General features: G+C 40.2%; 51 protein-coding genes and 1 pseudogene (1 of these 52 only partly in view). 42 read left to right on the forward strand and 10 right to left on the reverse strand.

Features of this window, described 5'->3' with window-relative positions:
• Positions 1 to 627 precede the first annotated feature (627 nt).
• Together LPB68_RS21120 and LPB68_RS21125 are read left to right on the forward strand one after the other, a co-directional pair.
• Positions 628 to 2,184: an acetamidase/formamidase family protein gene (locus tag LPB68_RS21120; protein ID WP_068655277.1), complete on the forward strand. Its 1,557-nt coding sequence runs from the start codon at positions 628 to 630 to the stop codon at positions 2,182 to 2,184.
• Positions 2,185 to 3,363: 1,179 nt separating this feature from the next.
• Positions 3,364 to 5,640, forward strand: a complete 2,277-nt coding sequence (locus LPB68_RS21125) for a preprotein translocase subunit SecA (RefSeq protein ID WP_068655275.1) — start codon at positions 3,364 to 3,366, stop codon at positions 5,638 to 5,640.
• A 146-nt stretch (positions 5,641 to 5,786) separates the two neighbouring features.
• Here the strand turns inward: LPB68_RS21125 and LPB68_RS21130 are convergent, their stop codons facing one another.
• Complete coding sequence (locus LPB68_RS21130; protein ID WP_068655273.1) at positions 5,787 to 6,647, reverse strand: sulfurtransferase; 861 nt, start codon at positions 6,645 to 6,647, stop codon at positions 5,787 to 5,789.
• A gap of 324 nt (positions 6,648 to 6,971) precedes the next feature.
• Here LPB68_RS21130 and LPB68_RS21135 point away from each other — a divergent pair, with 324 nt between their 5' ends.
• A complete protein-coding gene (locus tag LPB68_RS21135; protein WP_068655271.1) occupies positions 6,972 to 7,814 on the forward strand; it encodes an aldo/keto reductase in 843 nt (280 codons plus the stop codon).
• Positions 7,815 to 7,864: 50 nt separating this feature from the next.
• Here LPB68_RS21135 and LPB68_RS21140 read toward each other — a convergent pair whose 3' ends face one another.
• Positions 7,865 to 8,695: an AraC family transcriptional regulator gene (locus LPB68_RS21140; RefSeq protein WP_068655269.1), complete on the reverse strand. Its 831-nt coding sequence runs from the start codon at positions 8,693 to 8,695 to the stop codon at positions 7,865 to 7,867.
• 179 nt (positions 8,696 to 8,874) lie between these two features.
• Here LPB68_RS21140 and LPB68_RS21145 point away from each other — a divergent pair, with 179 nt between their 5' ends.
• From LPB68_RS21145 to LPB68_RS21165, 5 genes are all read left to right on the forward strand, one after another.
• Positions 8,875 to 11,025 carry an alpha-galactosidase gene (locus LPB68_RS21145; RefSeq protein WP_068655267.1) on the forward strand — a complete coding sequence of 717 codons (2,151 nt, stop codon included), beginning with the start codon at positions 8,875 to 8,877 and terminating at the stop codon, positions 11,023 to 11,025.
• Positions 11,026 to 11,181: 156 nt separating this feature from the next.
• Positions 11,182 to 12,093: a FecCD family ABC transporter permease gene (locus tag LPB68_RS21150; RefSeq protein WP_082865582.1), complete on the forward strand. Its 912-nt coding sequence runs from the start codon at positions 11,182 to 11,184 to the stop codon at positions 12,091 to 12,093.
• A 149-nt stretch (positions 12,094 to 12,242) separates the two neighbouring features.
• On the forward strand, positions 12,243 to 13,679 hold the full coding sequence (locus LPB68_RS21155; protein WP_068656618.1) for a DHA2 family efflux MFS transporter permease subunit: 1,437 nt from the start codon (positions 12,243 to 12,245) through the stop codon (positions 13,677 to 13,679).
• 244 nt (positions 13,680 to 13,923) lie between these two features.
• Entirely contained in the window at positions 13,924 to 14,589 is a 666-nt protein-coding gene (fsa, locus tag LPB68_RS21160) for a fructose-6-phosphate aldolase (protein ID WP_068655265.1), read from the forward strand.
• A 242-nt stretch (positions 14,590 to 14,831) separates the two neighbouring features.
• Positions 14,832 to 15,971, forward strand: coding sequence for a GDSL-type esterase/lipase family protein (locus tag LPB68_RS21165; RefSeq protein WP_068656616.1), 1,140 nt, complete (start codon positions 14,832 to 14,834; stop codon positions 15,969 to 15,971).
• Positions 15,972 to 16,056: 85 nt separating this feature from the next.
• Here the strand turns inward: LPB68_RS21165 and LPB68_RS21170 are convergent, their stop codons facing one another.
• A complete protein-coding gene (locus tag LPB68_RS21170) occupies positions 16,057 to 16,266 on the reverse strand; it encodes a hypothetical protein (protein WP_068655263.1) in 210 nt (69 codons plus the stop codon).
• Between the two features lie 473 nt (positions 16,267 to 16,739).
• On the opposite strand from LPB68_RS21170, the gene LPB68_RS21175 reads away from it, so the two are divergent.
• The 12 genes from LPB68_RS21175 (at position 16,740) to LPB68_RS21230 (ending at position 28,934) form a co-directional block, all read left to right on the forward strand.
• A complete protein-coding gene (locus tag LPB68_RS21175; protein ID WP_068655262.1) occupies positions 16,740 to 19,511 on the forward strand; it encodes a Gldg family protein in 2,772 nt (923 codons plus the stop codon).
• Positions 19,512 to 19,675: 164 nt separating this feature from the next.
• Positions 19,676 to 20,350, forward strand: coding sequence for a response regulator transcription factor (locus tag LPB68_RS21180; protein WP_068655260.1), 675 nt, complete (start codon positions 19,676 to 19,678; stop codon positions 20,348 to 20,350).
• Complete coding sequence (locus LPB68_RS21185) at positions 20,347 to 21,729, forward strand: sensor histidine kinase (protein ID WP_418303812.1); 1,383 nt, start codon at positions 20,347 to 20,349, stop codon at positions 21,727 to 21,729. The genes LPB68_RS21180 and LPB68_RS21185 overlap by 4 nt, the downstream gene beginning before the upstream one ends.
• A 69-nt stretch (positions 21,730 to 21,798) precedes the next feature.
• Entirely contained in the window at positions 21,799 to 22,908 is a 1,110-nt protein-coding gene (locus tag LPB68_RS21190; protein ID WP_068655258.1) for an ABC transporter permease, read from the forward strand.
• Complete coding sequence (locus tag LPB68_RS21195; RefSeq protein ID WP_068655256.1) at positions 22,905 to 23,582, forward strand: ABC transporter ATP-binding protein; 678 nt, start codon at positions 22,905 to 22,907, stop codon at positions 23,580 to 23,582. Before LPB68_RS21190 ends, LPB68_RS21195 begins: the two co-directional genes overlap by 4 nt.
• 81 nt (positions 23,583 to 23,663) lie before the next feature.
• Positions 23,664 to 24,146, forward strand: a complete 483-nt coding sequence (locus tag LPB68_RS21200) for a heme-degrading domain-containing protein (protein ID WP_068655254.1) — start codon at positions 23,664 to 23,666, stop codon at positions 24,144 to 24,146.
• Positions 24,147 to 24,278: 132 nt separating this feature from the next.
• Positions 24,279 to 24,782 (forward strand): ferritin, encoded by a 504-nt coding sequence (locus LPB68_RS21205; RefSeq protein ID WP_068655252.1) that lies wholly within the window; start codon positions 24,279 to 24,281, stop codon positions 24,780 to 24,782.
• Positions 24,783 to 24,903: 121 nt separating this feature from the next.
• A complete protein-coding gene (locus LPB68_RS21210) occupies positions 24,904 to 25,155 on the forward strand; it encodes a hypothetical protein (RefSeq protein WP_068655250.1) in 252 nt (83 codons plus the stop codon).
• A gap of 15 nt (positions 25,156 to 25,170) precedes the next feature.
• Positions 25,171 to 26,244 carry an LLM class flavin-dependent oxidoreductase gene (locus LPB68_RS21215; RefSeq protein ID WP_068655248.1) on the forward strand — a complete coding sequence of 358 codons (1,074 nt, stop codon included), beginning with the start codon at positions 25,171 to 25,173 and terminating at the stop codon, positions 26,242 to 26,244.
• Positions 26,245 to 26,376: 132 nt separating this feature from the next.
• Positions 26,377 to 27,216 (forward strand): DegV family protein, encoded by an 840-nt coding sequence (locus LPB68_RS21220; RefSeq protein ID WP_068655246.1) that lies wholly within the window; start codon positions 26,377 to 26,379, stop codon positions 27,214 to 27,216.
• A gap of 108 nt (positions 27,217 to 27,324) precedes the next feature.
• Entirely contained in the window at positions 27,325 to 28,407 is a 1,083-nt protein-coding gene (locus LPB68_RS21225; RefSeq protein WP_068655244.1) for an AI-2E family transporter, read from the forward strand.
• A gap of 2 nt (positions 28,408 to 28,409) precedes the next feature.
• Positions 28,410 to 28,934 (forward strand): nitroreductase family protein, encoded by a 525-nt coding sequence (locus LPB68_RS21230; protein ID WP_332455164.1) that lies wholly within the window; start codon positions 28,410 to 28,412, stop codon positions 28,932 to 28,934.
• A gap of 112 nt (positions 28,935 to 29,046) precedes the next feature.
• Here LPB68_RS21230 and LPB68_RS23200 read toward each other — a convergent pair whose 3' ends face one another.
• Positions 29,047 to 29,220, reverse strand: a complete 174-nt coding sequence (locus LPB68_RS23200) for a hypothetical protein (RefSeq protein ID WP_198402110.1) — start codon at positions 29,218 to 29,220, stop codon at positions 29,047 to 29,049.
• Positions 29,221 to 29,483: 263 nt separating this feature from the next.
• Between LPB68_RS23200 and LPB68_RS21235 the strand changes: the two genes are divergently transcribed.
• From LPB68_RS21235 to LPB68_RS21280, 10 genes are all read left to right on the forward strand, one after another.
• Complete coding sequence (locus tag LPB68_RS21235) at positions 29,484 to 30,029, forward strand: superoxide dismutase family protein (protein ID WP_068655240.1); 546 nt, start codon at positions 29,484 to 29,486, stop codon at positions 30,027 to 30,029.
• A 301-nt stretch (positions 30,030 to 30,330) separates the two neighbouring features.
• The gene (gene zwf, locus LPB68_RS21240; RefSeq protein WP_068655239.1) at positions 30,331 to 31,845 is read left to right on the forward strand and encodes a glucose-6-phosphate dehydrogenase; all 1,515 of its coding nucleotides are present in this window, start codon (positions 30,331 to 30,333) and stop codon (positions 31,843 to 31,845) included.
• Between the two features lie 43 nt (positions 31,846 to 31,888).
• A complete protein-coding gene (gnd, locus tag LPB68_RS21245; RefSeq protein WP_068655236.1) occupies positions 31,889 to 32,782 on the forward strand; it encodes a phosphogluconate dehydrogenase (NAD(+)-dependent, decarboxylating) in 894 nt (297 codons plus the stop codon).
• A gap of 141 nt (positions 32,783 to 32,923) precedes the next feature.
• A complete protein-coding gene (locus LPB68_RS21250) occupies positions 32,924 to 33,682 on the forward strand; it encodes an SDR family oxidoreductase (protein ID WP_068655234.1) in 759 nt (252 codons plus the stop codon).
• A gap of 225 nt (positions 33,683 to 33,907) precedes the next feature.
• The gene (locus tag LPB68_RS21255; RefSeq protein WP_068655232.1) at positions 33,908 to 35,314 is read left to right on the forward strand and encodes a protoporphyrinogen oxidase; all 1,407 of its coding nucleotides are present in this window, start codon (positions 33,908 to 33,910) and stop codon (positions 35,312 to 35,314) included.
• A 44-nt stretch (positions 35,315 to 35,358) separates the two neighbouring features.
• A complete protein-coding gene (locus LPB68_RS21260; RefSeq protein ID WP_068655230.1) occupies positions 35,359 to 35,592 on the forward strand; it encodes a hypothetical protein in 234 nt (77 codons plus the stop codon).
• A gap of 410 nt (positions 35,593 to 36,002) precedes the next feature.
• Positions 36,003 to 36,599 carry a hypothetical protein gene (locus tag LPB68_RS21265; RefSeq protein WP_068655228.1) on the forward strand — a complete coding sequence of 199 codons (597 nt, stop codon included), beginning with the start codon at positions 36,003 to 36,005 and terminating at the stop codon, positions 36,597 to 36,599.
• A gap of 241 nt (positions 36,600 to 36,840) precedes the next feature.
• Positions 36,841 to 37,197, forward strand: coding sequence for an NIPSNAP family protein (locus LPB68_RS21270; protein ID WP_068655226.1), 357 nt, complete (start codon positions 36,841 to 36,843; stop codon positions 37,195 to 37,197).
• Positions 37,198 to 37,433: 236 nt separating this feature from the next.
• Positions 37,434 to 38,480, forward strand: coding sequence for a phosphotransferase enzyme family protein (locus tag LPB68_RS21275; protein ID WP_068655225.1), 1,047 nt, complete (start codon positions 37,434 to 37,436; stop codon positions 38,478 to 38,480).
• A gap of 220 nt (positions 38,481 to 38,700) precedes the next feature.
• Positions 38,701 to 39,168, forward strand: coding sequence for a hypothetical protein (locus tag LPB68_RS21280; protein WP_068655224.1), 468 nt, complete (start codon positions 38,701 to 38,703; stop codon positions 39,166 to 39,168).
• 365 nt (positions 39,169 to 39,533) lie between these two features.
• Here the strand turns inward: LPB68_RS21280 and LPB68_RS21285 are convergent, their stop codons facing one another.
• Together LPB68_RS21285 and LPB68_RS21290 are read right to left on the reverse strand one after the other, a co-directional pair.
• Positions 39,534 to 40,676 carry an IS91 family transposase gene (locus LPB68_RS21285; RefSeq protein ID WP_068655223.1) on the reverse strand — a complete coding sequence of 381 codons (1,143 nt, stop codon included), beginning with the start codon at positions 40,674 to 40,676 and terminating at the stop codon, positions 39,534 to 39,536.
• Entirely contained in the window at positions 40,669 to 41,520 is an 852-nt protein-coding gene (locus LPB68_RS21290; RefSeq protein WP_068655222.1) for a tyrosine-type recombinase/integrase, read from the reverse strand. Before LPB68_RS21290 ends, LPB68_RS21285 begins: the two co-directional genes overlap by 8 nt.
• Before the next feature lie 488 nt (positions 41,521 to 42,008).
• Here LPB68_RS21290 and LPB68_RS23525 point away from each other — a divergent pair, with 488 nt between their 5' ends.
• Entirely contained in the window at positions 42,009 to 42,323 is a 315-nt protein-coding gene (locus tag LPB68_RS23525) for a GNAT family N-acetyltransferase (protein ID WP_232510153.1), read from the forward strand.
• A gap of 472 nt (positions 42,324 to 42,795) precedes the next feature.
• Here LPB68_RS23525 and LPB68_RS21300 read toward each other — a convergent pair whose 3' ends face one another.
• Entirely contained in the window at positions 42,796 to 43,170 is a 375-nt protein-coding gene (locus tag LPB68_RS21300) for an IS110 family transposase (protein WP_068655221.1), read from the reverse strand.
• A 369-nt stretch (positions 43,171 to 43,539) separates the two neighbouring features.
• A complete protein-coding gene (locus LPB68_RS21305; protein ID WP_068655220.1) occupies positions 43,540 to 44,442 on the reverse strand; it encodes a LysR family transcriptional regulator in 903 nt (300 codons plus the stop codon).
• A gap of 246 nt (positions 44,443 to 44,688) precedes the next feature.
• On the opposite strand from LPB68_RS21305, the gene LPB68_RS21310 reads away from it, so the two are divergent.
• Genes LPB68_RS21310 through LPB68_RS22935 form a run of 10 tightly spaced genes read left to right on the forward strand, consistent with a single transcriptional unit; the run spans position 44,689 to position 55,338 of the window.
• Positions 44,689 to 46,272, forward strand: coding sequence for an ABC transporter substrate-binding protein (locus tag LPB68_RS21310; RefSeq protein ID WP_068655219.1), 1,584 nt, complete (start codon positions 44,689 to 44,691; stop codon positions 46,270 to 46,272).
• A 30-nt stretch (positions 46,273 to 46,302) separates the two neighbouring features.
• A complete protein-coding gene (locus LPB68_RS21315; RefSeq protein WP_082865581.1) occupies positions 46,303 to 47,250 on the forward strand; it encodes an ABC transporter permease in 948 nt (315 codons plus the stop codon).
• Between the two features lie 39 nt (positions 47,251 to 47,289).
• Positions 47,290 to 48,183 carry an ABC transporter permease gene (locus tag LPB68_RS21320; protein WP_157756150.1) on the forward strand — a complete coding sequence of 298 codons (894 nt, stop codon included), beginning with the start codon at positions 47,290 to 47,292 and terminating at the stop codon, positions 48,181 to 48,183.
• Between the two features lie 33 nt (positions 48,184 to 48,216).
• A complete protein-coding gene (locus LPB68_RS21325; RefSeq protein ID WP_068655218.1) occupies positions 48,217 to 50,247 on the forward strand; it encodes an ABC transporter ATP-binding protein in 2,031 nt (676 codons plus the stop codon).
• A gap of 24 nt (positions 50,248 to 50,271) precedes the next feature.
• Positions 50,272 to 51,744 (forward strand): MFS transporter, encoded by a 1,473-nt coding sequence (locus LPB68_RS21330; protein WP_068655217.1) that lies wholly within the window; start codon positions 50,272 to 50,274, stop codon positions 51,742 to 51,744.
• A 2-nt stretch (positions 51,745 to 51,746) separates the two neighbouring features.
• Entirely contained in the window at positions 51,747 to 52,460 is a 714-nt protein-coding gene (locus tag LPB68_RS21335; RefSeq protein WP_068655215.1) for a cysteine hydrolase family protein, read from the forward strand.
• A 1-nt stretch (position 52,461) separates the two neighbouring features.
• On the forward strand, positions 52,462 to 53,823 hold the full coding sequence (locus LPB68_RS21340; RefSeq protein WP_068655213.1) for an amidase: 1,362 nt from the start codon (positions 52,462 to 52,464) through the stop codon (positions 53,821 to 53,823).
• Positions 53,816 to 54,022, forward strand: coding sequence for a hypothetical protein (locus tag LPB68_RS21345; RefSeq protein WP_068655211.1), 207 nt, complete (start codon positions 53,816 to 53,818; stop codon positions 54,020 to 54,022). The genes LPB68_RS21340 and LPB68_RS21345 overlap by 8 nt, the downstream gene beginning before the upstream one ends.
• Before the next feature lie 42 nt (positions 54,023 to 54,064).
• A complete protein-coding gene (locus LPB68_RS21350; protein ID WP_068655209.1) occupies positions 54,065 to 55,165 on the forward strand; it encodes an AbrB family transcriptional regulator in 1,101 nt (366 codons plus the stop codon).
• Positions 55,166 to 55,182: 17 nt separating this feature from the next.
• On the forward strand, positions 55,183 to 55,338 hold the full coding sequence (locus LPB68_RS22935) for a hypothetical protein (protein WP_157756149.1): 156 nt from the start codon (positions 55,183 to 55,185) through the stop codon (positions 55,336 to 55,338).
• A gap of 149 nt (positions 55,339 to 55,487) precedes the next feature.
• Here LPB68_RS22935 and LPB68_RS21355 read toward each other — a convergent pair whose 3' ends face one another.
• The gene (locus LPB68_RS21355; protein ID WP_068655207.1) at positions 55,488 to 56,135 is read right to left on the reverse strand and encodes a Crp/Fnr family transcriptional regulator; all 648 of its coding nucleotides are present in this window, start codon (positions 56,133 to 56,135) and stop codon (positions 55,488 to 55,490) included.
• 212 nt (positions 56,136 to 56,347) lie between these two features.
• Here LPB68_RS21355 and LPB68_RS22470 point away from each other — a divergent pair, with 212 nt between their 5' ends.
• A complete protein-coding gene (locus tag LPB68_RS22470; RefSeq protein WP_157756148.1) occupies positions 56,348 to 56,593 on the forward strand; it encodes a hypothetical protein in 246 nt (81 codons plus the stop codon).
• Between the two features lie 602 nt (positions 56,594 to 57,195).
• On the opposite strand, the pseudogene LPB68_RS22940 reads toward LPB68_RS22470, so the two are convergent.
• Positions 57,196 to 57,671, reverse strand: a pseudogene (locus LPB68_RS22940) (IS91 family transposase) (its annotated part continues 563 nt past the right edge of the window); the annotation flags it as partial.

Genomic DNA, 57,671 nt, shown 5'->3' on the forward strand with positions numbered 1-57,671 from the left:
AACAAGAGACCCAAAATGGCTCGTGAAGTTATGCTTCGCGGGCTGTTTTCTTTGTTGTGATATTCGACTTTGCTTGACTTCTTGTTTACAAACTGTTGAACGAGAAACCCGAAAAGGGCGGCAACAGGTCACTTGTTTCTAACCTGTCACTGCTCCCAACCCGCGTCCAATACGATCTCTCGGTTCTTATTCTTTTCCCCCATTGTAATCGGATTATCCTCATACGAAATCCAATCGCTCCAGCTTCCTATATATAACGTTACATTCTTATATCCAGCTATACTCAGCACGAAGCACGTACAGACAGACGGTTAGGCCAGAATCGAAGTATAGTAGTATATCCTACGCTGGATCAGATCTATAGTAGACAGATACCCCCTTATAACATAACTCCATTTATTCAAATTTTTGACGGATGACGATCAAGTTTACTAAATGTATTTAAGTTTCAAACCTTTTTCTAATGTCAACTATATTGACTCATTTTCTGTAATTGTGAAAATTATATTGGTATATTGTTTTATAGTGTTATATTTAGTAACAAAAATAATCTTGTTGTTATTATTTATATATGTTAATGTGTTATCTATGTAATAAAATATAACATTATAATAAGGGGGTAGCGTAATGATTATTAACCGAACTATTAGGAGATTTGGAGTTTCAACAGGGATTATAGGCATGCTTACATTAGCTCTACCTTCAGTGGGCTTTAGTATGCCGCTACAACCAACAACCATCGATAAGGTAGAAGGTGATTATTATGTAACGTCTGCGATTGAGAACATTCGCTGGGGATCACTGCCTAATCGAGATAGCTCTCCGATTCTTACTGTACCATCAGGAAGTGCTGTAACATTTGATACGGTATCGCATGAGGGACTGATAGAGGATCAAGGGAGAAATCCAGTTGAGTACTTCGCAAAATTTGGTGTCTCACCCGATGAAGTGTTGGATGATGCGAAAGTAATTGCGTCTTCTGCGATTAAGCATGATTATGTAAAAGACGGACCGCATATTATCACTGGGCCAGTAGCCGTTGAGGGAGCGGAGCCAGGAGATGTTCTTAAAGTAGAAGTCCTTTCGTTACAAACTCGAGTTCCATATGGTGTTATTTCTAACCGCCATGGTAAAGGTGCTCTTCCGAATGAATTTCCGGAAAATTCAGGTATACAAGAGGGAGCTAGCGCAACAAAACCGGAATTATATAATAATGTATCAATATTTACACCTATTGAAGAAATCAACGGCAATTGGTATGGTGTATTACCAACAGAAGTTGGCAAGAATGTACGTTTTCCAATTAATCCGTTCCTAGGTGTTATGGGGGTCGCGCCAAACACCAGCGAAGTTGTGAGTTCTATCCCTCCAATTGAAACAGGAGGAAATATGGATATTAATGAGTTAGGTGTTGGCGCAACAATTTATTATCCAATTCAAGTTAAAGGCGGGCTATTCTATACTGGAGATCCTCACTTTGCTCAAGGAGATGGAGAAGTGGCGTTAACTGCATTGGAAGCTTCCTTAAGGGGAACAGTTCGGTTAACGGTGTTAAAGAACGGGGATCCATCGCTACCGCATAGTGGAAAATTCACGCAACCCTTTGCTGAAACAGAGGATTATTGGATTCCAATTGGACTGGACCCTGATTTGGATGAAGCGATGAAAGAATCAGTACGTGAATCGATTCAATTCTTATCCGATAAGCTTGATATGGATAGAGCTGTAGCTTATGCGTACCTATCGGCCGCAACGGATTATGAAGTATCTCAGGTCGTAGACCGAACCAAAGGAGTTCATGGACTCATTCGAAAGACTGATTTCCTTGAAGATGTTGACGTTGCAATGAATATAGGTGGTACGTTAATCAAACCGGTTGTCCATAATAATGATTTCTACGTACCGATTCGAACCATTACGGAGCTATTGGACGGTACAGTAGTGTGGGATGATAAGACTCGTGCAATGCAAATCAATTTAGATGCGAAAACTATAAGTGCTCAAATTGGTTCAGATGTGTATTCAATTAACGATAAATTAGTATTCAATAGTAATGTACCGAAGGTTTTAAATGGCCAAACCGTAGTTCCTGTTTCTGTTATTAATAAAATACTAGGTGCTTATGTAAACTGGACGACTATCGACAAAACGTTAACAGCAAATGTATCGTTAAGTAAAAAGTAATAAAAAATTTCATTATTCAATCGTGATGGACAGATGTCCATCACGGTTTTTTTGTTATCATGAATCTGCTTTGTAGCCATTTACATCGACTTATTAATCTCCTCATAACCCGCTTGCGATTGTGATCGAAGATGTGTCTACGATGGGTAAGAGAACTTGGTGTAGTTGTAGTTGATAGCCTGTTGATAGACCTCATACTAGAAAGGTCATTGTCATTTGAGAAAATGGATGCAGAATTAACTTCCGATGGAATATCATGAACTATTTAATATATTCATCTAACATTTTATTTAAATCATTTGCGATCAAAGGACCGTTATATACAATCCAACCATATCCTGAATTCTTCATAAATTTCTAAGGGAGAGAATTGTTGTTCGAATAAAGTCGAATTATCTATTGTGAGATACTCCTGTTCAGATATTGATCTACCCTCGACTCTAAACCAATATTTGATTTTCTGGAAATGTCATCCCTCGAATCAGACGAACACGCGGATAATATACCAGTAATCAGTAAAATGATTCCCAACTTATTTAAATGAATTTTCATAGAATTCACACCACAGCACTCCACTTCAATTATTCATACAATTTTAGAATGATTATGTATTTCGACTGTATTATGTTTGTTTTTTTGAAGTTTCATATTTTACTCCCAGGGACATCCCATATTTATGGGAGTTGGATTGACGTTTGCGCATTTGAAAAGTAAAAAAAAATATTTTGCTAAAATGATATATTCCTTGAAACCACATATAACGTATAGATATGAACATAAAAATCCACTTAGGAAAGCCTTTTCGCCTATCAATAACTATGATGGCTTCCAAAATTAATATATTGTTTACATTTTGCAATGCATAAGTTACAATCATTCCCAACCAATAACTGGAAGGGATCTCTCATATGTTTGATAAGAACGTTCGTGAACTGAGGGCCGCATCAGATGGTCGCAGCAAGCTTACTCCCTTCAACTACACTCGCTCTCAATATTGCGGTAGCTTTGTGCGGAATTTACCTAGTTAAGAAAGCTTTGGAGTCAGGTGAACCTTTAACGGGGGTAGGTGTGGTATATGGTTTTGCTTAAATGAAGTGGATTTGAACCTGATGAATGACAGATCAGCACAAATATTGTTCAAAACTAAGCGTATTTCTACCGAGGGGAGATCAAATTACTATGAATATAGCCGTCAAGTTGATGCGAAAATTCAAAGACCGCGATACCCAGAATAAACTGAAAGTCTATCAAGACAAAGCGGATCTCATCAGGAAAAGGAAATTGGAAGCATGGGACGATCAACAGCTTCAAGCGGAATCCCTCCGGCTGCAAAAAGAAGCAAAATCGGGTACGCCTTTGGATGAGCTGCTTGTCGATGCTTATGCGTTAGTCTGCGAGACAGCGAAGAGAAAGCTCGGATTACAGCCTTACGATGTCCAGATCATGGCTGCCATCGCTCTGCACGAGAGATTTTTGATCGAGCAGCATACCGGTGAAGGAAAAACGCTCTCCGCTGTTATGCCTGCTTATCTAAATGCGCTGACCGGCGAGGGCGTTCATGTGCTGACTTTTAACGATTATTTGGCTAATCGCGATGCGGAGTGGATGGGTCCGATCTATCGTTTCCTCGGGTTAACGGTAAGCTCGGTTCAAGCGGGCATGAGCCTGTTCGAGAAACGGGAAACGTACGCAAAGGATATAACCTATGTTACGGCTAAAGAAGCGGGATTCGATTATTTACGTGACACGATCGCACTAAACGAAGCCGATACAGTGCACCGTCCTTTCCACTACGTCATCGTCGACGAAGCGGATTCACTGCTTCTCGACGAAGCGCGGGTGCCGCTAGTCATCAGCGGCGAGTCGGGCTCCTCCAGCAACGACGGCATTCTTTTCGCAGATGTGGCTCGGCAGCTACAGCAAGTAGAGCATTACGACTTCGACGAGTTCCAACGGAACGTTTACTTGAATGAAGCAGGCGCTGCGAAAGCGGAGTCGCTGCTGGGATGCGGTAATTTGTACGATAGCCATAATAGTCATTTGTTAACGTCATTAAATTGCGCGCTGCATGTGGAATCGTTATTCAAAAAGGACGTCGATTACATCGTCCGGGATGGTAAAATCGAGCTGATCGAAGAATATACCGGCCGCGTGGCCGAGAACAGGTATTTACCGGACGGGCTGCAAGCCGCGCTTGCCACCAAAGAAGGGCTGCAGTGGAAAGACGGTGGGAAAATTCTAGGGACCATTACCATTCAACACTTCATTAGCCTGTATCCGAGGATTTGCGGAATGACGGCTACCGCACACGCTTCCGCAATGGAATTCGAAGATATTTATGTGCTGCAGGTCGTGCAAATCCCGCCGAACCGGCCAAACATACGGATCGACCATCCACACCGGATTTATACACATAAAGAAGCCAAACTGAAGGCGCTTGTACAAGAAATCTCTTCCGTCCATGCGACTGGAGGTCCAATTCTCATTGGTACGTCAAGCGTCGAGGAGTCTGACATGCTGGCGGAAGCGCTAATGGTTGCCGACGTGCCTTGCCATGTTCTGAATGCGAAAAACGACGCGAAAGAAGCCGAAATCATCGCTAAAGCGGGAGAAATCGGTGCCGTGACGGTGTCTACGAATATGGCGGGACGAGGCGTTGACATTCGGCTCGGCAAAGGCAACCCTACGCAAGCAGAAGTTGTCGCCAAGCTGGGCGGGTTGTACGTGATTGGTACACATGTGAACGAAAGCGTGCGGATCGACGACCAACTGCGGGGGCGTTCTGGCCGCCAAGGCGACCCGGGAGCTTCCGTATTTTTCGTAAGCATGGAAGACGAGTTGCTGCTTCGGTTCGGCATCAATAAAGCGATTCGTGCTCCTAGGCAAGAGGAGGCTCTCGAAGAGCCGGTGCTCCGCAGCAAAATCGCTCATATTCAACGCGTTATTATGGGTCAAAACTTCGACATCCACCAGGAACTGAACTGTTATTCGGATATGGTGGAGGATCAGAGGCGAATTCTATACGAGGAACGGCTCGGAATATTGAAAGGTGAGCAGCCGATGAGCCTTTCGGAGCAACGTGTACGGCTTTTTTATATCGACGAGTTCTGGGCAGACCATCTGGCATACGTTTCTTACCTTCGCGAAAGCATCCACTTGGAGAGCCTTGCCAGCCGCAATCCGATCGACGAATTTCATGCGCAAATCAGCCAAGCATACGAGCAAATTCCGGCAAAAATAAATAGTGAGGCGGCGAATATGCTTGTAAGGCTCGGAGGTTCGAATGATCCGGCGAAGTGGGAAAAGTTCGGTCTGAAGAGCCCTGCTTCCACTCGGACTTATATTATCAATGATCAATACATCCAGAATAAGCGCAGCTCATGGACCACAACGACCGTATTTGCTTATTGGCTTCGCACAATTACGAGGCCGATATTCAAGCTGTCAAAATTTTGATACAGCGTAGCTTTTTCAATGATCATCGCGTTGTTGCCCTATAAGTATTTTTTATGATCGTTTGTTGACTCCATGTTGATTTTATAGCATGAAAAATACATCGCAAGGGCATACCGCATGGCGATGTATTCGAAGTTTAAGTACTATTAAGCTTCTTGCCGCTCCTCTTCGTCACCCATGGCGATCGGATTCCTTTCAAAGCTAATCCAATCACTCCAGCTACCCGCATACAGCTTCACTCTTGTATATCCAGCTTCTGAGAGTCCGAGTATATTAGGACATGCTGTAACACCCGATCCACAGTATACTATGATTTCTTGATCTTTCGGAATGTCCTTGAAATGATCTTGTAGCTCAGCCGTTGACTTCCAATGACCGTTATCATCAAGAAGTTCTTTCCAGAATAGATTGATTGCACTTGGGATGTGACCTGCGACAGTATCAATAGGTTCTTCCAGTCCTAAGTAGCGGTTAGGTTCTCTGGAATCGATCAAGAGAGTGGAGGGATCAACCGTTGCTTTTTTCACATACTCCATATTTACAACCATTCCATGCTGAATTTCAGCAGTGAAGGTTTGTGGAATTCTGATCGGTTGTTTATCACTTACAGGGTATCCTGACTTTTTCCAATTCGAGAATCCTTCATTCATAACATATGTCGCAGAATGTCCTATATATTGAAGAAGCCACCATAAGCGAGCAGCCATGGCCCCACCTTGATCATCATAGGCAACAATACGTGATTCATTATTAATGCCTTTGCGTTCAAGAGTCTTGATGAACTTATCCATATCAGGTAAAGGATGTCTACCTCCATGTTGTGATTTTGGGCTTGAGAGATCCATCTCTAGATCGAAGTATACTGCTCCTGGAATGTGTTCTTCCTCATACACAATACGTCCCGCTTGGGCGTCTCCCATGCCCATGCTAAATCTACAATCGATGATGACTAGGTCTGGTTCATATAAACGCGCCAGTAGCCACTGTTTTGAAATCATTGTTGTCAAGAGTTAGCACCACCTTTAGTATTATTAATACAATAATTGAATCAATTTCATAATCGCGTATGCAGCTTAAATAAGGACTATAGATTGATCAGAACGACTCATTCTGTCAATATATAGTTACATTTAAATAGGCTTGCGTAATTATGAAATTGATTCTAAACGATCATTTGGTAATTGATTCTTTTTAAGTGTAATATAAATAGGTGAATAAATACTAGTTGCATGAAGGTGTCGCTACAAAACTTTTAGCATATGCTTCCGAAGTAGTTTTGACGAAGTAATGTATGAAGGCGTCGCTACAAAACTTTTAGGAGGTCTATAGATATGATTTCAAGCTTACAATCTACAACAACACTTTCGAACGGTGTAAAGATGCCTTTATTAGGTCTAGGCGTGTACAAATCACAGGAAGGTACTGAAGTTATCCAAGCTGTCAAAGCAGCGATTAAGAATGGATATCGTAGTATTGATACTGCTGCTGCATACCATAATGAAGAAGGTGTAGGGCAAGCCGTACGTGAAATTTTGGAACAAACTGAACTAACACGTGGAGATCTATTTATTACTTCCAAAGTGTGGAACTCCGATCAAGGATATGAATCCACTTTAGCTGCCTTTGAGACGACCATGAGTAAACTAGGCTTAGAGCAACTTGATTTATATCTTGTGCATTGGCCAGTGAAAGTGAAATATAAAGATACTTGGAGAGCACTTGAGAAACTATATAAAGATGGGCGAGTACGTGCCATTGGAGTAAGCAACTTCCAAGTACATCATCTGCAGGATTTAATACAAGATGCAGAAATCAAACCAATGGTTAATCAAATCGAATACCATCCTCGTCTTGCTCAACTTGAACTGCGTACATACTGTCAAGAGCAAGGGATACAACTAGAAGCTTGGTCCCCATTAATGCAAGGTCAACTATTGGACAATTCTACTTTACAAGAAATCGGGAATAAGTATGGAAAGTCCGTGGCACAAGTGATTTTACGTTGGGATCTGCAGAATGGTTTTGTTACGATTCCGAAGTCTACGAAAGAACAACGAATTATCGAGAATGCTGACATATTCAACTTTGAACTTACATCAGAGGATATGAAAGCAATTGATAGTCTTAATGAGAATCGTCGTGTAGGTTCTGACCCTGATAATTTTATTTTTTAAGTATGGTTGCCAAAGAAAACCGATCTCTCCATGGGACGGTTTTTCTTTGATTACAATCGCAAGTTATTTCGATATACCTTTGGAGATGAGCCTTTTATTTTCTTGAACATTTTAGAGAATAGCAGTGGATCATCATATCCTACAGATCGGGATATATCTCCAATAGATAGCTGTTGATTGCTCATGAGCTCACAGGCTTTATTCATACGATATTGAATGAGATACTCCTGAATGCTTGAATGAATATATTCTTTAAAAATAGAACAAAGATAACTACGATCAAGTCCGATAAAATCAGAAATTTGGGTTATCGTGAATTTTCTCGAATAATTCATTTCGATGAAGTCTAATACTTTCCTGATATAGGCTTCTTTGCGATTGGCTTTACTTACTAATATTGACTCTTCGGGTTCACGAGCACATTCGACGATGAGAGAAAGAATGATATAGAGAAACCCCGTTAATCGCATGTCCCTCGCGGTATTCACAGCATTTATAGCTGACATTGACTCTAGGTATTCCACCAATTGATCGTCTCGATCATAACGAAAGGTTGGGTACGATTCTGACAACCCTGCCTGTGATAAATAGGATTCAGCTTGCAGCCCGTGAAATCCGACCCAACCATACTTCCATGGATCATCCTTGTCTGCTTCGTAGTAGGTTATGACTCCAGGGCAAATGAGAAAACCTTCCCCTTTATGAAGTGTATATGTATGATTGCCAACGACGAAGATTCCAGATCCCTCTAGAATGTAATGAATTAAATAATGATCTCGGACGGCTGGGCCATGATAATGTCCTGTTGAACATTGTTCGATGCCATAATGATTCAAATGCAAATCTGGTTGTTGCAAGTTCCTGAAAAGGTATTCAATCACGAATCATCGCTCCTTTTTACCATGTAGATAGTCAACCTATATATTATCATATAAATCTAGCATTATGACATATTGTTGTAGTGTAATTCCATTTACGTTAATCTCACTTAGGAGTATGATTTAGCCATTGGTTCAAGCTAGTAGACCATTGAACTATGATGAAGAAAGGGAGAACTTAAATGACTATTACATATCAACAAGAACATCAAATATTCCATCTCCAATCCAAAGACATGAGTTATATCCTACAATTGAAGGACGGTTATCCACTTCATGTATATTGGGGGAAGAAACTTCGTGATGAAGGGAATTTAGATCGCTTACATCATTATCCTGACATTGCTACAATAGATCGTTTTCCTCAAGAATATCCGCAGTATGGAACAGGAGATTTCAGAAATCCAGCCTATCAGGTAAGACTTGAAGATGGCAGTCGGATTACAGAATTAGTGTATAAATCACACACCATTACAGCGGGTAAACCTGAATTAACTGGACTTCCGGCAGTATATGTTGAGTCAGACAAGGAATCTCAAACATTAGAGATCGAGATGATAGATAAATATTCTGGATTAACAGTATTGTTAAGCTACACTATTTTTGAAGAACATAATGCCATAAGCCGCTCTGTTAAATTTGTGAACGCTAGTACTAAATCAGTTGCGTTAGAGAGAGCTTTAAGTGCTAGTGTTGATTTCACTGATAATGATTATGAAATGATGTATCTATCTGGTGGCTGGTCGAGAGAAGCACAAGTGAAGAAAAGAGCTCTCGATAGTGGTCTGACAACTATTGAAAGTCGAAGAGGAGCAAGTAGTCATCAATTTAATCCATTCATGGCTCTAGCTCGTCCCCATGCAGATGAAGACCAAGGTGAAGTGTTCGGATTTAGCTTAGTCTATAGTGGTAATTTCGTAGCAGAAGCAGAAGTGGATTTCTTCTTCTCAACTCGGGTATCCATTGGAATTAATCCTTTTGATTTCGAGTGGTTACTTGAACCAGGTCAGTCTTTCCAAACGCCTGAAGCGATCTTGGTATATTCATCAGAGGGTTTTGGTGGAATGTCCAGAACTTATCATCGTTTATATCGGACACGTCTATGTCGTGGAATCCATCGTGATCAAGAACGACCTATTCTTATCAACAATTGGGAAGCTACTTATTTTAACTTTAATGCTGAGAAGATCGAAGATATCGCGCGCGCGGGTGCAGAACTTGGAATTGAATTGTTCGTACTAGACGATGGTTGGTTTGGCAAAAGAAATGATGATACCACATCACTTGGTGATTGGGTAGTAGATCAGAATAAGCTGCCTAATGGATTAAACGATTTGGCGAAGAGAGTAAATAATCTGGGGCTTCAATTCGGACTTTGGTTCGAACCAGAGATGGTATCCCCAGATAGTGACCTATATCGTAAACATCCAGATTGGTGTATTCATGTAGAAGGTAGAAGACGGACAGAAGCTCGTACTCAGTTGATTCTAGACTTATCAAGACAAGAGGTCTGCGATTATTTATACGAATCTCTAAGTGAAATATTCTCTACCGTTCCAATTTCTTATGTGAAATGGGACATGAATCGCAACATGACGGAGATTGGATCAGCAACGAGTTCGGCGAATAGACAGAAAGAAACCGCACATCGTTATATGCTCGGTCTATACGGATTGCTAGAGAAAATACATCAACAATTTCCACATATTTTATTTGAGAGTTGTGCGAGTGGTGGAGGGCGTTTTGATCCTGGAATGCTTCATTATATGCCTCAAACCTGGACGAGTGATAATACCGATGCGATTGAGCGTTTGAAAATACAGTATGGTACTAGTATGGTGTATCCGATTAGTACGATGGGGGCTCATGTATCGGATGTACCTAACCATAACATGCATCGGATCGTGTCACTCGTTACTCGTGGGGATGTAGCGATGTCTGGTAACTTCGGATATGAAATGGATCTTACCAAATTCACTGATGATGAGAAGGTAATCGCCAAAGGGCAAGTTGCTCGATACAAGGAAATTCGTTCCTTAGTGCAACAAGGAGATATGTACCGTTTGAAGAGTCCTTTTGAAGGTAATGAGACATCCTGGATGTTCGTATCTGAGAATAAGCGTGAAGCTTTAGTGTTCTATTTCCAAGTACTTGCTGAAGCACATGGTCCATTGAAAAAACTTAGATTGAAGGGACTTCATCCTGACTTAGACTACGGTATTGGAGAAGAAAAACTAGTCTATGGCGGGGATCGATTGATGCAAAGTGGTTTGCCGATACCTCCGTTACAAGGTGATTTCGCCAGCGTATGTTTTCATTTGAAAGCAAAATAATATAACATAACATCAAACAACCCACCCTTGGAAATTCATCCATGTGGTGGGTTGTTTGAGCTCCTTATATTCCCCAATTTAATATTGATATTATTGGGATAAAATAGTACATTCTATTGAGAATGAATATCATTATTAGAGGATGTAGGGGTGAAAATGTTGTCTGTACAAGCCCAATGGGTTGAGCAACAAACTGAGTCAACGTCATTTAAGCTGAAGACTCGGCCATGGATGGCGACTTTGATTTTAGTTGGCGGTCTAATGTTACTAGTGTTCGGAATGGCCGTATCGGGCGCGATGATGCAGGGGATGACTCGTAATCCACTAGCGGATTCGGGATTGTTAGGATTAAATGCAGGTGCAGGATTAATGGTTATTCTATTTATCTCTTTTTATTCCTCAACATCTGCCGTTCCGGTATTGTTACTTCCTCTCCTTGCATTAATTGGGGCTAGTCTAACAGCCATCATTATATTCTCATTATCTTACAAAAAAAATGATGGTCTTCATCCAAACCGGTTACTACTTACTGGAATTGGGGTGGCTGCTGCTATCAGTGCTGCAACAATCGTCCTAACGCTAAGTTTGAGTCCAGAGAATTATAAATTTGTGGCTAATTGGATGGCAGGTAGTATATGGGGAGCGAATTGGGAATTTGTACTGGCGTTGCTTCCCTGGATGCTCACTTTACTACCTTACGCATTCTTCAAAGCACCAGTATTAAATATATTAAATCTGGGAGATCAGACAGCAACAGGCTTAGGCGCTTCTGTTGAGAAAGAGCGAGTAAAGCTACTCGCGGTGGCGATTGGACTTGCAGGTTCTTGTGTGTCTGTAAGTGGTGGGATAGGATTTGTTGGTCTTATTGGTCCTCATATGGCAAGACGATTAGTTGGTCCGAAGCATCAAATGCTGATTCCAATATCTGCTATGCTTGGTTCGTTACTTGTTATTGTGGGGGACATCATTGGAAGATGGCTCTTGCAACCATCTGAAATCCCCACGGGAATCGTGGTTGCTGTGATTGGGGCTCCTTACTTTCTATATTTACTAGGCCGTACGAAATAAGAAGTTATTGTTAATTCAAATTTAAATTAGATTTTATTTGACGGTGTAACATAATATATGGTTTTATTGTGTAGATCAATTTTTTTCAAAAAATTGATACATACAGATAGAGAAAGATAACAAGGAGGATGGGAAGTTTGGAAGCAACTATGCAAGGAGCACCACAGATTGATCAGAAGAATATTAGGGCTTTACCCATATTGGTAGCTTTATTGCTAAGTGGATTTATAGGAATGTTCAGTGAGACAGCTTTAAATGTTGCATTAAGTGACCTGATGCAACAACTTAGCATTTCACCTGCTACTGCACAATGGTTAACGACAGGTTATCTATTAACTCTAGGGATACTCGTACCCGTCTCAGGCCTTTTGCTTCAGTGGTTTACAACAAGACAATTGTTCATAACATCTCTTTGTTTCTCCATTATTGGGACAATTTTGGCAGCCATTGCGCCATCTTTTGAGATCTTGCTTACGGCAAGAGTTGTTCAAGCGATTGGGACTGGATTATTACTACCACTGATGTTCAATACGATACTGATCATATTCCCTGCTGAGAAGCGTGGTGCGGCAATGGGGATGATTGGACTAGTGATCATGGTGGCACCAGCTATTGGGCCAACGATCGCAGGACTATTGATTGAAAATTTAAGCTGGCATTGGATCTTTTGGTTGGCATTGCCTGTTCTTATTATTGCACTTGCGTGCGGAATTTTATTTATGCAGAATGTTTCGAAGATCACCAAACCAAGAATTGATGCAATATCCATCGTCTTATCATCTATTGGTTTCGGGGGTATTGTGTTTGGTTTCAGTAGTGCTGGTGAAAGTGAAGGATGGGGGACTCCAAAGGTAATTATTGCAATTATCGTAGGGGTAGTCGCTCTTGTATTATTTGGTATTCGCCAAATGGGTATGAAACAACCGATGATTAACCTACGTGCTTTTAAATTTCCAATGTTCTCACTTGGGGTATTAATGGTATTTCTTTGTATGATGGTTATTTTATCTAGTATGTTAGTTCTTCCAATGTTTTTAATTAGAGGGCAAGGGTATTCTGCATTCAAAGCAGGGTTACTACTTCTCCCAGGTGGAATTATTAACGGTATCATGTCACCAATTATGGGACGGTTGTTCGACAAGTATGGACCTAAGTGGCTTGTTATTCCAGGTCTTGCTATTGTTAGTGCTTCACTGTGGTTCTTCTCAAGTATCTCAGCAACTTCAACCGTTGTATTTGTAATTGTACTTCATAGTGCGTTAATGATTGGGATTTCCATGATTATGATGCCATCTCAGACGAATGGTATTAATCAGTTACCTCGAGACCTTTACCCTGATGGGACAGCGATTATGAATACATTACAACAGGTAGCTGGTGCGATTGGTACTGCCCTTGCTGTTAGCATTATGGCAGCAGGTCAGAAGAGTTATATGAATAGCGTAAGTAATCCTGAAGATCCAGCTCATCTCATCCCGGCATTTACCGAAGGGGTACAAGGTGCTTTCATATTCGCTATGATTATCGCTGTGATTGGGTTAATCATTTCCTTTACTATCAAACGTGTGGTCGTATCTAAGATCTAATTACATTCGATAAAGAAAACCCCTCAGATTCGCTGGAGTAGCATTACTTCTCCATTGCGATTGTCTGAGGTTTTTTTGTACAAAAAATGATATTTTGTATGAGTAAACGGTCATGATATAAACAGTGTTCATTGTTGGAAATTGTATTTGTAGATTCGAATAATTCATTGTGAGAAATTCGTGGTAAAATTCTAGAATTAAGATTATAATAAAATGGTTATTAAAAACTAGGAGGTCATTGCTCATGAAATTCTTTATCGACACTGCAAATGTAGAGGATATTAAGAAGGCATACAAAATCGGGGTATTATCTGGTGTGACAACTAACCCGTCTTTAGTAGCTAAAGAAGGCGTTAAATTTGAAGATCGTATTGAAGAAATCTTGAAATTGGTGCCCGAAGTTGAATCCGTATCAGCGGAAGTTACACCTAACGCAATAACTGCCGAAGAAATGATTGCTGAAGCAAATGAATTGATTAAGATTAATGGTGGAGACAAGAATATCACTATTAAAGTTCCTATGAATATTGCAGGACTTGAAACTTGCCGTTATTTAACTAAAAAAGGTGTTAAAACTAACGTGACATTGGTGTTTACGGTTAACCAAGCACTTCTAGCCGCTCGTGCTGGCGCTACTTATGTTTCACCTTTCTTAGGTCGCTTAGATGATATCTCAGAAGATGGCGTATTATTGGTAGCTAAAATTGCAGAATTGTTCCGTATCCATAACTTGGATGCACAAATCATTGCTGCATCTGTTCGTCACCCAGATCACGTTACTCGTGTGGCTATGGCAGGAGCGCATATTGCCACTGTTCCATATAGTGTTATTGAGCAACTTACGAAACATCCACTAACTGATCAAGGGTTAGAAAAATTCGCAGCTGACTGGGTAAAAGCACCACAATAATAAATTTTGTTAATCATTTAAATTAAACAAAAGATCTCTATTATATAGTCTTGCAGGATCAACCTGACAATGAATTTATTGTCAGGTTGTTTTCTATTTCTATATTTTAAGTGGCCGTATGAAGTCTACGTGACAAGTACATATTATTTAAGTTCCGCGTATTGTATGGTATCCTTAAAATATAATACGAACTTATTTTTCAACGTTCAAGAGGAGGACTTCATGTGAATCAAGGCAGATTAATGAAGGTTGTAGGCACTATAGTAATGGTCACTATTTTGCTTGGATCCATTACAACTGGTCAGGTTAAAGCAGAAGCTAGTGTGTATAGGTTTGATTTTGGAGAAGGAAATGTAGCGCCTGGTTATATAGGGGTTAGTTCCACTGAGAGGTACTCATTAACGAAAGGATATGGATTTAATATACCAGAGCATATGAAGAATATAGTGTCTTCTGGTAAAGGCCTACATAGTGATGCAGTGCAATTTCTATCAACGGGTGTCAAAAGTAAAAATACATTCAATCTAGATCTCCCTAATGGGCTCTATGAGATTAAGGTGACATTGGGCGATACGGCTAGATCAAGCGTCGCTGCAGAAGATGTCTATCAAATTATGAATATGACGGGTATTAATCCGACAGATAAATTTCAATTGCCCATTACTGATGGACAATTAAATATCATTGTAACACCAGGTGAAGAAGGTAAAACTTATACGTTAAGCTCCCTTGAAATCATCCAAATATCAGAAGATCCGATCACGAATCGTACGATTTATGTTGGCGGTGATTCAACGGTTAGCAATTATTATCCTTTAATGACAAGTGAACGTGGTGGATGGGGGCAGATGCTCTTCAGATATCTTAAAAAAGATACTTTCCAGATTCGAAATATGGCCACTGCAGGACAAGCATCTAGAGGATTCCTTAATGATGGTCAAACTGAAGCCATTGTGAAATATATAAAACCAGGGGATTATTTCTTATTGCAGTTAGGTATTAATGATACTCATCGCAATAGTACGATTACGAGAGATGAATTTAAGAGTAATATGCGCGATATCATTCAACAAGTACAGGCAAAAGGTGCAACGGTCATACTAATAACACCACAAGGTCTTGCTTCTGACTTTAATGAAGATAGCATTCACTACGATGAGAGTAAATATTATAGAACAACAACCTTAGATTTAGCCTTTGAAGAGAATACTGTATTAGTTGATTTGAATTGGCAAAGTTCAGCATACTTTACATCCATTGGGCCAAATGCAACAAGTTCATTATTTCTAGCTGATGGCCTACATCCTATACGTGAAGGAGCCAAACAGCTTGCAAGGATTGTAGTCGAAGACCTTAGAAATCAAGGAATAGACGGATTCTAAAAATATATTCTTCGTGTATAACATAAAGAGCTCCGCTACTGAAGCGGGGCTCTTTATATATCCTACATCATAATATTCATGTTGATTATAAATTGAGATACCAGATAAAAGCTGCGATCGCTAATACAATAACAATGCCATAGAAATAAGTTAATTTTTTCAAGTTTACATTTGTCTTCCGAGAATATTCAGAGCTTGCAACTTTGTTGGCCTTGGAATAACCGATGATAAATGTGGCTACACCACCGATTAATGCGACAGCAATAATGATTATGTAAAGAATAGAATACGACATAAATACACCACCCTGAGTTATTCTAGCTTATTTATTATAGTCATATCCTATAGATCCTGACAATATCTATTTGTGTTTATACTTAACGGCCATGTTAAAGCAGATATAATTCATTTCTTAAACTGAGGTGAAAAGAAATACTATTCATGATTCTTGTATCATTTTGATTTCTTATATTATCAATTTGACGCTTCTTCTCCTGATCAGGGCTTCGTAAGAAAAGAGTCATCCACATACAGGCATTAGCATCTGATATCACACTAATCACTCCCCCTAACAATTCTTATATTAAGAATATAGTAATAACATTAATAGAATATGATTGTTTCCTTAAATAAATGTAAAAATAGTGGTCATTTTTGAGTTTTTAGTGTATATATTTTATATAAAATTTACATAAATCAACACTTTTTGTTATTTATTAATGATAGACTTGTTTTGTTATACAAGTCTTTTATAACTGGAGGGAAATGATGAAACAGTTTACTAAGTTCAAAACTAGAGTTATGAAGTCGACAATCGCATTATCTTTGGCATTCAGCCTACAGGTTGCTATAGGCTCTGAGCTACCCACTGTAATGGCCGAGGGACCGACAGACCCAGCGCCTTTCATCATGGCCAAAGTTGTGAATGAGAACGCAGGAAAGAAGATTCTATTTGATAATACTCATGGTCAGACGGCTGGAGCGGCAGATTGGGTGATTGATGGAGCTTTCTCAGATTTCGGAAATGCACTTGCCAATGAGGGTTATGATGTTCAAGAACTTCGTAAAACAACCGCCATTAGCTATGATGATTTAAAGGATTATGATGTTTTTGTCATCGCTGAAGCAAATGTTCCTTTCAAACAAAGTGAACAGGCTGCCATGGAGCAATATGTGAACAACGGAAATAGCATATTTTTCATTGGAGATCACTACAATGCTGATCGCAATAAGAACCGTTGGGATGGTTCAGAATCTATGAATGGATATCGTCGTGGTGCTTGGGCAGATCCTACGCAAGGAATGAGTACAGAAGAGCGGAATTCAGACGCTATGCAAGATGTAGTGAGCTCAGATTGGTTAGGAACGAACTTTGGTGTACGTTTCCGTTATAATGCATTAGGAAATATTACTGCGAATGACATCGTAGCTGCGGATCAATCATTCGGAATTACAGAAGGTGTCTCGGCTGTTGCGATGCATGCTGGATCGACACTTGCTATAACAGATCCATCCAAAGCAAAGGGGATTGTATATCTTCCTGAGACGGATGAAGCATGGGGCAACGCCGTGGATCAAGGTGTATATAATGGTGGTGGTATTAATGAAGGGCCATATGTTGCAGTATCCAAAGTAGGTGCTGGAAAAGCAGCATTTATTGGGGATTCTTCACCTGTTGAGGATGCTACTCCTAAATATAAACGCGAAGAAACAGGTACAACAAAAACAACCTATGATGGTTTTAAAGAACAAGATGACGGAGTTCTACTTGTTAATATTATGAACTGGTTGGCGGAAGACGAAAGTTATACGAGTCTTGACCAAGTGGCTAATCTACAACTTGATCCGGTGACAGCATTACTTCCTATTGAAGTTCCGCAAACATCTACAGAACCTCAATTTGAACCATGGTCAGCTCCAGCAGCTGGATATAAGTGGTGGGATCGCTCGACTTTCAAAGCAGGATCTTATGGTGGACCAACAGCTAGCGCAAGTGCTTCTTACAGTTTTGTTCATCAAGCACAACTTCCAAATGCGGAACATTTCCAAATAAGAGTCGTTGCAGATAACCTTCCTGCAAATTCCACTGTTTCTGGGTTTAGTACAGGAATATACCTAGCGGGAGGTACACAAGTTGCTAAAGTTCAGAATGCGGATGGTACCTGGCCAACTGGATATGGTTATAGCACAACATTTAGTATGACATCAAATAGTAATGGTAGAGCGTATAAAGATCTTATTGTTCAATTAAAGCCTGCGACTACTGGTTCAGCCAATCTTCGACTTCGTCAAAATGGAAGTAATTTAATCACATCTGCTGTTCAAATTGCGGATGTACCATCAGAGACATTACCACCTGAAGGAAATCCAATTCCTGATGCCATTACTGTTGCTGAAGCCCGCTCCTTATCAGAGGGTTCACTAGTGACCTTAGGAGGTGTAATTACAACTGAACCTGGTGCCTTTGGTGGGCAGGCATTTTATCTTCAAGATGCTACTGGAGGAATTTATGTCTATCAAAGTCTAAGCGGGTTCCACCAAGGGGATACAATTAAGATAACTGCGCCACTCACCCTATATAACACGGAACTAGAGCTAACTAATCCGGTTACGTTGGAAAAGACGGGAACGTCTTCTCTACCCGATCCATCACAAGCATCCACAGTGAATGATGCGAATCAAGGACAATTGATTAAGCTTCAAAATGTGACTATTCATAATATTATCACTGCGAGTCCATCAGGGTCTTTTGAATTTGATGCAGTTAATGGATCAATAAGTACCCATGTTCGAGTAGACACACGTACTGGGTTGAGTTTAACAGATTTCCCTTATGAAGAAGGAGAAATTGTTGATATCAAGGGGATATCAGCCATCTTCAAAGGTGTCTATCAACTAAAACCTAGAGGAATAAGTGACTTTTCACTTTCACTCGAAGAGACTGCTCCGATTCTAGCAACGGATGTCCCAGGTAAACCGATTTTGTCAGATAATAACGGTCATGACACAGGTCTTCTGGATGGTGATTATACGATCACTATGAATTTATGGTGGGGGAACAATGGATCTGTATACAAGTTATATGAGAATGGTATTCTTATCGATACACAGAAGTTAAATGATTCATCCCCATCAGCACAAAGTGTAAAGACTGATATTTCCGGCAAATCAAACGGTATCTACACCTATACTGCGGAATTGAGCAATGTCCATGGTACAGCTACAAGTGATCAACTAAACGTTGCAGTAACCGATTCTTCACCGGGTAAGTCTGTACTGTCGCATGATAATTGGGATGGGGATGGCACATATAACCTCACGATGAATTTATGGTGGGGTACCAATGGGTCTGAGTATCGACTGTATGAGAATGGAACATTAATAGATACGAGGATTCTAAGCGAAGTTACACCCCATGCTCAAAATGTAGTGTCTGAGCTAACAGATAGAACAGTAGGAGAATATGAATATTACGCAGAGTTAATCAATGCTGCAGGTACAACTACAAGTGAAACGACTATAGTTCATGTTGATAAATAAATAACGAATTATTGATGTGGAGTATAGAATGGGGACAAAAGCTGGAGTCGGCGTGATAGCGACTTCAGCTTTTTGATGTTATCTTTAAATTATAAATTGATTAATGAACCTTTTCCGAAACAATATTTCGATTTCGATGTGGAATGAATTAGGAGTGTGTCATGATGAGAAAGTTATTAGTCGCAGACGATGATCACAATATTCGTATGTTATTAAGACATGTCTTAACTAAAGAAGGATTCCAAGTGATTGAAGCAAGTGATGGTAGAGATGCGACAGATAAAATGAAGGAAACGACGATTGATTTAGCCATTGTAGATGTCATGATGCCTCATATAGATGGACTAGAGTTGTGTGAATATATACGAAAGACCTATGATATCCCAATTATATTAGTGACTGCACGTCAACAGCTAAGTGATAAAGAGCAAGGTTATTTAAGAGGAACTGATGATTATGTAACAAAGCCCTTTGAACCAGAAGAGTTATTATTTCGAATTAATGCATTGTTTCGACGGTATTCCATAGCTTCTCAGGATATCATTCGCTTGAATCGCCTAGTGATTGATCGCAAGAATTATGAAATAACCGATGGAGAACAAATACTTTTATTACCAGTAAAAGAGTTCGAGCTATTAGCGCAATTGGCTAAATATCCGGGACGGTTATTTTCACGAGGAGAATTAATTGAGCTTGTATGGGGTGTCGATTATCAAGGTGATGATCGTACGGTAGATGTTCACATTAAGCGATTGCGTGAGCGATTTGTGGACTATCAGGATGATTTCAATATTCGAACAGTTCGGGGAATTGGGTATAAAGTCGAGGTATCAAAATGATGAAGTCACTTTATGTACGAATGTGTATTGTCTTTTGTTCAACTATTATAGTGAGTAGTGTGATCGGATTTCTGGCAACGAATATGTATTATCAAATCAAACTTAAGCCTGAAAATGACTTGAAATTAACTCAAATGGCGCTTCAATTAAAGGAATTTAATGAGTTCCATCCGGAGACAACAGAGGAATACCTAGAAAGCGTATCTTCTTTAGGTTATAAAATTTATATAACCAATGAACAGGGAGAGGAACAACAATACGGCCGACCTTTTAACGAGATGAATTTGAACGAGGAAGTCCTGAAAAAGGTGCTAAGCGGAGAAGTATATCATGGAGTGGCGGAATTCCCGAGTAAGCTGTTTATTACGGGTTTTTTTAACAATGAGTTACGAAATAGCATAGGTGTGTCTATCCAAATTAATGATCAACCGTATGCATTGTTTATACGTCCAGATGCAGAAATACAATTTGGAGAGTTGCGTATCTTTATTGCGATGTTACTTGGAATTACACTAATGTTATGCTTAGGATTCGTAATGATAACATCACTCCATATTGTAAGACCTATTACACACCTTACAATGGCTACTAAAAGGATTGTAAAAGGCCAATATGATATTAAATTGAATACGTGGCGACGGGATGAAATCGGTCAATTAGCTACACATTTTATGGAAATGAGCACAGAGTTAGAGCGGACGAATCGTTCAAGACAGGAATTTGTAGCAAATGTATCTCATGAAATTGAATCTCCGCTTACCTCTATTCAGGGATTTGCACATACCCTTAAGGAACAATCATTATCTGATGAGCAACAATATCGCTACCTTTCTATTATTGAAGAGGAAAGTCAACGTCTATCCTTGTTAAGTAAACAATTACTTACTTTGTCAACATTAGATTACGACGATAATCCACTACAAATAATAGCCTTTGAACTACGATCTCAAATTCGGCAAGTTATTCAAATGATGGAGTGGAAACTGACAGAGAAAAATTTGGCACTTCGGTTGAACTTGCCAGCGGATATAACCATTCATGGTGATGCGAATATGCTTTACCAGGTGTGGGTGAATCTCATATCAAATGCGATTAAATATACTCCTGAAGGTGGGAATATTCTCATAGCTGCGAAACTTGAAGGTGGACATTGTTTAATTACGGTTTCTGATTCAGGTGAAGGAATAGCTGAAGAAGAACTACCTATGATCTTTGATCGGTTCTATAAAGTAGATCTTGCAAGGACGCGAGAAACTCATAGCACTGGATTAGGTCTATCGATTGTTCAAAAAATTATTCAATCACATAAGGGAACGATTGACGTCACAAGTACGGTTGGAGAGGGAACGATTTTCACAATCACTCTACCTTATTTGTAATTTGTTATTCATTCTCTGTTCACATTCTTCTTCTACACTGTATCTATACAGATTAGAAGGAGTGATACCATGTTTCTAGCATTAAGAGAATTGCGCCATTCGAAAGCAAGATACACACTGATTGTGGTCATCATGTTGTTGGTCTCGTTTCTTGTTTTATTCGTAACGGGTTTGGCGAAAGGCTTAGCATATGCAAATGTATCAGCTGTTGAGAATATGCCAGCGAATTATTTCATTGTTCAAGGTGACGCTGATCATAAATTCAGACGTTCCCAGTTGAATGAATCAGATTTACAGGATGTCCGTTCCATTGTTGGTAACGATAATGCTACACCATTAAGTATTCAAATGAGTACGATTACGGCCACAGACCTTGATGTAAAGGCGGATATAACTTTTTTTGCAGTCGATATGTCTGGAATGATTGCACCATCGGTAGTTCAAGGTGACATGATTACGAATGATATGCAAGGAAATGTCATCGTAGATCGGAAGCTGGAAGAGTCCGGTATAGAAATTGGAAGTATTATTCGTGATCAACAGACTGGAATGGATTGGAACGTTGTTGGTTTCGTTGAAGATAATTCATACAGCCATACTCCCGTCGTATATATGAATGATCAAGATTGGCAGGAAATGAACTTAGGTAGGGGTCAGAAAGATAACTCTGCATTAATCAATACGATTGCTGTTCAGGCAACAGAAATCCAAGTGTCAAGCTTACAGGATAAGTTAGATGGACTTGATATCATCACACAAAAAGAAGCAATATCCAGTATTCCTGGGTATGCTGAGGAACAAAGTTCATTACTTATGATGATTGTCTTTTTATTTGTAATTGCTGCAGTTGTACTAGCGGTCTTCTTCTATGTTATTACGATTCAGAAGACTAGTCAGTTCGGGATTTTAAAGGCGATAGGGACCAAAACATCTTATTTAGCGTGGAGTGTAATTGGACAGGTATTTATTCTATCGGTTATCAGTATAGCTATAAGCCTAATGTTGACAGGTGGTATGTCTACAATTCTACCCGAGTCATTACCTTTCCGGTTGAATATTTCTACAATGATCCTTACTAGTGTTTTATTTGTAGGAATGTCGCTGATTGGATCACTTATATCTGTATTAAGGGTAGCTAAAGTGGATGCATTAGAAGCCATTGGGAGGGTTGGAGCATGACAACTAAATTAACAATGACAGAAGTAACAAAGACTTATGGTGATGGTGACTCTACAAGTACCGTTCTGAATAAACTGAATTTACAGGTGAAGGAAGGTGAATTCGTTGCCGTTCTCGGACCTTCTGGCTCGGGTAAAAGTACGTTTCTATCAACTGCAGGAGCACTTCTGAGTCCGACTAGCGGTGACATTCTCATCGATGGTGAATCTCTCTTAACGAAAGATAAAATGGAACTCACGCAATTTAGATTAGAAAAAATAGGGTTTATGTTTCAGAATGCTCAGCTAATCCCCTATATGAAGGTTGAAGAGCAGTTACTATATGTAGCTAAAATTGCGAAGCAAAAATCCAGTGAAGCTAAGAAGCGCTCTTCCTATCTACTGAAACGTCTTGGGATCTGGGAACGTCGAAATCATTACCCTGAAAAGCTATCTGGTGGTGAGAAGCAACGTGTAGCTATTGCACGAGCATGGATGAATAATCCAGCTATATTGTTTGCAGATGAACCTACGGCAAGTCTTGATTTCAATCGTGGCAAGGAAGTAGTACAAATGTTAGCTGAGGAAGTGAAAAGAGAAGGGAAAGCGGCTGTTATGGTAACACATGATGAGCGAATGTTGGGATGGTGTGATCGTGTCCTTTATTTACAGGATGGGATTCTCGTGGAGAAATAAGTTAGATTGGGTATTGATGCCGTATATATTCCGTGGTACGCTTCAATTACTGGACATGCTTCGCAGAGGAGGAGTTTATTGATGACGCTAACGATTAGGCAACGAATTGAGCAAATGGAGAAGGAAGAACTAGAATTACAATTTAATTCTTTTACGAATGATACGGCATTGCAATTAGGACTAGCGATTGTAGAAGAAGCGAGACTAACTGGGAAAAGAATTACCGTAGATATTACCGTATCGGGGCAACGACTATTCTTACATGCTATGGAGGGAACCGTAGCTGAGAACGAAGATTGGATACGGCGGAAGAATAATGTAGTCAACCATTTCGGTTGGAGTTCATGGCATAAAGCTCTAGAAATGCAGAATGAAGGCACAACGTTAGAGGAACGTTACGGGTTGCCGTTTATAGATTATGTAGGTGCCGGTGGTGGATTTCCACTTGTACAAAAAGATAAAGGTCGCATTGGAACAGTTACTGTCTCTGGGTTGCCGGATCAAGAGGATCATGATCTACTAATTTCAGCATTACGTCGATTTTTATCTCCGATAACAAAATAGTGATACATCACTAAATCACCTTTAACTCTGTTGAGTTGAAGGTTTTTTGGCTTCATGTTACGATAAATAGGTATGGGAGACTATTCCTTATGATGATTAAAAAACCACTAAGAAGTTGAGGTGACTTGTTCAATGAAAGAAGGATTAGCGGAAGCACTAAATAAACAGATGAATTTTGAATTTTATTCAGCACATGTCTATCTCGCAATGGCTGCATATTGCTCAGGTGAAAGTCTAGATGGATTTGCCAATTTTTTTATCATTCAAGCTGAAGAAGAACGGTTCCATGGAATGAAGATATATAAATTCCTCAATGATCGTAGACAACGTGCTACGCTCGAAGCATTACCAGAACCGAAGAATGAATATTCTTCGATTCTCGATGTATTCGAACATGGTTATGCTCATGAACAACAGAACACGCAGAGATTCTATGATTTGGCGGATTTAGCTACTTCTGAGCGCGAACATGCGACCATTTACTTCCTGAAATGGTTTATTGATGAACAGGTTGAAGAAGAATCACTCTTTGATAACATCATTCAGAAGTTGAAACGTATTGAGAAAGACAGCAACGCTTTCTATATGTTGGATGCAGAATTTGCTGCTCGTTCATTTACCCCACCTGCAGAATAGAAGAAGTAATCCTATGTAGGAACTAGAAAGAGCTCCCCGGTATGGAACTGTACTGTGGGAGCCTTTTCTTCGATATAAAGAAGAAAGACTTAACAAGAAAATACAAAGGGGAAATAGGATCGTGACGGAAGAAAATGCCCTTCATGCCATTATCGCAATTACTGGAGTTCCAGCAGAATTATTAGTATTAGATGCTCAAAGTGATGATGTATGTTATGTGTATGTATCTACATTTTCAAAGAAGACATACTATGTTGAATCAAGTGTAAAAGTGAATAGATATACATTAGAAGAAATGAATAATTTGAAAGTGATCGGGGAGCATGATGGGTTAAGTGTCTATGAAATGATTCCTTGGTGGCAAGGATTATAATCAGGAGGAAAAGACATGCAGGAGATTACATCATCGAACAATAAAGGGTTTGAAATTGGAATTTATACATTAGGGGATATCACACCCGATCCATATACAGGAAAATCGATTAGTAGCCAACAACGACTTCAAGAGATATTGAAAGCGTCAGTGTTAGCTGATGAAGCTGGATTGGATATTATCGGAATTGGTGAGCATCACCGTCTGGATTATGCCGTCTCGGCGACCGCTGTTGTCTTATCTTCCATTGCCCAAATAACGAAGAGAATTAAACTAACGAGTGCTACAACGGTCCTAAGCACGATTGATCCTGTCCGTTTGTTTGAGGAATTTGCAACATTGGATTTACTCTCAAATGGACGAGCTGAAATTATTGCTGGGCGAGGAGCGTTCTTGGAATCATTTCCCCTCTTTGGTTATGACCTAGACGATTATGATGAATTATTCAACGAGAATTATGAGTTATTTCAACAGTTAAGCTTAAATGACAAATTATCATGGCAGGGTCAGTATCGATCTCCCATAAATGATGTGGATATTTCACCACGACCTATTCAAGAGAAGATACCCATGTGGATAGGCGTTGGGGGTACACTTGAAAGTGCAGAACGAGCAGGGAGATTGGGTACAGGTATGGCTATGGCTATTCTAGGTGGAGATCCGAGCCGCTTTAAACCGTTAGTAGAAGCTTATCGTTCTGCAGGAATCCGTGCGGGTCATAATATGAACACACTAAAGGTGGGCGTAACAGGCCATTGTTACATATCAACAACTACGCAGCAAGCTAAAGATGAATATTACCCTTATTATTCGAATTATCGAAAATATGTAGATCATCAGCTCGGCAAGGACTTAACTAAGATATCTCGTGCAGAGTTCGATCAAATGGCTAACCCAGATACAGCATTATTCGTAGGAAGCCCACAACAAGTAGTTGAGAAAATATTGCAACAATATGAGTTATTCGGACATCAACGTTTCATGGCACAGCTTGATATTGGTGGTATACCCTATGATCAAGTTGCTAGAAACATCGAATTCCTGGCAACAGAAATTGCTCCTAGGGTACGGCGAGCAATAAGCCAATAATTAGCAAAATTGATTCACGTATACTTCACAGATATAATAGAGTTAAATCGTGTATAGTTATTTAGAACTAGTAATCATGATTACTGAAGTAACGAAATCATAGTTGAGCCCATAAGGAGAGTATAAGTAGATATGCCAATTAAGATCATTACAGATAGCGGGTCTGACTTACCACTAGATTATATTAAGAAATATAATATTTCGATCGTCCATTTATCTGTTCATTTTCAGGATGAAAGTATGTCAGCAGATATGGATACTGAAACTTTTTATACTAGAATGAGAGAGTCAAAGGAGTTGCCCACCACAGCTAGTCCTAGTCCGCAAGATTTCCTCGAAAAGTTTAAAGAAGTGGAAGAAGGTACGGATATCTTAGTTATTAGCATGTCTTCTAATATAAGCAGTACTTTTCAGGCAGCGATGATTGCTAAAGAAATGTATGAAGAAGAGGGTCATAAGAATGTCATTGAAATCATAGATTCTAAGACTTTTTCTGGTGGACTGTCCCTTGTTGTTGGGATGGCTGCTAAATGGTCGGAAACTTGTGGAAGCTTAGTGGAATTGAAAGAGAAAGTTCTACATCAGGCAAGAGAAGTAAAGGCATTCTTTACATTGGAGACCTTAGAGAATGTTATTAAAGGTGGACGATTAAGTCGCCTTTCTGGAACTGTAGCTTCAATGCTAAATATTAAGTTGCTACTTAAAATTAGTGAAGAAGGCAAAGTAGAAGTAGTTGAAAAGACGCGTGGATTTCCTAAGGCGCTTAACAGTCTTTTGGCAAAACTAGATGAAAAACAACATGATTATGAGAACGCTGTAGTGGCGATTGTTCATAGTAATTGTGAGAAGAGGGCACTTGAAATTAAAGAGAGAATTCTTGCAAAACATCCATTCAAAGAAGTATTATTCTCGAATATGGGTCCGATCATGGGAACATATGCAAGTGAGGGTGGCATAGGAGTTGCCTTTTAGAGCAATTATATATAATAATGAATCATGATGGTCAGCCTTGATGAATCTGTACAGTTTACGGATTTGTAAGGCTTTTTTCATAAATAAGCAATAAAGGGAGGGAACATATTGACTATATCAAATAGGTTTATCAGATTATGTATTGCTGTTATTTTACTGTTGCTTATTATTTATTTGGGATCTCTTGTCGATTTCATTTTTCAACCTGTGTTTGCATTATTTAATATGATTATCATTGTTCCCTTTCTGCTCGCAGGATTTCTCTATTACTTATTACGCCCCTTAGTGGATCTAATGGAACGTAAGAAAATTACACGTACGTATGCAATTCTAATTATTTACGTAGTCGCATTAATCTGTGTTGTTGGATTTATTATCGGTTTGTGGCCACCACTTGTTGATCAATTGCTAAACCTAGTTACTAATGCACCAAATCTTTTTAATTCATTAAGTCAACAACTCGGTGAACTAGAAAAGAGTGGTTTCTTAGCAGGAGTTCTACCAGATGATGCGAGTCCACTAACACAATTAACAGAATATCTTAATCAAGGTTTCGTATTCTTAACTAATTATGTTTCAGGTTTAGTTTCTTTCTTCTCTAATTTTGCAATTATTTTGTTTACCTTTCCACTCTTTCTTTTTTATATGCTTAAAGAAGGCGAGAAATTTGGTAAAAGGATCGTTGGTTTCTTACCCAAGCGATTTCGGGATGTTGGAATAGAGGTATTAAGTGAGATTGATACCGTATTAAGTGGATTTATCGTAGGGCGTGTACTAGTTAATGTATTTCTAGGTATTCTAATGTATATCGGATTTCTCATTATTGGTTTGCCTTATGCACTATTGTTAACTGTCATCGCGGTGATCTTAAATTTCATTCCATTTGTAGGAGCGATACTCTCATCGATACCGATTGTCATTATTGGTTTTGTTGAATCGCCTTCTGTTGCAATCTGGTCACTTATAGTCATTCTTGTCGCACAACAAATACAAGACAATATTCTCGCACCCTATATTTTTGGGAAACAGTTAGATATTCATCCGCTGACGACCATTATTCTAGTATTAGCAAGTGGGGATTTGTTAGGAATCGTAGGGATTATCACGATTATTCCTTTGTACATGGTTATCAAAATTGTAGTTTCTAAAGTATATATTATGTACTTTAAAAATTCCTGGGAGGAGTTGTAGTGATGATGGATGTATATTCAGCTATTAATATACGGAGAGAAATTACTAAATTTAAGGACACACCGATACCGAAGGATATATTGGAGAAGCTCTCACAGGCTCTTTATATGTCTCCTACAGGAAATAATCTGCCTTCTAGAGAATTTATTCAAATTACAAATAAAGCGATACTTACACAATTGAGTACAACTACACCCTATGTGAAATGGCTTCAAGAAGCGACGGCTGCTATCGTGATAACAGGAAGTCCGGATGTAAGTAAATATTGGTTACAAGATGCTTCTATAGCAGGAGGATATCTCTGGCTAGCGGCTGTATCATCTGATCTAGGTGCTGCCTGGGGTGCTGTGTATCACTCGGAAGATTATGAGGAATCTAGTAAGAGAGAGGGGTACGTTCGTGGTTTGTTAGGTATACCTGATCACCTTCGTGTAGTAGTTATCATTGGCTTAGGATATCCGGCTGTAGAACCCGCTCCTAAAGATATGATTGCGATTGATGAAGTGCTACATTTAGAGACGTATTAGGGTTGGACAACGAATTATAACTATAAACAAGGCGACTTTCCATTCATAATTGAATGAAAAGTTGCCTTGTTTGTCTTACAAAAGTTCATAAAAATCATCTGCTTAGATCAAATCATTCAGGTGTTTGATCCTTAGCTTGTTGATTTTGAGCTGGATTCTGTTCAAATACTTCCGCCACCTCATCAGCAGAAAACTCAGTATCAAATTCACCTGGGAAAGGTACTTTGTTTAGCTTCGTTGTTTGAACTTCTGATTTCGATGGTTGATTGTTATTCGATTCATTCATGTAAACACCCCCTTAGATATAAGAACGACATGCTGTAGTTTTGCATAAAGGATTAGAAATTATTCATGATTTCTATATTTTGTGAAAATATAAGAAAGTATATGTTTCACTTGTTACTCTATTTCTTATATTTCGGCAGAGACGGATACTGTCCTTGAAAGAGGAAAGTATAGCCGTTTCTGCTTGCTCGTGTTTCTTTTAGCGAAAAAAAGGCTAGGATAAACAAAGAAGCAAATTCCAAATATAGGAGGACTATAAGCGTAATGAAAAGAAATAGCATGTTCGTAAGTATTGGTGTTCTTTGTTTCGTAATGTTGGTTGCTGCATTCGCAATCCCGGCAGCATTCGCAAAATCAGATGAGTTGGAAGTCAAAACGAAGATGATTAACAGCAAAGGGGAAGAGATTGGATCTGCTGTTTTAACTGAAAATCAGGAAGGTGTGCAGATTCATGTGGAAGCGAAAAATCTTCCTCCAGGTGAACATGGAATTCACTTCCATGAGACAGGAAAGTGTGAAGCTCCTGATTTTAAATCGGCTGGTGCACATTTGAATCCAGAGCAAAAGCAGCATGGTTTTAATAACCCTGATGGTTACCATGCTGGAGATTTACCGAACATTCTCGTGAAAAATGATGGTACTGTGATCGCAGATTTGACTAGCAAAGCAGTTACCTTGAAAAAGGGAGTAGCTAATTCATTATTGAAAGAAGGGGGGACAGCCCTCATTATCCATGAGAAAGCTGATGATTATATGACTGACCCTTCTGGTAATTCTGGTAATCGGATCGCTTGTGTGGTCATCAAATAATATCATGGAAGAGTCAAAAAGACCCTGAAGAAGTTATTTTCTTCAGGTTTTTTTTTGAAAATATAAGAAAGTAAAAGGTTCACTTAATACCCTAAAGTGATACATAGTTTCGCTAACATCAGACGGATAAACTCCTTGAAAAAGGACGGTTCAGCCCTTTCTGCTTATTGACTAATGTTGTCGATAGGTTTATTATTGGCTAAGTTAGAATGTTACTTACAAAAAGTAATTAAATATAAAAATATTTTATCGTGTATATCAGTTTTTTTTATACAACGATAATATTACTGGGGGATTACGGATGGATAGTATGTCATTTATCTTATTTGGTGCAACAGGCGATTTAGCTAAAAGAAAAATATACCCTGCATTATATAATTTGTTTATAGAAGGAAAGTTGTCTCCATCATTCTCTGTTATTGGATTGGGAAGAAGAGAACTTACCGATGAAGCTTTTCAAAATAGTGTAAAGCAATCTATCCATACATTTTCAAGAAATACGCCGGATCATCAGGATACGATGACAGCTTTCTTAAATGTGTTCCGATACTGTGTATTAAATGTTAATCAGATCGGTGATTACTATAAGCTACTTGAAGTCGTTAATCAACGTGAACAAGAACTGAATATCGTAGAAAATCGGATGTTCTACTTGTCTGTCTCCCCGGAATTCTTCGATGTGATTGTTTTGAACATCAAGGAAAGTGGGTTAGGTACTACGCAAGGGTGGAAACGTCTAATTATTGAGAAACCATTTGGTCGTGACTTGTTATCAGCTCAAGAACTTAATGAAAACCTCAGTCAAGCTTTTCTAGAAGAGGAAATTTTCCGTATAGATCATTTTTTAGGGAAACCTATGGTACAGAATCTTGATGTTATTGAATCATCGAATCCCATGCTGCAAACATTATGGGACAATCATCAAATTTCTAACATTCAAATTATTGCGGATGAAACGGTTGGTGTAGAAGAAAGAGCAGGATATTATGATCAAGCTGGAGCTTTACGAGATATGTTTCAGAACCACATGCTTCAACTTCTGATGATGATTGCTATACAAGTATCGAATAAAGGTGTTGCCGGTGATGTCCGCGCGAACAAGAAAGCAATTATGGAATCTTTACGACCATTACAAGAGGAAGATATCATTCACAATGTCGTGTTAGGGCAGTATATCGCGGGTGAATTAAATGGGAATCCTGTCATTGGATATGCAGACGAGCAAGGAGTCTCTGCTAACTCTAGAATTGAAACATTCATGGCTGCACGTTTATGGATTGATGATTATTTCTGGAACAAAGTTCCTATCTATATCCGAACAGGTAAAAGACTGAAGGAAAAAGCAACCCGAATCGTGATTGAATTCAAAGAAACATTAACAGAATCTAAGAAGAATAAAATCAATTCAAATAAGATTCTCGTGATTGATATCAGCCCTAATGAAGAAGTCTATATACAAATCAATTCAAATAATCCACAGAATCATGTGGCATCAATACCCGAACGGATGAATTGTTACTCAAATGAAAAGAATATGCCTGAAGCCTATGAAAAGTTAATCCTTGATGCTTTATGTGGTGATGCTACATTTTTTGCTCATTGGGATGAAGTGGAATTGTCGTGGAAATGGGTTCAACCTATATTAAATGCCATCGACAACAATCTTATACCACTAGAAACATACGAAGCAGGGTCATACGGACCAAAGGGTTCATACCAATTATTAGAAGTGGACGGACATCGTTGGGCTTTAGATGCATTTGATGTGAATCAGAATCCTACGACTTCTGATAAGGAATATTCATATAACGGTTAATTGGTTAATTAGATAGGGATTCAACAATATTGGAGGAATTTAAATGAAAGTCGGGTTAATTGGTTTAGGCAAAATGGGATTAAACTTGGGGAAAAATCTAATCGATCATAAACATGATGTTGTTGCGTTTGATTTAAATACCCAAGCAACGGAAGAAATGAAAGCATATGGTGCACAACGCGTTGCAAGCTTGCAGGAACTTGTTCAATCGATGGAAACTCCGCGAATTCTCTGGATTATGGTTCCGCATAAGGTTGTTGATTCTGTTATTTCTGAACTTTCACCACTTTTATCTCAAGGGGATATTGTTATAGAAGCGGGGAATTCACATTATAAGGAATCGATTCGCCGTTATGAACAATTGAAAGAAATAGGTATTAGCTTTATGGATGTAGGCACATCGGGTGGTATGGAAGGTGCTCGCCATGGAGCTTGTTATATGATCGGTGGAGATGTTGAGACATGGGATTTAGTTGAGCCAATATTTAAGGATACTTCTGTTGAGAATGGTTACTTGTATGCGGGTAGAGCGGGTAGTGGACATTATTTGAAAATGGTTCACAACGGGATCGAATATGGTATGATGGCTTCCATAGGTGAGGGTTTCGAAGTTCTTGAAAAAAGTGATTTCGATTTCGACTATGAGAAAGTGGCCCGCGTATGGAATAACGGCTCTGTCATTCGCTCTTGGTTAATTGAATTGATGGAACAAGCTTTTTCAAAAGATTCGAAGTTGGATGATATACGAGGTATTATGAATTCTTCAGGTGAAGGAAGATGGACGGTTGAAGAGGCTTTTGATCTGCAAACCGCTACACCGATCATCGCGATGTCCCTGTTAATGCGCTATCGTTCGTTAGAAAGTGATACTTTTACGGGTAAGGTTGTAGCCGCACTTCGTAACGAGTTTGGTGGGCATGAGGTTGAGAAGAAATAAAGATATCCATCGCTCCACACGGGATAGTGTAGTTTTTTGAATTGGGGAATAGTTTTGGCTAAAGAGGTAGATTTTAATGTAAGCAACATTGATTCAACACATTACGATAGTCATATAGGCGTGCACATTGGAGGATATGTAATGAAAATGAAAGATAAGATTGCTGTGGTAACTGGAGCAGCATCAGGTATGGGCAAGGCGATTGCTATACTTTACGCTGAGGAAGGTGCGAAGGTAGTCGTATCTGATGTAAATCTTGATGGTGCTCATGTAACTGTCAAAGAAATTAAGGCGAACGGTGGGACAGCTATAGCCATTAAGACAAACGTTGCTGTAGAGGAAGATATTCAGAATTTAATTGATACAACAGTAAGCACATTTGGAACAGTAGATATCTTGGTGAATAATGCAGGTATTATGGATAATTTTGAACCTGCTGGTGATATAAAAGATGATAACTGGGAACGAATATTCGCGATTAACACAACGAGCGTGATGCGGGCGACGCGTAAAGTTATGCCTATCTTTTTAGAAAAAGGAAACGGCGTGATCGTGAATATTGCTTCTGCTGGTGGATTATTCGGTGCTCGCGCAGGTGCTGCATATACGGCTTCTAAACATGCTGTTGTTGGTTTCACGAAAAATACGGCCTACATGTACGCAGAAAAGGGAATTCGCTGTAATGCCATTGCACCGGGTGGAGTAGAGACCAATATTGCTTCTTCGATGACGAATATTAATGGGTTTGGTGCTTCACGTCAACAGCTTGGGATGGCTATTAATCCACGCATGGGTAAGCCAGAGGAAATTGCAAAAGTAGCATTATTCTTAGCTTCAGATGATTCAAGTTTCGTGAATGGACAGGTTGTTAGCGCAGATGCAGGTTGGAGCGCATACTAAGCTTTTATTTTATAAGGAGTAACATATTTACCCTCTGAGTAAGCTCGTAAACAACACCTCATGTAATAGTTGAGGTGGGAGTGAACTTAGAGGTTTTCTTTGAATTAAATTGGTATGTCTTTTACGCTAATTCACCATGAGTTAAGTATGTTATAAATGATAAATTACTATGTTATAATATACTAATGTGTTGAAGGATTTAAACTGAAAGCAGGTGTAATAACATTGAGAACAATCGTTGTTATTGGCGGTGGAGTAACCGGGGTATCTACTGCTTATTATCTACATAAATCGTTACAGAATAATAGCTTGCATGCTAATGTTATATTGGTTGAAGCCAGTGATTTATTGGGGGGGAAGATAAGAACGATACATGATGGCGGATTTACCATGGAGTCAGGTGCAGATTCCATCGTCACACGTAAGAGCAATGTTGCTCCTTTAATAGAAGAACTAGGGATAGAGGATGAAGTTGTATATAATGCGACAGGGATTTCATATATCTATACCGAAGGTAAACTGAAACAAATTCCGAAGGATTCGGTTTTTGGAATACCATTGAGTATAGAATCACTGGCTAAGACAGAACTCATCTCTGCAGAAGGTAAGGTTGAAGCACTGAAAGATTTCTACACCCCGAATGATACTTTTACGAGGGATGATTCTGTTGGTCAATTTCTAGAAGCATTCTTGGGCAAAGAAATAGTTGATAAACAAATTTCACCTGTCCTTTCCGGTGTTTATTCAGGTAAACTGGATGATCTCACGATCGCATCGACGCTACCTTATCTTATTGATTATAAGAATGAATATGGAAGTATTATTAAAGGATTATCTGCGAATAAGGCGAAATTCCAAGGAAATGGTAATAGTAAATTTCTATCATTTAAAGATGGAGTTGCTACCTTAATTGATTCGATGGAACAGCATTTGGTAGATACAGAGATTATTAAAGGTGTTCAAGCGGAAAAAGTTGAAAAAGATGGGGAGCACTATAGCGTAACGCTTGCTAATGGTAGAACGTTGGATGCAGATATTGTTATTCTGGGCACGATGCATACCATCACCCAAACGTTGTTACAAGACGAGGAATTGAATGAAGATTTCAATCAACTATTGAACAGTTCACTCATCAGTGTGTATCTAGGATTCGATATTCCAGATATGCAATTACCTGCGGATGGAACGGGATTCATTACAGCTAATAGTGATGATGTGAAATGTGATGCCTGTACATGGACGAGTCGCAAATGGGCACATACATCAGATGATCAGCGACTGCTTGTCAGACTATTCTATAAAAGTTCAGGACCTCATTATGATAAGCTAATTCAACTCTCTGAAGATGAGCTATTGAAGGTAGCTCTGCAAGATGTAGAGACTAGTCTAGGCATCACAGGGCAACCTATCACCTATGATGTAACAAAATGGCATGAAGTGATGCCTAATTACCATATACGCCATCATCAAGTAGTAGAATCTCTTGAGAAAAAGATGGCTAATAATTACCCTAATGTTATACTGGCTGGATGTTCCTATTATGGTGTAGGCATTCCAGATTGTATTGCGAATGGTGAAAAGACAGCAGAGTTGATTATGGAGAAAATCAAATCTAATCCTAGTGAACTATAATATGGATCATGGTTTTCTACTGACTGAATAAAGGGAGTATGACAATGAGCAAAGACAAAGTATGGAACAAAGGAAAGCATAATGGCGGAGCATCAAAAGGTAGCAACAATAAAGTACAACCCCAATCTATAGAAAAGATTCCTCTGAATCATGATGATGGAACAGAAAATGATCCTTTTAACAAAGTTCAGCGGATGGACCGCACGAATTGGGTAGAGCGCCCTACACGTATCGTTCGAGAAATAGCTAAAAATGATGAGACTAAGCCGAATGACTGACTTCCAATATGGGCGTAGAATATCAACATATTTATCTATATCTAATCTAAATATAATCTAACTTTAAGGTTCATCCTTTAGTATAAAGGTAACCTCTTTTCATGATAAATATGGTAATGCCCCGCGTGTTGGACGCGGGGCATTAGTGCGTTATAAACATTGAAGGTTTTTTATAGGGCATGAGAGGGACTGTGTACATATTTGTTAGGATATTCGGCGTGGATTCCTACCGAGTGAAGGGAATTGGAATAATGGAAGCGAATGTATACTTGAAGGAAGAAAGCTGAACTCTGAATAATAGCTTCGCCTATCACACCCAACAGTCGTGCTAAACGCACTCCTCTATCCAGATGGATAAACGAGTGCGGAGATTGGGAGTTAGACGAAACCATTGCAAAAAGGAGGAAATAATGAAGTTCCAAATTGGAGATGAAATAGATCAAAACCATGTAAGAGTAATAGTTCATGAACTTTCAAGATGTCAATTAGCCTTTGATCAACTTATTCGTTTAAGAGAGATTAAATATAGCAACAAATTAGTAACTGATAGGAAGCTAGATCTAATGACCTATAATGCATATTCTTTGTTTATTCAACATCTTTACGAGTATTTTAAAGGATGTGTTACTAGAGCTAGAAAAGAAACTGGAAACATACAGCCTGAAATTATTGATGGACTTGTAAACAACGAAGTTAACAAAATTCTACGAAATTGGCGAACTGCTATAGATAATAATTATGCTCCTAAGTGGGCAAATGCAAGAAGCTATTATGAAGATACATGTCCTGTTAATTTCGGGTCAGACTTTCGAAATATTAGGAATAATGTAGCTCATGTTGATTATAGACGTGTTAAGGGTGGAAATCGGATTACTTTAACTGAATTTTATAAAAACTACCACAAGTATATTATCCTATTGTTTGATAATGGACGTGAATTTTGGGATATGCAAGAATATGAGGATTTAGACTTTGGTGATATAACAGATTTTAATAAGTTAACTTGATAGATATTATTTAGTATATCGGGGAAGGCAATGGAATCGTCTAACACTGCATTCCTACTGCGGGCATTCGCCCTTGATCGCCAAGAGGGAGATCAGAGAAGTTGACTCAGGCGATACATTCAACCAGCTAAGTCTGACGACCCGTTCCCTTTGGTCACTTAAGCCGCTTGAACGTCAGGAATGCCAAACGTTATCGGAAATTACCGAAAATAATAATTAAAAAAAGAAAGGACAAACAAAAATGATCTATAGAAGAAAAACATACATAGTCGAATCAACTTTCGTTGAGGAGTTTAATCAATTATTTAATGAAATATTATTACCGTCTCAGCTAAAGTATGGTGCTAGGTTAATTGGACGATGGTTGATCGATAAGGATGAGAAAAATACCGAGGTATTCGCTATGTGGGAATATGACAGTTATGAAGATTACGAAAGAATAGAGAGTCAGATAAAATCAGATAAAGAACATGTAATGAAGGTGCAAAAACGATTTGATCAAATTGGTAGAGAACGATTGAAACAGGTACTTAAAGAAGATATTAAACAGGAGTTTGTTAAAAGCACAGTAACAAGAGAAAAAACAATATTGAATTAATTTTCCTTTTGATTTTGCTATGAAGTCGGTAACATCCGATAACAGAACATTCCTACGTCGTCGCTAACGCTCCTCGATCGCCAAGAGGGATATCAGAGAAGTGAATTCAGGCGATACATTCAACCAGCTAAGTCTGACGACCCGTTCCCTATGGTCACTTAAGCTGTTTGAACGTCAGGAATGCGAAACGTTATCAGAAATTGGGGCAAAAATTATAAATAGGGAAGGTGAATTTTTTGAAGCCTTTTTTTCACTTTGATACAGACGAAACAAGACAAAGTTTACTCGCGCGAGCAAGGAACGTTGCGCTATGGGCAATTCAACAATATGAATTGGATTGGAATTGTATTCGTTTCATTCAATTGTCAGATACCATTACATACAAAATAGAAACCGTAACGAAGGAAAGTTATTTGCTTCGTATTCATTCAGAAAGAGTAAACAAAGAAGAAATCTTGTCTGAACTTGTTTTCCTGAATGAATTAGGGAAAATAAATGATTTGGTAGTGCCAGAAGGGATAAGAAGTCGTAGTGGATCTTATATTTTTGAGTGTGAAACTGATGAGGGATATCGGAAACCATATGTCTCATTAATGAAGTGGGTTGAGGGAGAGCATTCGAGTGGCGAGTTTACTGATAATCATGTAAACAGCATGGGTGTAATGATGGGTAAACTTCATGAAGCGTCCGCAAGTTTTGAAATTCCACCCGATTTTGTTCGGCCTCATTGGGGGAGTGATAGCTTTAGAAAAGAAGTGTCCAAACTAGAACGTTATTACCCACGATTTCTATCGGACGGGTCATGGAAGCTATATCAAGAAGCTATAGATAAGATCATTCGTCAATTTGATAGTATGAAGCGAGACAACCGAAACTACGGACTAATTCATGCGGACTTGCATTCCGGAAACGTAGTGTTTAACAACGGAATTCCAAATCCTATTGATTTTGGAAGATGCGGTTACGGATACTATCTTTACGATATGTCAGCTTCGTTGTTAGAACTATATCCTAGACATCGATGGTTACTTATTCAAGGATATGAGAGCGTAGTCAAACTAAATAAGGATTACATTCGTGACCTGGAATGCTTTTTCATTATGTTTATGATTGAAAATTATTGTCATCACTCCTCTGATACTAGAGAAATTCCAAGTTTAATCAATGAACAAAAATATGCTCTAGCTTATATTAAAGAATATATAAATGATAGACCATTTTTATTTGAAGTGATAGAACCCGTAGACTTCGAAAGCAATCTCGAGGAAGGCCCCAACATCTGATAACAAAGCATTCACGTATCGAGCCAGGCTACGCCTGTCTCTCGGTCCGCAAGAGGAATTTCGGAGAAGCAGATTCAGCGGACAACCCTGCACTACCTAACCGCGTCGCGGCCGGGGCTAAAGCCCCTTAAGGTAGTGAGGGTTCGTGAATGCAACAACGTTATGTGAAATCTCGGAAAAACGTAGTTGAACCCAATTTTTGCATGCCAAGGAGAGTTTAATGGATAAAGATCAATATTTTAAGAATCTTGAAGAAATCATATCAGATCCAATCTTCATAGGTACTTCCAAGGGAGAATTAGAAGAAGAGATTAACAATAATATGTGGCGTATAACCTTAGAACAGCAGTTAGCGTGTGAAATAAGTATAAAAGATTTTATCCAATTCTTTAGTGCTGTTATACAGGATAGACAAGTACAAGTGACAAACTCAAGTGAAAAGAACGGAATGATATTTTATCTCTGGTTTGACTGGATGGCTAGTCAACTGAGATTTAATCTAATTTCTAATGTTAATGAGCATTTACCATTTCAATGTGAAATAGAGATATTGGATAGTATGGAGGAAATTATTAATGAATTCTTGGAATGGCCTTTTCTAAATGGGTTACCTATTGAAGGATATTCTGATGGATCGGAAGAAAAACCATATATACTAAAGGTCTTTAAGACCATTTTAAATAAATGAAAGCTAATAAAGACAATTTTTGGGTACTCAAAGATGTCCGAGACATCACATAACACTCTGGATTGGTTGCGCAGTTGCCCGAAAAAAAACCTTCATAAACACAGTATGAAGGCATTCAATAAAGATATCATATGAGCAGAAAAGCTCCGCGGCAATTGCGCAAATCCATGTTGAACGATGCCGCGAATATTTGCTAGCTTATCGCCTATGGGATTTGTTATTTACTTCCAATACCGATGTTGCACGAAATGAGAGGATCGGCTTCCCAAAATTCTAGGGTCAATGGGATATCTTGTCGCATGAAAACACACCTCCCCCCTCCCCAGATCAGGCATCGTAACAAGAAGTATGCAATTATAAAGTGTCTATCCACCGCCCGGAGTCAGTGTTAGGATCTGACACCAAACCCCTCCACAAGAGGGACAACGTGAAATATCCACACCTGTTAATTTCAAGATATGATCCTTCGCCGTCAACTTTACTTTAGGTTTAATCGGCGTACGAGTCAGGCGCAAGCAGGTCAGCAGTGTGGTTTTTCGATTGGCGTTGCTGAGAAAGCTATAATATCTAATCTTCTGAAAACCAGAAGGTAGCACATGCATCATGAATCTCCGCATAAACTCCATCGCATCCAGTGTCAGTGGCTTCACTTTCCCGTCATCTTTGTAATCCCGATAATGAAAAGTGACTGTCCGATCATCCATGGCTTGGATCCGATTATTGTAAATCGCGGTCCTGTGCGTATAGCGACTTAAATATTTGACGACGTGAAAGGAACTTTTAAACGGTTTCTTACAGTAGACGACCCAATCCGGTTCATAGAGTGAATCGAGTAAAGTGAAAAATGATGACTCTTCAGCGTAGGGCAGTGAGGATCCAGTAAATCTCAGCGTCTGATCCGCATAAGCCTTTTTCAAAAAACAAAGAAATTTACCTCGAAACACCCTAGAGAGGATTCTCACGGGAATAAAGAACTTTTTTTTTGAGCGCATAAACGTACAGCCAGAAGGCGAAAGACCACCCCCGGTTACAATGCAGTGGACATGAGGATGAAAAGACAAATTTTGACCCCATGTATGCAAGACCATAGTCACTCCGATTTGTGCACCAAGAAACTTAGGGTCCAAAGCTAATTTGGAAAGTGTCTCAGAGGCAGCTTTAAAAAGAATGGTGTGCATGAGCTTAGGGTTAGCTAGAAATAAAGGATTCAACGTGTGAGGAACAGTAAAAACAGTGTGGAAATAAGGAACAGGCAAGAGCTCAGATGTTCGATCTAAAACCCATTGCTCTTTTTTCAAATTACCACATTTGGGACAATTACGATTGCGGCAGGAGTTGTAGGACACCTTCAGATCTTCGCAAGAATGACATTGGTCGACATGCCCACCCAAGGCTGCAGTTCTACAAGATTGGATAGACTGAATGGCCTTGATGCCTTCACTATGAACGGGATGGGTACCGAGAAAAGCGTCAGCGAAGCTCGAAAAAATTTGCTGTAACTCAACCAAGATCATCACCTCCAAAAGGAAGATCTAGAGGGCTTTTCAACCCGAGAACTTGGGCGTGGGTAAGATGAAGATACATAGAAGTGGTTTGAATATCTGCATGCCCAAGAAGTTCTTTGATTTGCAGAATACTAGCACCGCCATTTAATAGGTGGGTTGCAAAGCAATGACGCAAGGTGTGCACCGATACATTTTTAGTTATCCCAGAAGCATGCAATGAATTCTTAAAAATAGACTGAATACTCCGCACTGAAATGGGCTTCGTATCCGGGACACCTGGAAAAAGCCAAGGGGAGGGGCGGTAAGCCTTCCAGTATTGACGAAGAAGCAGAAGATTATGGTCGGATAAAATGGAGTAACGATCCTTACCCCCTTTGGCTTGACGAACCAAAAGGCGCATGTCTGGACTGTGAATGTCTGTCAATTGCAGATGAGCCACTTCGCTCACGCGAAGACCTGCCGAGTAAATGGTGGTAAGAATGGTTTTGTGCTTAAGATTGCGGGTAGCATCGAGGATCTGGCAAACTTCTTGGAACGTCAGTATGGTGGGGAGAAAAGATTTCTTCTTCACTCTCGGAATATGCAGCATATTCCATTCGCGAAAAAGCACAGATTGGTAAAAAAACTTGATGGCGCCATAAGCAGAATTCACGTAGGCAGAACTGAGTTTCTTCGTTTTAATGGCATGATGAAGAAAAGCTCGAACTTCATCATACCCAACGGATGCAGGAGGCTTACCACAAAATAAATAGAAACGTTTCATATGAGCTAAATACATTCTTTGAGTGCTTTTGGCAAATCCACGTAACTCCATTGAAATTGTCATGGATTGAATCCAATCTTGCATAGATAACACACCTTCCTTTTTTTACTAGATAATAAAGGAAGGCGTGGTAAAATGGCAGTAAGGATTGTAGGCTTTAAAAAGCTACCGCGTAGCGGTTTAGTTCAACATTGTATTCTCGCTGCGGACCACCATACGGCCCTTGATCTGCCAGAAGTATTTTCGAGGAAGAGAATTCAGGCAGATACATCCATTCCCCTAAGATAAGAGCTATCTAAGGGGAATGGACGTCGCGAATACACAAACGTTAGTCGGAATACCCGAAAGATCAACAATATAAAAGCTCATATAATGGAGTGATTTTATGATTGAAACAGAAAGACTTGTTTTTCGAAAATATGTCATGGGTGATTTGGATTTTTTAATGACAATGACTTCAAATCTTGAAGTAATGAAATATATAGGTTCTGGACAAACCTGGAATATTGAAGAGACTAAACAACGTTTAGAACACTTTATCAGTCGGTATGACAATGAAGAAGGCATAGGATATGTTGGCAATTCGCAAGGAAGATCGAACACCAGTAGGTCATGCTGGATTGGTATATCAGAATGTCGAAGGGAAATCAGAAACTGAGGTAGGTTACTGGATTTCTCAGAACTTTTGGGGACAAGGGTATGCAACCGAATCAGCAATTAGATGGCGCGATTATGGTATTAATACGATAGGGAAAAGACGATTAATTTCAATAATACAACACGCAAATAAAACATCAATTCATGTTGCCATAAAGAATGGAATGAAACATGAAAAAGATGTAATTTTTAGAAACAAGAATGTAGCATTGTATTCCATTGATAGATGAAGAAGAACTTTTATCAGTCTCAAAGAAGCCGGGTACTTCGACTAAATCAGCTAATCAATAAAAATATTTGAATAGTTGGATTTGAAGGTTTCCGATTCGTGAACAGCTGAGTCTAGCCCTGCAAAAGCTGTTAGTTGTTATCTTCTGGGCCTGAATGGCATGAAGATCTGGAAGACTATTGTTAGCAATGGTCAACAGCTGTTGTAGTTTAGAATCATTCCAAGCCCGACCTTTACGATTGGAAAGGAGCACCGTAATGATCTCCACATGATCTGCATCTAAGAGTTCTTTGGGAGATGGATAGCGAGATAATAATTCAAGAGAAGTAGGGTTACAGACTTTGTGAAACGCCTTGTCATAACCCGGGAAAAGGAGACAAGAACGGCGCGAAAATGAAGCTGAGCCTCGCCGTATAGGCCTGTCCAATGCTGATATTGTCGACAAATAACACGAAGCTGCTGAACAGGATCGCTTAACTCAACTTGAGGTTCAGGAGATTGTAAGTAAAAGACATGGGTGATACGTATGCGTCGATAGGATCGGTCTTGACCTTCCGCACGGCCTTTTGCTTCAGCTGATGAGTAAGTAATGGATTCAGAACAATGACAGAATAACCATACGAAGAAAAGAAAGAAACGAGAGGTTTGGAATAATTGCCGGTAGCTTCTAAAACAACGGTGGGTTTCTGACCTGTGGCTTGCTTTATCTGCTCCAAGATCGATAGGAGATGATTGAGGTCGTCATGGGTATGAGAGAATGGTTTGTACATACAGTCATGGTAAGAAAGAAAAGCAGCAGCAACACTCTTACCTTTAGCAACATCGATACTTAGAACAGGTATAATCATATAACCTCCTTAATGTTACTGGGGCCAGCACTTTTGATCTCCTCCACAGGTTGGCACGGTGATACGGGCTCCAAGGCCCAAGCAGCTGAATCGGGGTATGAACAAAAGGCGCGGGCGTAAAACACTTTATCCGACGGGATTTATGTCCCAACAAAGTATGCGATTTTCAGCCCAGTATTTCCTCCAGTATAAAGAAAAAGTTCATCCCCGAGCCAGTCGGGTATGAACTGAGAATACCAACATTATATCTACGCTGCGGACTACGCCCTTGGTTCGCAAGATGTGATATGCAGAGAAGTAAAATCAGCTCACAACCCTGCGAGGCTAAGTCCTTATGACCCAGTCGCTAGCGCCAGTTTTTGAGTGAAATCAGTAACTAAGAAATGTCTCTTTTAGTGTGGTCTCGAAATATTTCATAAACTCCTCTTCCAAATTGTTAACCTTCTTGATCAAACGGGCAACATAGATGTGGCTGAGTGCAAAAGGGTTTGGATCAATGCTAACAGCTACCAGCTCTTTATTGATAATCTCATCTCTCATATGTATTTTTCCTGATATATGAATGCCTGCATTTTTTTTGATCAGGTGTTTGATTAGTTGTAGATTATTGGTTTCAAACTTTGCTTTATAGAATAGGTTTTCCTGAACCATGATGATGTCAATCATGTCTCTATATAGTGTGTTCTTTCGATAGATAATGAGAGGCTCATGCGAAATTTCTTCTAATGAAACCTTACCTTTCTTGGCAAAGGGATGCGTTGGGGAGACGATTAAACAATAAGGTTCACTGAATACATCCTGATAGATGAGTCCGGAATCCCCATTGGTATGGGGAGTGATCGCCAGTTGGATTTCTCTTTGTCTGATTAGACGAACGAGTAAGGGCGTGGAAGAGGTGTCGATATCGATAGAAACCTTGGGGTACTTTTCGCTAAAAGTATCCAAAATGTAGGGCAATACAGAACTCGTTAAAGGCGTGTTGCATCCAATGGAAAGTTTCCCCGTTTTGCCTTGTTCCACTTTGTTGACCGCTTCTTTTCCTTCCAGCAGAGCGCCTTGTATGTATTGGGCGTAGGGCAAAAAAGCTCTCCCCTCTTCGGTAAGTGTTATATTCCTCTTGCTTCGTATTAGAAGTGTTTTTCCAAGCTCTTTCTCCAACTGGATGATACGTTGGGAGATCGTCGGCTGAGGCAAATACATCTGATAAGAGGCTTCCTTAAAGCTTTGTAATTGATACACCTGGAGAAAAGTGTTGATCTGTTCTAGGTTCATAGCTGATAATCCCCCTTATCTATATGTCAGTTAATATATCATAAGTATACCACTTTCATTCAAAAAAACAATAAATGAATACGTTTTCATTCAAATAATTAATGCTGTTATTCATTTGTGATGATTTACGGGGTGGAAAACATAACGTATCATAACCTTTAAGAACAAATGAAACACGTTATGTAAATAAACATAACATTAGTATTTCCGTACTGGACTATCATTTATGACTATTGGGGGGATACGATGAGAAACGTAAGAATGGGATGGGCAATACTGGTTGTTATAAGTATGATGGTGATTTCAGCGTGTGGGAGTACTACAACAGCTAATAAGGGAACGAATACGGCAGGAAATGCAAAAGCTTCTGCAACTGGAGAACCTACTGGCGGGGATAAAGAATTAGTCGTGAGGTTTTATGATAATCCAGCCGGGTTTGATCCAGCAACCATTTTCCGAGTTGAGAATGAGAACATTGCTTTCAATGTGTTCGGTGGATTAACTACCTATGATGGAGAAACGGGTGAGCTTGTTCCGGATCTAGCGGAATCCTGGGAGACTTCGGACAATAAGATCTGGACGTTTCACCTCAGAAAAGGTGTGCAGTGGCAATCAGGATATGGTGAGTTCACGGCGGCAGATGTCCAATACAGCTATAACCGGATTATGGATCCGGCAACTGCCTCCACGTATTCCGCTGAATTTGCGGATGTAGTCAAGATAGAAACGCCAGATGACTATACAGTAGTTATCGAGCTAAGTAAGCCCAATGGTAACTTCCTGCATGTCGTAGCGAACTATCATCAAGGGCAGATCGTGAAACAAGAAGCGATCGAAGCCGGTGGTGATCAGGTTAAATTCAACCCAATAGGCACAGGTCCTTATTATGTGGAGAAAATTGATGTCAACTCTGAAATCGTGCTGGCCAGACATGAAGATTATTATAAGGGACCTGCACCGATCAAAAGAATTACTTTCCCCATTATCAAAAATGAATCCAACGCTACAATTGCCCTGCAAAATGGGGAGATTGATGTGATTATGAGAAGCAACCGCGAGGAAGAATTAGCTATTCTCGAAAAAGCGGGATTCAAGATGAACTCATCGATGAACACAATGACCTACATTATGATGCTGAATTATAAAAATCAATATCTGTCTGATGTTCGTGTTCGCCATGCGGTGGCGTATGCGCTGGATTACCCTTCCATTTCAGCGGCACTTGCACCGAAGAATGAGACCTCTCCAGCCTATAATATTGTTCCGGACTGGATGGATATCTTCACAGACAAGGTTCCGCAATATAAATATGACCCAGAGAAGGCAAAAGCGCTGCTTGCTGAAGCCGGATACGCAGACGGAATTAACCTGACCTTATTAATTGGAGCGGTAAATGAGGAGTATCAGCTGGTTCAGGAATATCTTAAGGCGGTAGGCATTAATATGGATTTTGAGGTTGTGGATGCAGCGACTTATAATCAGCGCCGGTTAGTAGGAGAATTTGATATAAGTATCCGGGCTATTCCTGCCTTAAATCCGGACATGTTATTGTTCAGCTATCTGCATCCGGATAATATTGCTCCTGCCGGGTTGAATAGTTCTTCCTACAGCAATCCGGAATTGACGGAGAAATTAGAGGCTGCAAAGGTAGAGTTAGACCAAGAAAAACGTCAAAAGCTATATGAAGAAGTGCAAATCATCGCGATGGAGGATCTGCCCTACTATCCGATGTTCGGAATTAATTATTACTGGCCTAGTAAACAGAATGTTACCGGAATCCACATTAACAAACTTAGTCAAGTTAACTTTTATGATGTAGACATGAATTAAGGAGCGAATATAAGAAGGAGGGGATGTGCAGTGTTTGGATACATGATGAAAAGATTCTTGCAATTAACGGTTACCCTGTTCGGGGTGGTTACGCTTGTATTCTTCGCTTTGCGGCTCCTTCCTGGTGATGCGACGGCGGCTATGGCCGGAGATAATCTTTCGGGAGAAGCGCTGGAAAGATTACGAGAACAGATGGGGCTCAATGAGCCCCTCTACTCCCAATATTTCAGCTATCTGGGTTCTCTGCTCAGATTGGACTTCGGCAATACACTGATTACCAATCTGCCGTTGATGGAGATGTTAATGAAATCAGTACCGATAACGATGACTATTGCCCTTATTACAATCGTGCTCGCGATAGCCATCTCTATCCCTCTAGGAACACTAGCGGCCTATATGGCTCATAAAGGCAAAAAAACATTGGATAATATCATCACTTGGGCCGCCATGGTGGTGGATCTAATGCCGGCATTTTGGACATCCTTGCTGCTTTTGTTGATATTATCGCTGTCCCTCGGGATTTTCCCGGCAAGTGGAGCCGTTACTTTTGAAGATCCGGTAATGCTTATGAAACGAATAGCGATTCCTGTAATTGTTCTGACGATCACCCAGTTGGCTATTCTTACGAGAATGACCAGAACTGCGGTATTGGAAGTATTAAATGAGGATTATATTCGTACCGCACGTTCATTGGGAATGTCTGAGATATTGGTGGTCTTCCGTCATGCTCTGAAGAATGCAGCATTACCAATTGTAACAGTATTGGGTATTAGCTTTGGTAATTTGTTGAATGGAACCGTTATTGTGGAGTTTATCTTCTCCATTCCGGGAATAGGAACCTTATTGGTAAACGGAATATACAGCAGAGATTATCCGCTCGTTCAAACTTTAATATTGTTCTACGCCTTTATATTTATAGTAGTCAATTTTTTAACAGATATCGTGTATAAAAAAATCGATCCTCGTGTTCAGTTTTAAGAGATTATTGTTATTGAATCCATGAAGGAGGGGAAATACGTGAGTAAGCCAGAAGCGGTTCTGCCCAATATGAGGAATGTAACTAGAAAATTTCCGAGCTTCCAAATTCCTGGATTTAACATTATCAGGACCAATAAAAAGGCAAAGTGGGGATTAGGGATATTGCTGCCTATCGTGCTGCTGACTGCTCTAGCCCCGATATTACCTATACCGGAGCCCTTGGTGACCAACGTGTCTTCCAGCTTGCAGACCCCTTCATTGGACCATCCATTTGGTACCGATAAACTGGGCCGTGATGTTCTTAGTCGTACATTGGCAGGCATCAAAATATCTCTTCTTGTAGGTTTTAGCGTTGCATTTATAGCATTGATTGTTGGGGTTCTGCTAGGTACAATAGCTGGTTTTTTCGGCAAAACGGTCGATCGAGTAATAATGAGTGTAGTCGATATCTTCTTGGCTTTTCCTTCATTACTCCTTGCGATAGGGCTTGTATCGATTATGGGGGCAGGCTGGATACCCGTAGTCATCGCTATTTCTTTTGCGGATGTTCCAAGATTTATAAGGCTGCAGCGCTCCCTAGTCATTAGTCTGAAATCCAGGACATTTATCGATGCTGCCCGATCTGTGCAAGCGAGCCAATTCTGGTTGATGTCCAAACATATTATTCCGAATACGATTTCATCTATGTTGGTTGCAACCAGTATTTCAGCAGAAAATGCCATTCTGGTAGAAGCAAGCTTGAGTTTTCTGGGGTTAGGAATTATGCCTCCAACCCCTTCATTAGGCAATTTGATTCAGGAAGGACAAATGTATTTGCAGCAAGCGTGGTGGATTTCTACCTTGCCTGGTCTGGTTATATTGGCCATTACTATCAGTTTGTATTTCCTGTCTGATGGAATACGTGAAGCACTGGAACCACGCTCCAGAAAGTAACTGAATCTGGACGTTTAAGAGGAGGAGACGCTTGTGTCAAATCGAGAGAATTCTACAACATCACTGCTGGAAGTAGAGCGGCTACAAACTCACTTTTTAACGGATAACGGTGCTGTTAAAGCTGTGAACGGGGTTTCCTTTACTCTGGAACGTGGAGAACGTTTAGCCATCGTGGGTGAGAGTGGATCGGGAAAAAGCGCCATGGCTATGTCACTGATACAATTATTAGCTTATCCCGGCCAAGTTGTTGGTGGGAGCGTACGTCTCGATGGGACGGAACTGGTAGGGATGAACGAAAAACAACTAAATCAAATCCGTGGTAGCAAGATTGGAACTGTATTTCAAGATCCGATGGCCTCTCTGGACCCTGTTATGCGGATTTCAGATCAAATGGTCAGACCCATTCGCAATCACTTGAAGGTTGGGGAGAAAGAGGCACGCTCCATTGCGGTCAGTTGGTTGAGGAGGGTGGGTATCCCTGATCCGGATAAACGGATTGATGCTTATCCTTTTGAAATGAGTGGAGGGATGCGGCAGCGGGTCATGATTGCTATGGCCTTGTCATGTAATCCCAAGCTGATCCTCGCAGATGAGCCGACGACGGCTCTGGATGTGACCATTCAAGCGCAAATCGTAGAGCTGCTCAAGGAGCTGACAGATACGATTGGGACAGCCATGATTTTTATTACTCATGATCTTGGGTTAGTGGCACGTTTTGCTCAAAAAGTAGCTGTAATGTATGCCGGACAAATCGTTGAGATTGCTACTGTAGAGGAGTTGTTTGCACATCCCAAACATCCATATACGCAGAGCTTGTTAATGACCATTCCAAAGGTGAGTGGAACACGGCAGGAGAGATTACTGCAAATCAATGGTTTTCCACCTGATATGAGTTTACCCATTGTTGGTTGTTCCTTTAAAGATCGTTGTCCGGCGGCCTCCTCTCGTTGTTCTGAAGATATGCCAGAACTTGCATCACGTGGGGGGATGCAGTCAGCTGCCTGCTGGATGGAACACGGATTGATGGATCAAGATGGCAATCAAGTGATCTCATTGCTTGGTAGACAAGTAGAAAAGTCAGGTACTGTAAATAAAAAAAGCAAAGAAGACTATCTCACAGGCTTGTCGGAGAATGTCCTTTCGGTAAAAAATTTGCAGAAAAATTTCGACAAAGCATCCTTGCTGCCTTGGCGTAAAGGGACATCGATCAAAGCGGTAAATGGTATTAATATCTCTTTAAAAAGAGGAGAAACCATTGGTATTGTCGGGGAAAGCGGCTGTGGCAAAAGTACAACAGCGAGATTGCTGCTCGGATTGGACAAGCCTACATCAGGCGATATCGAAGTAAATGGGAATGTTCAAATTGTGTTTCAAGATCCCAATTCTTCCTTTAACCCGAAAATGAAAATTGCGGATATTATTGCCGAACCTCTTGTAGTGAAGAATATCGGGACAAAAAATGAACGGAAAGAAAGGGTTAGAGAGCTTATTGGGAAAGTGGGTCTGGAGGAATCATTTCTGGAGCGCTATCCAAGTCAGTTAAGCGGAGGCCAGCGGCAGCGAATAGGTGTAGCACGAGCGCTCGCCCTCAACCCTTCTGTAGTTGTAGCCGATGAACCAACATCTGCACTGGATGTTTCGGTTCGGGCGCAAATTATTAATTTACTCTGTGATCTTAAGGATGAAATGGGTTTGAGCTTCGTGTTCATTTCTCATGATCTATCAACAGTACGATATATTTCCGATACAATTGCCGTGATGTACTTAGGTGAAATTGTGGAATATGGTCCGGCGGAAGAGGTGTTCCTAAATCCCGTTCACCCCTATACACAAGCCTTATTGGCCGCAGTTCCCATGCCAGATCCGGTCTTTGAATCGAAAAGGACAATAAAAGTGTTATCAGGTGAATTGCCAAGCCCGGCCAATCCGCCATCAGGCTGTGCTTTTCACTCCCGCTGCCCACTGGCCACAGAATTATGCCTGCAGCAGAAACCGGGATTAAAAGAATACCAGAATAAACACCAGGTCTCCTGTCATGAGGTCTATAAGGTCTCGGTCTCCTGAGATACAAGATCGGAGTAGTTGCAAATGAATAACAAGTCCTATCCCATACATTTGCTATCGGTGACGAGTCTGGGAGTGCTGCTTGTTACTTTGAATCTAAGCTCACTTAATGTGGCATTACCTGAGTTAACGGCTCATTTCAAAGCAGATGCACTAGAGTCCAACTGGATTTTATTGTCCTATATGCTCTTTACCTCCGTACTTATTTTAGTCTTCGGGAAACTGTCCGATATTTATGGTCGTCGGACACTTTATTTGACCGGACTGATTCTGTTCACTATTGTGAGCTTGTTATGCGGATTGTCGCCTAATGTATGGACTTTGATTATTTTACGTATCATTCAGGCAGCTGGCGGGGCCCTGGTCATAACCAATACGACCCCTTTAATTACGGATGCATTCAAACAAAAGGATTTAGGTACAGCCCTTGGAATCAATGTGCTTGTGGCCTCAGCTGCACAGTTGCTTGGACCTGTGGTGGGTGGATATTTAATCTATATGCTAGATTGGCGCTGGATATTTTGGTTTAATGTCCCGATTGGACTAATAGGCATCATTTGGGCTTTCATTATCCTGCGTCCGGTTCCAGGCAAACTGCGAGGTGAGAAAATTGATGTCATCGGAAATCTATGTATTCTCTTTGGACTTGGCGGCTTGGTGTTTGCCTTCTCCATAGGTGGCATTATCGGGTGGAACACGATCCCGGTTATTGTTGGCGGAAGTATGTTCGTTCTGTTTGGCGCTTACTTCATATGGTGGGAACAGAGGGTGAAATACCCGTCCATCGATTTCACCCTGTTTCGGGATCGGACGTTTGCGATGGCCAATCTGTCCACCTTTTTGAACTCTCTCGCACGATCTTCGGTGGTCCTTCTAATCGCATTATTTTATCAGGTCATTTATAAGGAGAATACTTTTACTGTAGCTATTCATGTATTACCCGTAACCGTGGGCATGATTATTGCCTCGCCGATCGTTGGTTTTCTTAGTGGGAAGTACAGCACGAAGTTGCTCTCTACGGTCGGTTTGTCTATTTCAGCCATAGGGATGTTGCTTTTGACTATACATACCCACGCAGAGGCTTCAACGGTCTGGATCGGAATTGGACAATTTCTGGTAGGTTTCGGCTCCGGCGTGTTTATGACACCCAATACTAAATCCATCATGCTGACTGTACCGGTGGAAAAAAGGGGTATGGCTAACGGATTACGCTCCATGTTACAGAATATGGGCACCGTCATCAGTACTGCGTTTTCCTTAATGCTGGTTACCAGTGTATTGCCACCCTTTCTGAAGGATTCGATCTATCAAGGTGTCAATGCACGGGTAACAGAAGCTGATATGTCCCTCATCTCCAACGGGTTCCAACTGGCATTTGCAGTGATGACTATATTGACATTGCTGGCCATTGCGATCTCCTTTCTCCGTGATGAAAAACGAGAGGAAATGATAATAGGCACGATCCAGGCAACTATCCATCCAACAAAGGGGAGATAACCATGAATATTGAAACCATTTGGAAAGATCTACTGCTTGAAAATGATCAGGAAGTCATCGAAAGAGGTGGTTTCGGCAAATCGAGAGGACTTGGCTGCCGGCCTGCATTATTGGTTGTGGATCCACAGCCTAACTATATGGGGGATCGGAAACCCATTTTGGAGCAAATAGATGAATATCCAACAGGTGCGGGAGAGGTAGCCTGGACTGCCCTAGAAAAAGCGGAACCTGTTCTAAAGTTGTTCCGTGAGCTAGAGTTGCCTGTTATTTTTACTCGTCAAACCTCGAAATATATGCAGTTCGATAACTTTGCTTCGAAGTCAACAGTGGGTCGATCCCAATATGCGGAGGGACATCCTCATACGGATCTGGTTGCAGAGGTGGAATTAGCTCCAACTGATTTTGTCATTGATAAGGGGTATGCGAGTGGTTTTGTCGGTACACCGCTGGTCAACTATTTAACGCGGCTCCAGGTAGATACCTTGATCGTGTGTGGTGGTGTTACATCGGGTTGTGTAAGAGCGGCTGTGGTGGATGCAGCCTCCCTGAATTATAAAGTGGCTGTGTTATACGAATGTGTGTTTGACCGGATAGAACTGTCGCATCGTGTAAGCCTGCTGGATATGTGGATGAAATATGCAGATCTATTATCGGTGGATCAAGCTATGGAATACCTTTCAACCCATGCAACTCAGCTAATGAAGGAAGGGTGTTAATATGATGGGACAACTAATGAAGGATTACGATATTCCTGGGCTGGTCCAGTTAGTGAAAAGTAAACAAATCTCACCTGTTGAAATAACGAAACATTTTCTTGAGAAAATAGAGGAGCATGAGCCCAGCCTTCAGGCCTGGGTAACTGTAACCGGTACTGAGGCACTGCAAAAAGCAGAATTGGTGGAAAAGAAAATCATGATGGGGGAGAAGGTTGGTTTACTTGCGGGGATTCCCTTCGCGGCTAAAGATGTTTTTTGTACAGCCGGGATCAAAACAACCGCCGGATCAAAGGTAGTGGAAGATTATGTGCCTGATTTTAATGCGACATCGATTTCTTTACTGGAACAAGAGGATGCTATCTTGCTGGGCAAATCAACAACGACCGAATTCGCTTACGCCATTACTATGAAAACCAGAAATCCATGGAATATTAATCATACTTCGGGTGGATCCAGTTCAGGTTCCTCGGCGGCAGTAGCCTCCGGAATGTCTGCCTTTGCTCTAGGAACACAAACAGGAGGGTCATTAATAAGACCGACTGCATTTTGCGGCTTGGTAAGTATGAAAGCCACGCTGGGAAGATTAAGCCGAGCTGGAGTTCTTCCGGTGAGCTGGACGCTGGATCATATCGGGGCAATGACCCGTACGGTTAAAGAACAGGCGCTTCTGTTGCATGTCCTGTCCGGATATGATGAGCAGGATCGAATATCTCTGGATATCCCCAAAATCGATCATCAAATTACGGAGTTAAAAGACCTGAGTGGAATCAAGATAGGAGTTCCAACCCGTTATTTCTTTGATGATATTGAGGAAGATGTAGGTCTTTCCGTAAAAGCAGGGATACAGGCACTCTCCGAGCGGGGGGCACAGATTATTGAAATAGATTTGCCTGAAATCTTTGAAGCGGCTATCGCAGCGCACTCTATCATTATTCATTCGGAAGCGGCCTCTCACCATGAGGAGACCTTTAACGAAGTTTATCAAAAGTACAGTCCGTATTTGCAAGAACGATTGGCCGTTGCTAGAATTATTCCCACTACAACTTATTTAAAAGCTCAAGAGATCAGAACATTATATATTCAGGCCATCCATGAATTATTTGAACAGGTGCATGTTATGATTGTTCCTTCCGCACCAACAACGGCTCCTAAGGGAGAAGGAACGGGTGACTCCCGCTTTAATTCGCCGTTTACGATGGCAGGAGTTCCAGCGTTAACCGTCCCCTGCGGGCTGGCGGGTAATGGTCTTCCCGTTGGTATGCAAATTGTAGGCAGGGCGTTATCCGAGGAGCTTTTGTTAAGTATTGGTGCTTATTGTGAAGCAACATTTAATTTTAACAAGGAGGCCGTTCTTTATGGATAAATTAGAAATGAATAAACAATTTCTTAGATTCCGAGGAATCGATGCTGGATTGATAGATACACTGGATGATGGATTGGTAAAGTTGATGATAGACATGGAGATAGTAGATAGATTCCCGGTAGATAAGGGAATATCGCCATCTTTTAATCCGAATCCGTATGCGCTGGAAGGTGGGTTAACGCCTGGGGTTCGTCTTTAAGTTTGGAACCTGATACAAGGGGTGTGGAAAAGAGGGAGTCAGATGTATCGTATCCTGGAAACGATTCTTGTTACTTTTGTTGGAGGTCTTATATTTACATTTCTTGGGTTGCCGATCAGCTGGATGCTTGGTCCTATGACAGCCAGCCTCGTATGGCAAGGGTTGACCGGGCGCAGATTGACATGGAGCAGTAGCCTTCGCAATATCGGTTTGCTGACGATTGGGTACGGTCTGGGGCTCTCTTTTACAGTAGAGAGCGCCAGACAAATTTCCCTTCAATTTCCTTCTATGCTCGTCGCTACATTATTAACTATCTTATTCAGTCTGGGCATTGCTTTTGTAACCTCGATGAAAACCGGGGTTAGCCTGATGAGCTGTATTATGGGTAACATTCCGGGAGGCATGTCCCAGATGGTCATGATGAGCGAAGAAATTGAAGATGTGGATACTGCTGTTGTTGTATTCATGCAAACTATACGTTTATTGACGGTTATCTTTATCGTACCTTTTCTTGCCATTCACAGTCTGAAGAATGGATCTCCAGGCGGAGATCAAACTTTTGCAGAGAGTACGATATGGGCCTCGCTGCAGATGGGGATAATTGAAGCTGCTGCAAGACCTATATTTACATTACTAATCCTATGTGCGGTGCTATTTGCAGCCTGGGGCGGTGTGAAGCTACATCTTCCGACTCCCTATTTTCTTGGACCTATCATAATTGTCGGCCTTCTAAATATAAGTGGATTTGAACCGCCACATTTACCATCTATATTTAGTCTCTTAGCACAATGGAGCTTAGGGATATATCTAGGGGTAGGCATGAAGCTGAACAGTCTGCACAATTGGAAACGACTGCTACCTTATTCCATCGCAGGAAGTACAGCTCTTGTTGCTTTTTCGCTTGGCTTATCCTTCATATTTAGCAAGGTTCATCCGATCTCGATGCTCACTGCTTTTCTGAGTACATCCCCGGGCGGAATGACCGAAATGGGGGTTACAGCGAGTACAGTAGGTGCGGATGTTTCTGTTGTAGTTGCTTACCAGATGTTTCGGATTCTGTTTATATTATTTATTATTCCTTATGCGCTGCGACTCGTAATTCGCCAGTTGTACAGGTCGAACTCTCAACTCAAGAAAGGATAATAAAATATGGTGGTAAAATGGATTTAGAAACAGCTCCTTTTGAGTACAGGGCAACTGTACTTTCTCAGAGGGGCTCTTTCACTTACGAAAAACCAGGCGGTATTATAATTGATATAGATAACAATGATATTCAACATTTTATTGAAGAGAATAAAGAAATCTATGGACTATAATACGATCAACGAATTAGAAGAATAATTAATTAGACTTAAAGCTATATATAATCAAAGAAGAAAGCTCAGACAACAAACGTTATCTGTCGCACTTCATATTACAACCCGTCATATAGAAAAAAGAGATGCAATTCAAGTTGAAAGGGATTTTACTTGAGCAGGGTAAAGTGGTTTCTCGTGAACTCTATTAATCCATTCTTTTTCATTGTGGCTAATTCTCTGGACAAGGCACTTCGGTCTACATTCAGATAGTCGACGAGTTCAGTTCGTGAGAAGGGGATGAAGAAGGAGTCTGTTCCCGTCATACCCGATTGCATCTCTAAATAGTGAAGAACACGCTGACGCAAGGTGCGGTGAGAGACAATGTTAAGCTTATGATGAAGGTTGTGCTTGTTATTGATCATCAGAGTGAACAGATTCTCAATCATTTTTCCCCTAAGGGCAAAGATCGGCTGATCGTTACTCATAATACACTTCGTATACAGAAACAAAACCTCACTATCCTCAGCTGCATAAATGTTGTAGTTATAGGCATCACCAGCTCGAGACGTATGTAACGATTGTTCACCGAACATATTCCCCGGCTTCAAAATAGTTAGAATTTGACGATCCCCATTATAGTCATCCTTATTCAAATAAAGTGTCCCGATAAATTCTCCGAAATGTTCTTCATTCATACTCATTTTTTTCATCACCTTGTACTGTACATCCAGGCATGACAGGGCAATCTGGATCTCATCGGAAGATAATCCTTTAAAAATAGTTGTTTTTTGTAGCACATTCAGGTCTTTTAACATGATAGTCCCTCTTTTTGTTGCAATTTCAACGGTAATTGAAGCATGTATTTGCTATTACAGAACAGGTGTATTCATATAACCTCCTTAATGTTACTGGGGGTAGCACTTTTGCAAGTAGCGCGATCGACACGTCCTGTGTCTGAAGAAAAAACGGAACATACGTTTCTATATATGTGGTAAAATGAAATTATTACTATTTAAGGGGGATGACAATGATGTCAAACGAGCCATTAAAGGTTATAGAAGCATACACATATTTTTGGAAAGATTATGAATTCAATGATCTAACCTGGAACCAATCATATGCTGAAGGAAAAGCGACAATTTCTGAAATTATTGGTCATCTATTGAATTGGGATCAATACTTAATCTCTAACGTAGTTCGCGCTGTGAAAGAAGGGAAAGGGATAGAATTCCCTGATTTTGATTCTCATAATAAACTCGGTATGAATATGTGAAAAATAAAACGAAAATCCAGATAGTAGATGAGTTTAAAGAAACCAGAACTCAATTGCATAGTTTATTAATTGAAAATCTCGAAATAGTGAATAGTCATACCACAGCCAATGGCGTAAGTAACTGTCCAAATACAGGAACCCCATATAGTTTACTTTATATCATTCAAGAATTTATTGAACATGATGAACATCATAAAAAACAAATAGAATCTGTGAATACAAAAGAATAAATAATTGAATGATCCTTGTGGGCCGACGTCCTGTCTTTATTCGAAGTAGCGGTCCAATCCATCACATAACACTCTGGATTGGTTGCGCAGTTGCCCGAAAAAAAACCTTCATAAACACAGTATGAAGGCATTCAATAAAGATATCATATGAGCAGAAAAGCTCCGCGGCAATTGCGCAAATCCATGTTGAACGATGCCGCGAATATTTGCTAACCTATGGGTTTTGTTATTTACTTCCATCCAGTAATGTAGCACAATATAAGAGAATTCACTTTCGAATTTCTAAGGTCAGCGTGTTCATTTACGGATAAATACATACCTCCCCCCTCCCCAGATCAGGCATCGTAGTGAAATGTATGCTATTCATCGCGCTTACCCAACACCCGGATTCAACATCAATATCTGACACCAAGTTCCTCCACAAGAGGGACAAATCGAAATATCTACACCGGTTAATTTCAAGATAAGTTCTTTCGCATTTAGCTTTACTTTGGGTTTAATCGGCGTACGAGTCAGACGCAAACACTTCAGTAGTTTGGTTTTTCGATTGGCGTTGCTGAGAAAGCCATAATATCTAATTTTCTGAAAACCAGAAGGTAGCACATGCATCATGAATCTCCGCATAAACTCCATCGCATCCAGTGTCAGTGGCTTCACTTTCCCGTCATCTTTGTAATCCCGATAATGAAAAGTGACTGTCCGATCATCCATGGATTGGATCCGATTATTGTAAATCGCGGTCTTGTACGTATAGCGACTTAAATATTTGACGACGTGAAAGGAACTTTTAAACGGTTTCTTACAGTAGACGACCCAATCCGGTTCATAGAGTGAATTTAATAAAGTGG

It is taken from the genome of Paenibacillus crassostreae (assembly GCF_001857945.1).
GTDB classification, from domain to species: domain Bacteria; phylum Bacillota; class Bacilli; order Paenibacillales; family Paenibacillaceae; genus Paenibacillus_AQ; species Paenibacillus_AQ crassostreae.

Coding starts and splice junctions, on each gene's coding strand:
- zwf (WP_068655239.1), top strand. CDS start 30,331: ATGGATAGTATGTCATTTATCTTATTTGGTGCAACAGGCGATTTAGCT.
- LPB68_RS21180 (WP_068655260.1), top strand. CDS start 19,676: ATGAGAAAGTTATTAGTCGCAGACGATGATCACAATATTCGTATGTTA.
- LPB68_RS21205 (WP_068655252.1), top strand. CDS start 24,279: ATGAAAGAAGGATTAGCGGAAGCACTAAATAAACAGATGAATTTTGAA.
- fsa (WP_068655265.1), top strand. CDS start 13,924: ATGAAATTCTTTATCGACACTGCAAATGTAGAGGATATTAAGAAGGCA.
- LPB68_RS21260 (WP_068655230.1), top strand. CDS start 35,359: ATGAGCAAAGACAAAGTATGGAACAAAGGAAAGCATAATGGCGGAGCA.
- LPB68_RS21340 (WP_068655213.1), top strand. CDS start 52,462: ATGATGGGACAACTAATGAAGGATTACGATATTCCTGGGCTGGTCCAG.
- LPB68_RS21155 (WP_068656618.1), top strand. CDS start 12,243: ATGCAAGGAGCACCACAGATTGATCAGAAGAATATTAGGGCTTTACCC.
- LPB68_RS21125 (WP_068655275.1), top strand. CDS start 3,364: ATGAATATAGCCGTCAAGTTGATGCGAAAATTCAAAGACCGCGATACC.
- LPB68_RS21165 (WP_068656616.1), top strand. CDS start 14,832: ATGAAGGTTGTAGGCACTATAGTAATGGTCACTATTTTGCTTGGATCC.
- LPB68_RS21335 (WP_068655215.1), top strand. CDS start 51,747: ATGAATATTGAAACCATTTGGAAAGATCTACTGCTTGAAAATGATCAG.
- LPB68_RS21230 (WP_332455164.1), top strand. CDS start 28,410: ATGATGGATGTATATTCAGCTATTAATATACGGAGAGAAATTACTAAA.
- LPB68_RS21290 (WP_068655222.1), bottom strand. CDS start 41,520: ATGCAAGATTGGATTCAATCCATGACAATTTCAATGGAGTTACGTGGA.
- LPB68_RS21170 (WP_068655263.1), bottom strand. CDS start 16,266: ATGTCGTATTCTATTCTTTACATAATCATTATTGCTGTCGCATTAATC.
- LPB68_RS21310 (WP_068655219.1), top strand. CDS start 44,689: ATGAGAAACGTAAGAATGGGATGGGCAATACTGGTTGTTATAAGTATG.
- LPB68_RS21195 (WP_068655256.1), top strand. CDS start 22,905: ATGACAACTAAATTAACAATGACAGAAGTAACAAAGACTTATGGTGAT.
- LPB68_RS21185 (WP_418303812.1), top strand. CDS start 20,347: ATGATGAAGTCACTTTATGTACGAATGTGTATTGTCTTTTGTTCAACT.
- LPB68_RS21270 (WP_068655226.1), top strand. CDS start 36,841: ATGATCTATAGAAGAAAAACATACATAGTCGAATCAACTTTCGTTGAG.
- LPB68_RS21200 (WP_068655254.1), top strand. CDS start 23,664: ATGACGCTAACGATTAGGCAACGAATTGAGCAAATGGAGAAGGAAGAA.
- LPB68_RS21190 (WP_068655258.1), top strand. CDS start 21,799: ATGTTTCTAGCATTAAGAGAATTGCGCCATTCGAAAGCAAGATACACA.
- LPB68_RS21305 (WP_068655220.1), bottom strand. CDS start 44,442: ATGAACCTAGAACAGATCAACACTTTTCTCCAGGTGTATCAATTACAA.
- LPB68_RS21215 (WP_068655248.1), top strand. CDS start 25,171: ATGCAGGAGATTACATCATCGAACAATAAAGGGTTTGAAATTGGAATT.
- LPB68_RS23200 (WP_198402110.1), bottom strand. CDS start 29,220: ATGAATGAATCGAATAACAATCAACCATCGAAATCAGAAGTTCAAACA.
- LPB68_RS21300 (WP_068655221.1), bottom strand. CDS start 43,170: ATGATTATACCTGTTCTAAGTATCGATGTTGCTAAAGGTAAGAGTGTT.
- LPB68_RS21175 (WP_068655262.1), top strand. CDS start 16,740: ATGAAACAGTTTACTAAGTTCAAAACTAGAGTTATGAAGTCGACAATC.
- gnd (WP_068655236.1), top strand. CDS start 31,889: ATGAAAGTCGGGTTAATTGGTTTAGGCAAAATGGGATTAAACTTGGGG.
- LPB68_RS21120 (WP_068655277.1), top strand. CDS start 628: ATGATTATTAACCGAACTATTAGGAGATTTGGAGTTTCAACAGGGATT.
- LPB68_RS23525 (WP_232510153.1), top strand. CDS start 42,009: ATGTTGGCAATTCGCAAGGAAGATCGAACACCAGTAGGTCATGCTGGA.
- LPB68_RS22935 (WP_157756149.1), top strand. CDS start 55,183: ATGGATTTAGAAACAGCTCCTTTTGAGTACAGGGCAACTGTACTTTCT.
- LPB68_RS21265 (WP_068655228.1), top strand. CDS start 36,003: ATGAAGTTCCAAATTGGAGATGAAATAGATCAAAACCATGTAAGAGTA.
- LPB68_RS21355 (WP_068655207.1), bottom strand. CDS start 56,135: ATGTTAAAAGACCTGAATGTGCTACAAAAAACAACTATTTTTAAAGGA.
- LPB68_RS21345 (WP_068655211.1), top strand. CDS start 53,816: ATGGATAAATTAGAAATGAATAAACAATTTCTTAGATTCCGAGGAATC.
- LPB68_RS21280 (WP_068655224.1), top strand. CDS start 38,701: ATGGATAAAGATCAATATTTTAAGAATCTTGAAGAAATCATATCAGAT.
- LPB68_RS21235 (WP_068655240.1), top strand. CDS start 29,484: ATGAAAAGAAATAGCATGTTCGTAAGTATTGGTGTTCTTTGTTTCGTA.
- LPB68_RS22470 (WP_157756148.1), top strand. CDS start 56,348: ATGATGTCAAACGAGCCATTAAAGGTTATAGAAGCATACACATATTTT.
- LPB68_RS21330 (WP_068655217.1), top strand. CDS start 50,272: ATGAATAACAAGTCCTATCCCATACATTTGCTATCGGTGACGAGTCTG.
- LPB68_RS21250 (WP_068655234.1), top strand. CDS start 32,924: ATGAAAATGAAAGATAAGATTGCTGTGGTAACTGGAGCAGCATCAGGT.
- LPB68_RS21350 (WP_068655209.1), top strand. CDS start 54,065: ATGTATCGTATCCTGGAAACGATTCTTGTTACTTTTGTTGGAGGTCTT.
- LPB68_RS21135 (WP_068655271.1), top strand. CDS start 6,972: ATGATTTCAAGCTTACAATCTACAACAACACTTTCGAACGGTGTAAAG.
- LPB68_RS21145 (WP_068655267.1), top strand. CDS start 8,875: ATGACTATTACATATCAACAAGAACATCAAATATTCCATCTCCAATCC.
- LPB68_RS21150 (WP_082865582.1), top strand. CDS start 11,182: ATGTTGTCTGTACAAGCCCAATGGGTTGAGCAACAAACTGAGTCAACG.
- LPB68_RS21220 (WP_068655246.1), top strand. CDS start 26,377: ATGCCAATTAAGATCATTACAGATAGCGGGTCTGACTTACCACTAGAT.